The sequence below is a fragment of the Blastopirellula marina genome, from assembly GCF_002967765.1.
Classification (GTDB): domain Bacteria; phylum Planctomycetota; class Planctomycetia; order Pirellulales; family Pirellulaceae; genus Bremerella; species Bremerella marina_A.
Map to the genome: position 1 here is coordinate 1 of NZ_PUHY01000001.1, position 57,671 is coordinate 57,671.

40 protein-coding genes and 1 pseudogene (1 of these 41 running past the window's edge) are annotated in these 57,671 nt (G+C 53.5%); 15 read left to right on the forward strand and 26 right to left on the reverse strand.

The genetic code is table 11. The features are described from left to right. The 4 genes and pseudogenes from C5Y83_RS00005 to C5Y83_RS00020 form a co-directional block, all read left to right on the forward strand. Positions 1-132, forward strand: a 132-nt coding sequence (locus tag C5Y83_RS00005) for an integrase core domain-containing protein (RefSeq protein ID WP_146117581.1), incomplete at its 5' end; no start/stop codon positions are given. An 80-nt stretch (positions 133-212) separates the two neighbouring features. After that, positions 213-1,370, forward strand: a pseudogene (locus C5Y83_RS00010) (IS3 family transposase). Between the two features lie 293 nt (positions 1,371-1,663). Continuing rightward, on the forward strand, positions 1,664-7,489 hold the full coding sequence (locus C5Y83_RS00015; protein WP_233207024.1) for a DUF4011 domain-containing protein: 5,826 nt from the start codon (positions 1,664-1,666) through the stop codon (positions 7,487-7,489). A gap of 54 nt (positions 7,490-7,543) precedes the next feature. After that, a complete protein-coding gene (locus C5Y83_RS00020) occupies positions 7,544-8,353 on the forward strand; it encodes a hypothetical protein (RefSeq protein WP_105327598.1) in 810 nt (269 codons plus the stop codon). Positions 8,354-9,185: 832 nt separating this feature from the next. Here C5Y83_RS00020 and C5Y83_RS00025 read toward each other — a convergent pair. The 10 genes from C5Y83_RS00025 to C5Y83_RS00070 all read right to left on the reverse strand — a co-directional run bounded on the left by C5Y83_RS00025 (position 9,186) and on the right by C5Y83_RS00070 (position 17,156). Next, positions 9,186-10,310, reverse strand: coding sequence for a hypothetical protein (locus C5Y83_RS00025; RefSeq protein WP_146117582.1), 1,125 nt, complete (start codon positions 10,308-10,310; stop codon positions 9,186-9,188). A 77-nt stretch (positions 10,311-10,387) separates the two neighbouring features. Next, positions 10,388-10,579, reverse strand: coding sequence for a hypothetical protein (locus tag C5Y83_RS00030; protein WP_105327600.1), 192 nt, complete (start codon positions 10,577-10,579; stop codon positions 10,388-10,390). A gap of 96 nt (positions 10,580-10,675) precedes the next feature. Then, on the reverse strand, positions 10,676-10,921 hold the full coding sequence (locus C5Y83_RS00035) for a hypothetical protein (protein ID WP_105327601.1): 246 nt from the start codon (positions 10,919-10,921) through the stop codon (positions 10,676-10,678). Between the two features lie 10 nt (positions 10,922-10,931). Further along, positions 10,932-11,882, reverse strand: a complete 951-nt coding sequence (locus C5Y83_RS00040; RefSeq protein WP_105327602.1) for a hypothetical protein — start codon at positions 11,880-11,882, stop codon at positions 10,932-10,934. Positions 11,883-11,989: 107 nt separating this feature from the next. After that, on the reverse strand, positions 11,990-13,474 hold the full coding sequence (locus tag C5Y83_RS00045) for an AAA family ATPase (RefSeq protein WP_105327603.1): 1,485 nt from the start codon (positions 13,472-13,474) through the stop codon (positions 11,990-11,992). A gap of 46 nt (positions 13,475-13,520) precedes the next feature. Then, the gene (locus tag C5Y83_RS00050; RefSeq protein WP_105327604.1) at positions 13,521-13,715 is read right to left on the reverse strand and encodes a DUF2997 domain-containing protein; all 195 of its coding nucleotides are present in this window, start codon (positions 13,713-13,715) and stop codon (positions 13,521-13,523) included. Then, positions 13,712-14,080 (reverse strand): DUF1257 domain-containing protein, encoded by a 369-nt coding sequence (locus C5Y83_RS00055; RefSeq protein ID WP_105327605.1) that lies wholly within the window; start codon positions 14,078-14,080, stop codon positions 13,712-13,714. The genes C5Y83_RS00050 and C5Y83_RS00055 overlap by 4 nt, the downstream gene beginning before the upstream one ends. Next, complete coding sequence (locus C5Y83_RS00060; RefSeq protein WP_105327606.1) at positions 14,081-14,623, reverse strand: hypothetical protein; 543 nt, start codon at positions 14,621-14,623, stop codon at positions 14,081-14,083. Positions 14,624-15,702: 1,079 nt separating this feature from the next. After that, positions 15,703-16,542 carry a hypothetical protein gene (locus C5Y83_RS00065; protein WP_105327607.1) on the reverse strand — a complete coding sequence of 280 codons (840 nt, stop codon included), beginning with the start codon at positions 16,540-16,542 and terminating at the stop codon, positions 15,703-15,705. A 68-nt stretch (positions 16,543-16,610) separates the two neighbouring features. Continuing rightward, positions 16,611-17,156, reverse strand: coding sequence for a hypothetical protein (locus C5Y83_RS00070; protein ID WP_158262162.1), 546 nt, complete (start codon positions 17,154-17,156; stop codon positions 16,611-16,613). Positions 17,157-17,177: 21 nt separating this feature from the next. Here C5Y83_RS00070 and C5Y83_RS29255 point away from each other — a divergent pair, with 21 nt between their 5' ends. The 6 genes from C5Y83_RS29255 to C5Y83_RS00100 all read left to right on the forward strand — a co-directional run bounded on the left by C5Y83_RS29255 (position 17,178) and on the right by C5Y83_RS00100 (position 25,222). Beyond that, positions 17,178-17,531, forward strand: coding sequence for a hypothetical protein (locus tag C5Y83_RS29255; RefSeq protein WP_158262163.1), 354 nt, complete (start codon positions 17,178-17,180; stop codon positions 17,529-17,531). Between the two features lie 1,878 nt (positions 17,532-19,409). Next, positions 19,410-19,610, forward strand: a complete 201-nt coding sequence (locus C5Y83_RS00080; RefSeq protein WP_105327610.1) for a helix-turn-helix domain-containing protein — start codon at positions 19,410-19,412, stop codon at positions 19,608-19,610. Then, on the forward strand, positions 19,610-19,912 hold the full coding sequence (locus tag C5Y83_RS00085) for a helix-turn-helix domain-containing protein (RefSeq protein WP_105327611.1): 303 nt from the start codon (positions 19,610-19,612) through the stop codon (positions 19,910-19,912). The genes C5Y83_RS00080 and C5Y83_RS00085 overlap by 1 nt, the downstream gene beginning before the upstream one ends. Before the next feature lie 191 nt (positions 19,913-20,103). Then, on the forward strand, positions 20,104-22,371 hold the full coding sequence (locus C5Y83_RS00090) for a DUF927 domain-containing protein (RefSeq protein ID WP_158262164.1): 2,268 nt from the start codon (positions 20,104-20,106) through the stop codon (positions 22,369-22,371). Between the two features lie 273 nt (positions 22,372-22,644). Next, positions 22,645-23,790: a bifunctional DNA primase/polymerase gene (locus C5Y83_RS00095; RefSeq protein ID WP_105327613.1), complete on the forward strand. Its 1,146-nt coding sequence runs from the start codon at positions 22,645-22,647 to the stop codon at positions 23,788-23,790. A gap of 262 nt (positions 23,791-24,052) precedes the next feature. Beyond that, positions 24,053-25,222: a tyrosine-type recombinase/integrase gene (locus C5Y83_RS00100; RefSeq protein WP_158262166.1), complete on the forward strand. Its 1,170-nt coding sequence runs from the start codon at positions 24,053-24,055 to the stop codon at positions 25,220-25,222. A gap of 85 nt (positions 25,223-25,307) precedes the next feature. Here C5Y83_RS00100 and C5Y83_RS29260 read toward each other — a convergent pair whose 3' ends face one another. The 10 genes from C5Y83_RS29260 to C5Y83_RS00145 all read right to left on the reverse strand — a co-directional run bounded on the left by C5Y83_RS29260 (position 25,308) and on the right by C5Y83_RS00145 (position 35,377). Next, positions 25,308-25,565, reverse strand: coding sequence for a hypothetical protein (locus C5Y83_RS29260; protein ID WP_158262167.1), 258 nt, complete (start codon positions 25,563-25,565; stop codon positions 25,308-25,310). A 287-nt stretch (positions 25,566-25,852) separates the two neighbouring features. Continuing rightward, entirely contained in the window at positions 25,853-26,047 is a 195-nt protein-coding gene (locus tag C5Y83_RS00110; RefSeq protein ID WP_105327616.1) for a hypothetical protein, read from the reverse strand. 173 nt (positions 26,048-26,220) lie between these two features. Beyond that, on the reverse strand, positions 26,221-27,291 hold the full coding sequence (locus C5Y83_RS00115) for a bile acid:sodium symporter family protein (protein ID WP_105327617.1): 1,071 nt from the start codon (positions 27,289-27,291) through the stop codon (positions 26,221-26,223). A 45-nt stretch (positions 27,292-27,336) separates the two neighbouring features. Then, positions 27,337-28,740, reverse strand: a complete 1,404-nt coding sequence (locus C5Y83_RS00120) for an ATP-binding protein (RefSeq protein ID WP_105327618.1) — start codon at positions 28,738-28,740, stop codon at positions 27,337-27,339. Next, complete coding sequence (locus C5Y83_RS00125) at positions 28,737-29,414, reverse strand: response regulator transcription factor (RefSeq protein WP_105327619.1); 678 nt, start codon at positions 29,412-29,414, stop codon at positions 28,737-28,739. Before C5Y83_RS00125 ends, C5Y83_RS00120 begins: the two co-directional genes overlap by 4 nt. A 66-nt stretch (positions 29,415-29,480) precedes the next feature. Continuing rightward, entirely contained in the window at positions 29,481-29,993 is a 513-nt protein-coding gene (locus tag C5Y83_RS00130) for a PepSY-like domain-containing protein (RefSeq protein WP_105327620.1), read from the reverse strand. 212 nt (positions 29,994-30,205) lie between these two features. Then, positions 30,206-33,313, reverse strand: a complete 3,108-nt coding sequence (locus C5Y83_RS00135; RefSeq protein ID WP_199194942.1) for an efflux RND transporter permease subunit — start codon at positions 33,311-33,313, stop codon at positions 30,206-30,208. Next, positions 33,294-34,496, reverse strand: coding sequence for an efflux RND transporter periplasmic adaptor subunit (locus C5Y83_RS00140; RefSeq protein ID WP_105327622.1), 1,203 nt, complete (start codon positions 34,494-34,496; stop codon positions 33,294-33,296). The genes C5Y83_RS00135 and C5Y83_RS00140 overlap by 20 nt, the downstream gene beginning before the upstream one ends. 493 nt (positions 34,497-34,989) lie before the next feature. Next, on the reverse strand, positions 34,990-35,175 hold the full coding sequence (locus C5Y83_RS29045) for a hypothetical protein (protein WP_146117584.1): 186 nt from the start codon (positions 35,173-35,175) through the stop codon (positions 34,990-34,992). Beyond that, positions 35,150-35,377 carry a metallophosphoesterase gene (locus C5Y83_RS00145; protein ID WP_105327623.1) on the reverse strand — a complete coding sequence of 76 codons (228 nt, stop codon included), beginning with the start codon at positions 35,375-35,377 and terminating at the stop codon, positions 35,150-35,152. The genes C5Y83_RS29045 and C5Y83_RS00145 overlap by 26 nt, the downstream gene beginning before the upstream one ends. Positions 35,378-35,584: 207 nt before the next feature. On the opposite strand from C5Y83_RS00145, the gene C5Y83_RS00150 reads away from it, so the two are divergent. The 3 genes from C5Y83_RS00150 (at position 35,585) to C5Y83_RS00160 (ending at position 44,531) form a co-directional block, all read left to right on the forward strand. After that, positions 35,585-36,985 (forward strand): 3' terminal RNA ribose 2'-O-methyltransferase Hen1, encoded by a 1,401-nt coding sequence (locus tag C5Y83_RS00150; RefSeq protein ID WP_105327624.1) that lies wholly within the window; start codon positions 35,585-35,587, stop codon positions 36,983-36,985. A 60-nt stretch (positions 36,986-37,045) separates the two neighbouring features. Then, positions 37,046-39,649, forward strand: a complete 2,604-nt coding sequence (locus tag C5Y83_RS00155) for a polynucleotide kinase-phosphatase (RefSeq protein ID WP_105327625.1) — start codon at positions 37,046-37,048, stop codon at positions 39,647-39,649. Positions 39,650-39,839: 190 nt separating this feature from the next. After that, positions 39,840-44,531, forward strand: coding sequence for a PVC-type heme-binding CxxCH protein (locus C5Y83_RS00160; RefSeq protein WP_158262168.1), 4,692 nt, complete (start codon positions 39,840-39,842; stop codon positions 44,529-44,531). A gap of 4 nt (positions 44,532-44,535) precedes the next feature. On the opposite strand, the gene C5Y83_RS00165 is transcribed toward C5Y83_RS00160, so the two are convergent. Together C5Y83_RS00165 and C5Y83_RS00170 are read right to left on the reverse strand one after the other, a co-directional pair. Beyond that, the gene (locus C5Y83_RS00165) at positions 44,536-45,969 is read right to left on the reverse strand and encodes a DUF1501 domain-containing protein (protein WP_105327627.1); all 1,434 of its coding nucleotides are present in this window, start codon (positions 45,967-45,969) and stop codon (positions 44,536-44,538) included. Next, positions 45,959-50,047: a DUF1553 domain-containing protein gene (locus C5Y83_RS00170; RefSeq protein WP_105327628.1), complete on the reverse strand. Its 4,089-nt coding sequence runs from the start codon at positions 50,045-50,047 to the stop codon at positions 45,959-45,961. Before C5Y83_RS00170 ends, C5Y83_RS00165 begins: the two co-directional genes overlap by 11 nt. A gap of 305 nt (positions 50,048-50,352) precedes the next feature. Here C5Y83_RS00170 and C5Y83_RS00175 point away from each other — a divergent pair, with 305 nt between their 5' ends. Then, positions 50,353-54,213: a DUF6797 domain-containing protein gene (locus C5Y83_RS00175; protein WP_105327629.1), complete on the forward strand. Its 3,861-nt coding sequence runs from the start codon at positions 50,353-50,355 to the stop codon at positions 54,211-54,213. 95 nt (positions 54,214-54,308) lie between these two features. Here C5Y83_RS00175 and C5Y83_RS00180 read toward each other — a convergent pair whose 3' ends face one another. Then, positions 54,309-55,298 (reverse strand): DUF1559 domain-containing protein, encoded by a 990-nt coding sequence (locus C5Y83_RS00180; RefSeq protein WP_105327630.1) that lies wholly within the window; start codon positions 55,296-55,298, stop codon positions 54,309-54,311. 400 nt (positions 55,299-55,698) lie between these two features. Further along, on the reverse strand, positions 55,699-55,938 hold the full coding sequence (locus tag C5Y83_RS30085; protein ID WP_409994573.1) for a hypothetical protein: 240 nt from the start codon (positions 55,936-55,938) through the stop codon (positions 55,699-55,701). Between C5Y83_RS30085 and C5Y83_RS30090 the strand changes: the two genes are divergently transcribed. Continuing rightward, a complete protein-coding gene (locus C5Y83_RS30090; protein WP_409994574.1) occupies positions 55,921-56,106 on the forward strand; it encodes a hypothetical protein in 186 nt (61 codons plus the stop codon). The two genes, C5Y83_RS30085 and C5Y83_RS30090, sit on opposite strands and share 18 nt — an antisense overlap. Before the next feature lie 184 nt (positions 56,107-56,290). Here the strand turns inward: C5Y83_RS30090 and C5Y83_RS00190 are convergent, their stop codons facing one another. Further along, entirely contained in the window at positions 56,291-57,271 is a 981-nt protein-coding gene (locus tag C5Y83_RS00190) for a DUF1559 domain-containing protein (protein WP_105327632.1), read from the reverse strand. Positions 57,272-57,551: 280 nt separating this feature from the next. Then, positions 57,552-57,671, reverse strand: the 3' portion of a protein-coding gene (locus C5Y83_RS00195; RefSeq protein WP_105327633.1) for a xylose operon transcription regulator XylR. It continues 1,077 nt past the right edge of the window; only the last 120 of its 1,197 coding nucleotides appear in the window; its start codon lies off the right edge, out of view; it ends in the stop codon at positions 57,552-57,554.

Below are 57,671 nucleotides of genomic sequence, written 5' to 3' on the forward strand. Positions count from 1 at the left end.
CGGTGGCGAGTCGAGTACAACACGGTACGCCCGCACAGTTCGCTGGGGTACCGCCCACCGGCACCGGAGGCCATTCTTCCAGGGGAAGCTGCTTCCGCTACGCTCCAGCACCTTCCCCTGGAAGAATTCTGACCTGCAACCCAAAATCTGAGCCATTCAAAATGAGAAAATCGAGGTAAAATCGGGCCATCCTTTTCGAGGAGAAGATGACCATGAAGAAGTCTCGATTCACGCATGAGCAGATTGCGTTTGCCCTCAAGCAGGCCGAGTCGGGTGTGCCGGTGGAGGAAGTTTGCCGGAAGCTGGGGATCAGTCAGCAGACGTTCTATCGCTGGAAGAAGAAGTTCGACGGTTTGGGTGTGGCGGAGGTTCGTCGGCTGAAACAGTTGGAAGAAGAGAATCGAAAGCTCAAGCAGTTGGTGGCGGACTTGAGTTTGGATAAACAGATTCTTCAGGATGTGCTGTCAAAAAAGCTTTGAAGCCTGATCGCCTGCGGGCAACGGCCGATCGTGTCCAGGCTGCGTATCGCATCAGCGAACGACGCACGTGTCGCTTGTTGAGCCTGGCTCGGTCGACATGCCGCTATCTGTCCGTGAGAGACGATCAGGCACCGCTAAGGATGCGACTGAAGGAGTTAGCCGCCACGCGGGTGCGTTACGGCTATCGACGATTGCACATCCTGCTTCGCCGCGAAGGCTGGGCGATCAACGCGAAGCGGGTCTATCGCTTGTATCGCGAGGAACAGCTCGGTCTTCGGACGAAGACGCCTCGTCGTCGAGTCAGTTGTCGGACACGGGCGTTGCGTCCTTCGGCGACTTGCATTAACGACTGTTGGGCGATGGATTTTATGACCGACGAGCTGTTCGACGGGCGTCGAATTCGGCTGTTAACGATAGTCGATCACTTTACTCGTGAGAGTCTGGCGATCGAGGTCGAGCCACGGTTCCGCGGCCAAGACGTCGTGCTGGCCTTGGAGCGAATCGCGGAGCATCGGAAGCTGCCCAAGACGATCCAGGTCGACAACGGCCCGGAGTTTACGTCCAAGGCACTAGATCAGTGGGCCTACGCCAATCAGGTCGTCCTCGACTTCAGTCGGCCAGGAAAGCCTACGGATAACGCCTTCATCGAGTCGTTCAACGGCAGCGTGCGAGCAGAGTGCCTGAACGAAAATTGGTTCTTGTCACTGGAGGACGCCAAGGAGAAGATAGAATCCTGGCGACGCGACTACAACGAACATCGACCACACAGCGCCCTGGGCAACCTGGCCCCCAGGGAATTCGCTTCATCTGGCCAGGCTAGCCTGGCCAGATGAAGATCCTGGATTTTCTCACTTGAGCTGGTACAGAAAAAGGGAGCACGTCAATCCTTGAAGACTATAACTTAAAGACTGGTTTCATTCGCGGGGGCAGGTCAAGGAATCTTTCAGGGGGAGATGCTGGAGCGTAGCGGAAGCGGCTTCTCCTGAATGAATCGTCTCCGGTAGAGTCTCAAATATGGCAACATTTTAGACTCTGATGTGATGGTGAAAGCTCCCCTAATCCCGTGCGGACCGCTTTAAAAGTCGATTGGAAGGACTATGCTAGGAGCACCCTTGCTGCGCGATTGGATCCGCTGCGAGAAAGTCGACCCGCCTCGAAAGAAATGGTCTTAAGCGATGACCTCAATGAACTTGGCCGATGAAATCGAAAGATTTCGTGAACGCCTACTGGACCTCAGTCTTCGAAACCCTCTCCTCAGTTATCGTAAGTCGAAACGTCGAACCCTTCAGGTGGTCAACGAGCTGCCCGACGTGATGTATCAGCGCTTGGTCGATGATGGGAAGCCATTTACGCTTGATTTTGTTCCGGATCCTCCGAAGGCGAAACCAGGAAATGGTCAACAAGATCTGCTCTCCCAAATGGAACAATTGGAAGAACGGTTGACGGGGGATAAGAACTCCGTGAAGGGGGCGCAGAAATACCCTTTGGAGCTCCCAGACGACCCGGGACAGCATCTTAATTCCAATAAGCACTTGTTTGACGATAAGTTGCAGACGAACCTGACCCAGTCGAGTCTCAACGCGACCATTCGAACCATGCGTCGCGAAGCGGATACAGCGATGCAAGAGACGGGGATCAATTACCTGTTCTTGGCAATCGGTTTTCTGGCCTGGCGGGAAGCAGAGAGCTCAGACAAAGACCGGATGGCTCCCCTGATTCTCGTTCCGGTTAAGATCGAGAAGGTTTCTCGCGGAAATGGAGAACCCCGTTTTACCATTCAGTGGGACGAAGACGAGGTCCAGTTCAATCTTTCGCTGCAAAAGAAGCTTGCACGTGACTTCGATCTCAAATTACCGGAATTCTCAGAGGAGTCCTGCCCGGAAACGTATTTTAAAGAAATCCGCTCGGCCATTCGCACGAAACAGGACTGGTCGATCAAACGCGAAGCCGTGTTAGGCTTCTTTTCTTTTCATAAGTTGTCGATGTACGCCGATATCGATCCTGAGAATTGGGGTATGACTGACGGGACTTTCTCAGGGGGATTGCTCGAAGACCTGGTCAGCGGTCGGGAGGCAAACGAAGACGAAGATCTGTCCTCTTCCTCGCTTTATGCACCGGACTATGATATCGACCGGAACGAAACCGTTGAAAAGCTGTGGCTTGCCCTCGATGCGGATAGCTCCCAGCAATCGGCATTGGTCGATATCCGTAGTGGCAAGAACTTGGTGATTGAAGGTCCACCAGGTACGGGGAAGTCACAAACGATTACCAACGCGATTGCCGATGCCCTTGGCGCAGGAAAGACGATCCTATTCGTCGCCGAAAAGTTAGCTGCTCTTCAGGTTGTCCATGATCGAATGGCCGCGTTGGGACTGAGTGACTTTTGCCTAGAACTTCACAGCGACGGGACCTCGCCTCCGAAAGTGTTTCAGTCGCTAGGTGATCGATTGATGGGGGACTACCCACGCCCAGATAACCTTTCTCTCAGTCAGCAAACGCTTACTGAACGTCGAAAGCAGCTCAATGCCTATGTTGCGGAGATGGCGACGAAAGCTGGCCCCGAGAATGAACCACTCTACGATCTTTTATGGCGAATCATCGGGTTGCGTGATGCAGGGGCACAGTATGTGCCGCAAGCTCTGGGGAAACTTCCGCAGGATCGAGGTCAATTTCAGCACGCGCATTCCACGGTAACTACGTTTGCCAAAGTGTATCTGGAGACACCCACGCCCTTGAAATCTCCTTGGTGGGGATTCTTCCCAGAAGGGTTCGCTTTTCGGCAGGAGGAATCCATTCGCGCGCATCTGACACGAACTCGTGAATTTGCCCAGCAGATTCGTGATTCTATCTTGTCCATTGTGGAAACGTGGTCAATTCCAACAGAGCAGGCGTATCGGTGGACGTCAAATCTTGCCACTGAACAGCTTCGCGAGTCTTTGGCGAATCAACCGTCGGAATCGTTGTCGGTTACACGGCATCTGTCAGGTCCGGAGCAAATTACGCAGTGCCACGAGCTGCTAGGTCTGATCGAGAACCAGGAAGCGCACAGAAGACAGCTATTGGAAGAATACGGTTCCAGTCCCGAGGCGTTGTCGGGGCACGTTTCGGCACTCGAAGGACTTGTTCAATCCCTGAACTGGGATCCAGATTCCAATCGAACCGTCATGCGGCAGGTGCTAACTTGGTTCCAAGATGTTCGTGGTCAGTTCGTTACCCTATCCGATGCCATTGAGCTCCTGAAGCGAAGTGGGATCGCTCTTTCCGACTGGGGGCCTGATTTTCAAAGGGGGATCAAGCTCGTTCAACTGATTCGACATTCTGTCACTGAGGATCCGGCAGCGATCACAGGATCCATGTTTGATGGCTCCGCCGTGCCAGTATTTCGACAGGCCAAACAAATCCATGATGACTTAGTCAAACGGCGAAACCAGATCCAGCAGCGAATGCAATCGATCGCCGAAGGCGAAATGGGCGAACTGCAACCACCAAGACATGATCGGGATCTAGCCCAAAAGGTTGCCGAGGAACTCAAGCAACTGAATCTCCAGAAAGCAACCCTCGCACAAGTTAAAGAAATTCTCGAGTGGGCAACGCCGGCGGAAAACTCGCTCACTCAAGTGGAAGAAATGGGGCAGGACTTTAGCGGTGAATTTGTAAAGCCGGCCAAAAGCTTCGAAGTCTTTCAAGCCAATTCGATCATTGTCCAGTTAGCACGGCACTCGGCGGTCGCACAGGATGACTGCGTATCTGAGCAAATGTTTTCGAATGAGGCCTGGAATACTTGCCAGCAGGCATTGAAGACGGCGGAGGGACTGAAGGAGCGGAAACAAAAATTAGAAAGCTCCTTTCACCTGCCGTCCGTGCCGGGACCAGAAGAAATCAAGAGCATTTCCAAAGCGCTACGCCGAGGCCGCAAGTCCTGGTTCAAGTTTCTCGATCGGGACTTCCGGGAAGCGCAGGAAAAACTCGACGAATTCATTGCCGTAGGTAAGCGTCTCAAACTGGACGATTGCATTCGTGCGTTGGAGGACCTGGACGTCCTGACAAAAGATGAAACATCCTTTGGTGACGATCCGCGCCTTCGCGAGCATCTGGGGGCAGAGTTCCTCGGGGTGGAGACCGACTGGGAGTCCCTCAAGACTCGTTTCGCCTGGATGCGTAAAGTTAGACAGCATGGTTTTGACTGTGAGCGGGCCACCGCCCTTCTCCGGGAAAAGTCGAAGCTTCTCACCAATGTGTCGAATCAAGATCTCAGGCGCGCGGAAACAGCATTCGCGGACCAATGGCTGGGGCGCGATTCCTTTGCCAAGGCGTTCTACCCCAACGACATCAAGGGGATGCCGTTTGACTTGCTCGGGAGACGACTACGATGTTTCATCGAAAATGCGACGCAGTTGCTGCGAATCACAGAAACTGTGGAGCTACCGAAGAATTGGACCGTTGAGCAGATTCTGGAACTGGCGGGTGCGTGGCAAGAACTCGATCAATACGAAGCGGAACTGAGACAATTCAAGCAGGATGGTTCGTATAAACAGGCTCTTGGCTCACACTTTTGTGGCCCGGAAACCGATTGGGCGAAGTTGGAAATGGCCTTCAACTGGGCGCGGAAGGCTAAAGAGTTTCAAGCAGATTTCGGACTATGCTCCCAGCTCTTCGAGCATCGCAATGGAGTACTCTCGGACTTTGATACCAAGAAATCAAGCGAGTGCGCTGAAAAACTGGATGGACTCCTGGAAGTTACTCCGCAATCGGTCGATATGTTGAACGGATTGTCTGGGAAGCTACCCGACGAGATCGTGCCCATGCTTGATTCGCAGTTAGAGGCGATCGAGAACGGAATTCAGGCGACCTTGGATCTTGGCCTCAATGATCAGGTGACCACCGCCGACATTGCACAACAGTTGGAGTTGACCCGCACCATTGATCAGACGCAGGCTTCTATGGATGATCCTGAGAAGTGGCACGTGTTACGTGATTGCGGAGTCTTCCAAGAAATACTTGCGTCCCCAGAACGTGTGAAAGCCATACTAGCATGGGTGGAAGAAGTGCGACGCTTAATGGGCGATCTCCCAACTCCACTGATCGATTCCCTATTGGAAACGGCTGAAGCGACCGAGGTGTTGTTCCTTTGCGACAAGATCGACGGTATTCGAGAAGCAGAACGCTTCCTGCGAGAAGAGCGATCTAAGCTCGAGTCATTTGGCCGTGTGGAAACCGATTGGCTAGGTATTGGTCCGAAGTACGTACTGGATGGCTCCACCGAAGCGGCGTGCGAAGAACTGGTTGATCAACTCGATCAGCTTCCGGAATGGTCTAAGTTTTGTCGAGCCTTGCAGGAGTGTGAAAGATTGGGGCTCGAAAAGTTTTGTGACCTGGTGATTCACGGCGAATTGGAGCCCGCGTCTTTGGGGAGCAGCTATCAGCTGACGGTCTTAGAAAGCGAAGTCGAGGGGATTTTTGGTGGCTCGGAGATCCTCCGGACGCATTCTGGACAACTGCTTCAGGGAATTCGCGAAGAGTTTCAGAGCTTTGATAAGCAGATGCGTGAACTCGGGAAGCAGGAGATCGCCGCGCGTGCGGCGGATCGCCCTGTGCCGGAAGGAAATTCACGAGGTCGTGTTAGTGAGCTCACAGAACTCTCTTTGATTCGACATGAGGCGATGAAACAACGTCGACACTGTCGCATACGCGATTTGATGGGACGTGCTGGTAAGGCAGTTCAGTCGTTAAAGCCATGCTTCATGATGAGTCCGCTATCGGTATCCCGTTTCATCCCCCAAGGGACTGTGGAATTCGATCTGGTCATCATGGACGAAGCGTCGCAGATCAAGCCAGAGGATGCGATTGGTACGATTCTGCGATCGAAGCAACTGGTCGTTGTCGGTGACCCGAAGCAGTTGCCTCCCACATCTTTCTTCGATCGCTTGGGGGAAGAGGTTGCTGATGAAGAGTCGACCCAGTTCGATAACACCGAGTCGGTGCTAGAAGCCTCGATGAAAGTGTTTCAGCCGTTTCGGCGTCTCCGATGGCACTATCGCAGCAAACACGAAAGTCTGATTCGATTCTCCAATACGCAGTTTTACGATAATGATCTCGTCGTGTTTCCTTCACCGAGTGGGGACACAGAGCAATATGGTATCCGTCACGTCTTTGTCGAAGGAGCCACCTGCACCTCCGGCGAGAATGTCAGGGAGGCGGAGGCCGTCGTCGAAGAGATCGTCCGTCATGCCCTTACGCGGCCCAACGAGTCGCTCGGTGTGGGAACCTTTAACAAGAAGCAGTGCGATCTGATTCAAGAGCTTCTCGATAAACGTTGCGAAGCGGATTCCATGGCGGCGCTCGCGGTCGATCAGCTGCGAGAACTCGATGAAACGCTCTTCATCAAGAACCTGGAGAACCTTCAGGGGGATGAGCGAGACGTTATCTTCGTCTGTTACACGTACGGAAAAGATCCCGCCAGCGGTAGATTGTTGCAGCGTTTTGGTCCGATCAACTCCCAAACTGGTTGGCGTCGACTGAATGTTTTAATCACGCGATCCCGACATCGCATGGTTGTCTTCTCGTCCTTCATGCCGAGCGATGTCCAAGGCGGACCTGACAAGAGTCGTGGCGTGAATGCGTACAGGGAGTTTCTCCAATACGCGGTGACGGGAAGTGTGTCGGAACCTGGGGTAGCAACGGGGAGATCGCCCGATTCCGATTTCGAGGTTGCCGTCTGCCGTCATATCGAACAGATGGGACTGGAGGCGGTCCCTCAAGTTGGCGTTGCCGGCTTCTTCGTGGATATCGGTGTGCGGCGGAGAGGAGGCGATCGCTCTTTCTTACTAGGCATTGAATGCGATGGGGCTACCTACCATTCGGCCAAGTGTGCCCGTGATCGTGATCGCTTACGAGAGGAGATCATCCGGTCCCGCGGATGGGAAATCCACCGCATTTGGTCCACGGATTGGTTTATGAATCAGAAGGCGGAAATTGCGAAATTAGAGAAGGTTGTGAAGGCTTGTCTTTAATGCCATGCCGGGCAGGATACGAGTCCGAAGCAGTCGTGTTGTAGAAATATGAGCATGATGAAAATCCGTTTTGGTTCGTGGAATGTCAATCATCGAAAACTTCGGCAGGCACATCTTGACATCTTACTCGATGCCCAAGTGCATTTACTCGCTTGCCAAGAGGTGTCCGCCTCGTTCCACGCCGCTCTGGATGCATCTGGTCTGTTTGACTGGAGTGTGAGCTCACTTGATTTGCGACCACCGGAACCTGACGAAGGACGGGCCCGCCGGCTGGGATGTTCGCTATTTGGTCGGGGAGATCTTTCGCTGATCGATGCCTCTTTGCTTCCGGATCTTGTTTTTCCAGAGCGTGCGTTGGTTGCAAAGGTCCGAGCTGGCGACTCGCCATTCACTGCTTGCTGTTTCCATGCGCCGCCTGGAGCAAATTGGGGCGTCGTTAAGCCACAGACGCTGGTCAAGATTGCGGAGTGGCTTTCTGAACGAGAGGGCTCAAGCATAGTGGGGATCGACGCAAACTGCCCCAAATTTGAGCATCTAGATATCACACAAAACGAATGGTGGTGGGCGGATGAGCCGAAGCTATTAGGTCCGAGCCCCATCCACGCAATGAAGGACGCATTCAGAATTCATCTTTCACAGCAGCCACAGGAGCTAGAGGGTATTATCAAGCAAAGGCCGAACGGACCACTCGCCGTTTCCCACGTACGAGGGAACTCCCGTAAGAGGACTGAATGTCGTTATGACTTCGTGTACATCTCCGATGATATCGGTGTGAAGCAGGTTCGCTATGATTTTGGGAATCAAGTTCGCGCCTCCAGTGACCATGCGCTCGTGCTGGCGGACTTGGTTGTTCCTGTGTCATGAAAATGGATAAAGCACTGACCTGCCCATTTCCCAACGGAAGCAACTTCCCCTGGAAGAATCGATACTCCATTAATCTGAGTGGGAAGGTTTCGTTCGAACGGACAGATGGAGCCCTCTTGGAGCATCGGCACCGGAAGGCTAAGAGTTTGCTCTACCAGGTTGTGCTCTGCTGTAGACGCAACGCCACGTTCGATTTCTGCCTTGGTGTGGTCCGGTGAAGCGGAGCTCGGCTTTGCTGGTCGCAACCGAACGAGGAAGAGTCAGGGCCAAGGTGCGCCGGCCCACACCTTGGCCCCTGGCAGTCGGCTATGGGGACGTATGTGTTTCGTTGCTTCAGACGGTGGAGCCATGCCAACGACAATCCCAGGGGCTAAGGGCTGAGTCCCCGACTTCGGCCGAATGAGCGGCTGATACTTAAAAAAATGGTTAGGGTTGCCGCCTTTTAGGGCGGCTCATTTTGCGCGTTCGTTTTCGTGAGCACACCATAGCTGCGACCAAGATCTCTTCGACATACAGGTCATCAAGTCTCGATTCTGGCACGCTCTGCAGAGCACGCCCGGCAAGAATTACATGATTTGGATGCTTGGTAAGCGTCTATGCACGTACATATCAGGCAAAAAAGTGGCCGGGAAACAGTTTCCCGGCCATCATGCAACAAGCACAGTATCGCCTTAAGTGCGAACCGGCCCAAGTCTCGAAGATGTTAGGCAGGTAGGCTTAGAAGCAAAGCAGCGTTTCCACCGGTGATTCTCAAACTCCTGCCCGTTTTCGAATTCCCTGCAGGAAGCCCTCCGTTTGGATCGTTGTATGTGACCGAATCTATCCTTTACGTTCACGTTGGTGCATGGCAAGGTGATTCGACTCGTATGGCACTTTGCCTGGGAGCAATAACACTGTCTTGGCAGAGATTGGCCCACACCATTGAGCGCTTGCCCGCTTGAGCCACCACGCGCGATTCCCCACGACTGATGCTAAATTCACGAAATCCTAGTTGAACCGCGCGAGTGAGATACTGTCGATTTGCCGCGAAACGTAGATTAGCTCCCTCCTTCGATGACCGTGTAAGGACAACTTCTGTCGGATTCACCTTACCTGGAGCCTTGGCTCTGAGAACCACGGCGCCATTTAGATCGACCGTGATGGGTGCGTATAACACGTCCTCACTGGGGAGATGCTTGATCGATCGTAACAGGTATCCAGCATCAGACTCATCTAACCTTAAAGTGCTAATGGCCGATTGGGACTTCTCGAGGAGCGAATCGATTTCCGGATATCGTCCCGTTTTGTTGATCTTGAACCAGATGGTCCATCGCCCGGTCCGGAAAGCGATCCAATCGATCGCCTTGCCAACGAAAGTGCGATCCTTCGACCGCATTTCGGAAAGACGAAATAGGGGACTCGCCTGGATCAAGTGCGACTGCTGCCAGGGGAACTTGAACCCATCTTCCGAAAACAGCTGTCGACCATCGGTTCCGACGATCTGGCCATCCCTTCCTCGCAGGCGGATGTGACTCAGCGTGAATGTTGACGGTTCACGCTCGGCCGAATCACTGGCATTTCGTAGCGCATCCATGAGTTCCGGCGGATTCTCTTCCCAACTCGCCGGCAATTCCGGGAATGGTTGGAAGGTCTCCGGCTTAGCTTCGACCTGCTGCGGGATACCCATTTCATACCAACAGGCTCGAATACGGTCCGCATCGGCCTGAAACGAAATCTTCGATTGACGGCTTGCCTGACAGTTCCGCAACATGTCAAAGGGTAATACGCAGTGAAATGGTGAAAAAGTGCCCGGCTGCCTAAATTCCATCGCGAGATCTGGCGTACTTGCCCGTAAGCAAATCACAGCGGAATTAGCCGTGATCTGGACGTTGGGGCCACGATGACGACGTGTGACCTTAAGCCCCTTTTTGACAACAGAGCGGAACGCATGAATTACCGATCCTAAAACAGTACACATGTTTTTCTCTTACCTAACAGTGGATGAATGAGAACGATGCCCGGAACGAACAAAGAGGCCCTCTATTGAGTTATTGCTTACCGTTGAGCAGCCTGGTTGCGGCTTTGTTCGACCGCGTCCCAGTCGACCGTTTGAGGAGGCCAATCGAGCTCATCGGACTCCCATTCGTCATCAATTGGAATGGCGAGATGGAATCCCAGCCGTCGGATATCGCGAACATCGTCCCCGGTCGCCGAGGCGATCAGTTCATTAAGTTGTGCTTGTGTCATTTGCGTTGACTCCTGGAAAGAGAAAACGCCGCCCCGAATTGGGGCGGCGTCAAGAACAACCGCCCCAAATGGGGCACTAGTTATGGGAAAGACAAACTAAGAAGCGACGGGAAGCCAACGGGTTTCTAGCCAACGCTCCTCTGATTGCAGTGCATTACGGCGTGTCGCGAAGGGCCCCTGCAACGGTCCACCGACAGGCGACAGGTCTACGGTCCACTGACCATCTGGCGTTGCTTCGACATGCGACCCGCGTGTGATTGCCAGCTTGCCCAGGCAACGTAGGTCGATTTGCTCGCCATACAGACAGCGCGCGTTACCGTCAGGTTTGACAATGATCTGCATTCTCAGCTCCTTAGCGAGGTCGCCGGAGGATGTTGCGACGCGGGCGATCGACTAGTAGGCCGTCCAGAGATGATTGGACGGTTGCCAGTTGAGTCACCACTTGCTGGCGTAGCCGGTCACTGTCCCGAAGCTCTTGCGGCTGGATGCCACCGATGACTCGTTGTGCCCGGTCGACTAGTTCTTCGAGTTCTTCACTCGAACCGATGTTAAGATCCCGGAACCGTCCAAAGAATGTGGTCAGGTTTTCCACCGCAGAATCGCGAAAGATTTTGGGCTTGCCGTCATCGGAACCGGAAAGTCGCTCCGAAAGATGCGAGACCAACTTTTCTAGTTCCTCAAGAAATGCCTGTTCGGCCATTCGGACGGCATCATCGAAACGAGAGCGAACTCTCCGGCATTCCTCCTGGTATAGCTCCGGCGACAACTGCTGAAGGTAGCGCGGTGCCTCGACATTGGGCCAATCCCAACTTAGATCGAATAAACCCTGCAGGCTGATCGGATAGTCCGCTTCGTTGTAGAGCCGACCCAGACGACGTTGGGCAGCCTCTTTTAAATGGGCGAATTCCCTATCCAGTTCCGAGACGGCTTCCTGCAGATCCTGCTTGAGCGTCGTCATCCAAACCTGGATCGTGCTCAAATCATCCCGCTTGATCAGGCGAATGCCCGCCTCGGGAAACGGCAGGCTGACCGATTTCCAGAGTCCCACGGCACGACTGCGGACATTCGTGACCGCCTTGTATTTGGGATGCTTCGTGTCGATCAGGCGTTTACCGGCGGAAAGGACTTCGCCGTCGGCCCCGAACGCCTCAGCCGCTTCTAAGCGTTGTTCCGTTGTCAGCGATTTGCGTATTCCGAACCAGCTGAAGCTTAGACGCATCGGGATCATTGTCGAGCGCAATCGTTCAGCAGGTAAAGTATCACCCACTGGGGCGCTGGTCATCGAATCGACCATAGTGCTCATTCGTTAGGTTTCCTTATTACAGGGGAGGAAAGATAGGCGCAGCAAAAGAGCCATGTCCTTAGGGAGACATGGCTATGGGCTTCAAACTGCTGATAGCTAAAGCTGGCTTAATTGGCCGAAGGATCCCGACTGACCCTTCGTCGAGAGTTGCTTTGCTTTTGGGATCTCTGATAGATGCCAGGGCGACTTGCCGACAGGCAGCGGCCACTCGCCCAAGTTCGTAATGTGTCAATTGACTCGGCTGCCGTCACGGCAATCGGTACCACATTTTCCGCAGCCTGGACTAGCGGAACGTCTAGGAGTGTCGAAAGCCGACAGCAGCTTTTGATTTCCGCGCCAGACCAATTGGCATCATCAGGGAGGCTTTGGTCTCGGTCTATCTCGAAGTAATCCAGATAGATGTTCCAGATGGCGTCTTTTTCCTCCCGGTCAGGCAGATCCAGGAAGAAAACACCATCAAAGCGTTCGGACCTTCCAAACTCCGGTGGTAGTCGAGTAATATCGTTCGCCGTACAGACAACAAACACATCCGATTCATGATCATTCAGCCAACTGAGGAAAGTGCCGAACATCCGCGACGCCACTCCGGAATCTCCGTTCCCATTTACGCCGGCGAATGTCTTCTCAACCTCATCAATCATGGCAACGCAAGGTGCCATTGCATCCATAATCTTTAACGCTTGACGAGTTCGCTCCTCCGACTGCCCTACCAAGGATCCCATGAGGCCTCCGACATCAAGAACCAGGACCGGACGTCCCACTTCCTTTCCCAGGGCTCGGCAAAACGCCGATTTTCCGCAGCCCGGTGGCGAGAGCAGAAGGACGCCACGTGGACGAAAATGGGGATTGGGTCGGCCATGGGGACGAAGGGCACGTCGCGTAAAGGCCTTGAGGGAAGCCACTCCCCCAATGCTGTCAAAGTCTTGCGTTCCCCGGTGAAGTGACAATAGGCCACTTTTCTTTAGCGTTTGGATCTTCAGTTCCCAAACGGCTTTCGAGGTGACTCGCTGCTCGCGAATTAGCGACAAGGCGAAAGCACCTTCTGCTCCCATCCGAGTAAGCCCCGCCGAGGCATCGAGCACGCGGCCAAATTCATGATCATCCGGAAGTTCGCCAGGTTCCGTTGCGATCCCGCGAGCAATCTCCTCCAGTTGCTCTCGATTGGGCAACGCATGTTCCACAACGACGAACAGCTTTTCTAGTTCTAGCGGAATTTGGACGATCGGCGCCAGAATGACGATGATCGTTCTCGTCTGTTTTCCGGCCACGATTTGTCGGCACATCGCTTGTACGATTTCTGCTGAGGCCAGAAAGCGATGGAAATTCTGGAGCACCAGAATGGTAGGCGTGTCTGCGTTTCCCAGTGCACTGGAGGCGCGAATCGCCGTCAGGGGATCTGCCACGCTACTTTCCGAGTTGGATGAACCGCCGACCTGCAATCCTACTTCAATGTCCCAGGATGCAAATTGCCACTGTTGTTCACGGCAGAGTTGTGAGATTTCCGATAGAGCGTCCTGGTGCTCATGCGATTCGATCCATATCGCCGTGAAGCAGGCACGAATGTACTCCGCCAATTCATTTTTCAGGCTCATGGTTATTAACCTTAATTTAGGTGAAACGGTTTGCTTTCTGAACGAATCAAGAATCAACTTGACTACGTTCCTGCTGTTGAAGGTCTTGATAGAAGTCGGCGGTTAGTCGCTCGCCGGACCGCTGGCCAAGAGCACTCTCCAGAAACCTGCTGGCTTCCTGGCATCCTGCGCCAGAGAAGCCGAATGTGGTGATCCTGGTCTCGCCCTGGGGAGAAACGAGGATTTCGATGGTCTTACTCAACTGGCACCTCCGACCTGGATGGTCAGTTTGACCATTCCATCTTCGAGCGGTTGCTCCAGTACCGTATGCCCCATACGGCGTGCCTCAAGTGAAGCCTTCTCGATGGCGTAACTCTGAACGAGTCGATCGAGTTCCACTTGATCACCCCAGCGGCCTTCGTAGTTGTCGAAGGCAAGGCTGCCGGCATCGATATCGGCGACGACTGGATATCTCCATTTGGGAAGTTGCACTTGCCAGCCGGTTGCTTCGCTGCTGAACAACTTGGCGGTACCATATACCGGTTCTGCCAGTTTCAGGCGTTTGGTGGCGAGCCGTAAGGCCGCCACATCTTTGATTTGCGTTTGGATCGTGACGATGTGACTCACTTATTCCTCCTGAATACTAGGTTCAATTTGATGGGTTAGTTTTGGGGGATTCGTTTCTGGGCGATTGAGAAGCACCGGTTGGGCTGCAATAACATCGCTCAAGAGCAGTTCCGCCACTTCAGAATCATTCGATTCACCAAGTGGACTACGTAGCAAATACCAGCAGATCGCCAGCGGTGCCAAGCAGCCTGCCAAGGTGCCTAGTGATAGGATTGCGGAGGCTGTTAGGGAATCGCGTTTTCGTTCCGCCGCAATCTCTTTGCGATCCAATTCCAGAGCATCCCGCTGCTTTCCAAATTCAGCCCGCTCCGCCTGCACTTCTCGGTGCAGTGTCACCAACTCTTTTCGGGCCACGGCATCCGATGCCACCATTTCACTGGATCCTTCGGCGACCTTGCCGTGCAGTTCCGCCATGAGGCGGCTGCGTTCTGCTTCACTCAGATTATGCCGTTTGGCGAGTTCTAATAATTCGTCCTCGTCGCAACCGATGGCGAGCGTCACGAGGATAAGGGCAATACAGCTAAGTGTGTTTGTTCGATTCATGAGAGCTAAGTTTCTCCACAAGACGACGAAGGATTTGTTGTAGGGCCTGGCGAAGCCTCCTTTCTCGAATCAATGCCAGAATAGCCACGAAGAGAGAAATCGACACCAATGCAACAATCAGGTACGACACGAAGTCACCTCCTTTCAGAAAAGGTTTCTAATCCAGAATGACTCGAGCTAAGTCGTTCTCACTTCTTATGCCACACAATGGGGAAGTTTTTAGTTTCCTAACGTGGCGGACAGAAAGAATTCGCCCCACGGACGCTCAATGGACAGGAGACTCAGAAATTGGACTGAATCCAATCATCGAGTTCACGGAGAGAATGTAGGCCAGGGGATTCTTGTAAAATTGGATCGGCGAAGGGACCGCTATTACGGTTCTGGAAAGAAAACACGATACCAATTCAGGAGTCGATACCGCCGTGGAGATTCTAGTAGAGTGGCGGCCGAGATGCTAAGGGCCACGCCTTCGGACCGTGGTGGTGTGACGAGAAGTGCCGCATAAAATTCGACTTGAACAATTCAGCCTGATTTGGTGTTAGGCCAGGCAACACCGCCTCACCTAGTCCGATAAACATGCTCGGCTAGAACGGCAATAAGTCCTTAGAAACACACGAGGAATCCGTTCACAATCTAATTATGATAATTAAAGTCTACTGTAAGTTCCTGGTAGGAAACGTGTTGCAATTACTCAGAAGTTGATCTTCCTTGGATCGCACTAAACTGAACGAGCCGGAGCGCAGACACTATTGCTGCGAATATCGGTTCCCGTGGAGAAGGATCTGCGGCGAAGACCTCTTGCCCATGGCGTCTCTCAACAGCTAGAAAGTGCTGACATTTCCCTGGCACAGAAGGTTTATCGGAGACCAATCTATCTATTTCACGTAAGTCTGAGAACATCAACACTTCAGAGGCATAACGTTGGTTCTCGTCGCCTGCGGTGAACGAATCGGTAGAAGAAATGGCCGGTACTGTCGTACGAAGACGTTCTTTTCGGAAGCATCTCTGAATTAGGTCGCGTTGACGTCAGCTGTGATTGCTTGGCGAGGTGCCAAATCAGTTCTCCACCATGCTTCTCCTCAGTTTCCGTCTACGACTTCTCGAAGATGGGACACGCCATCACTGTCACCGTATATCTCACGAATGTCGACCAGTTCACGAATAGCTGCTAGATAGCGAGAATGAGCACGCGCATACTGGGCGTCCCAAAACCGCGAATCACGCTCGCCGTTTTGCGACTGAAGCGTTGCCATATGCGTATATCGTAATTCCAGCCATGAAATCATGATCTGATCCACCAGTAGGGCATCAACAGGATTGTCTGCTTTACCACGAATCGAATCCTTCAGGTCGTCAACCTTCGACCGAAGAGACTCTTTCAGTACCACCTCTCCTCCGGAGATCATCTCAATCAAGGTCGCTTCCACATGCCTGTTCAGATCAGCATAGGGATCCCAAATATCCTTGTGATGCCGCACGATGCGTTGTAGCTCCTCGGCAGCGTCATCGTCTCCTTTCCGGGACAGACGAACAAGCCGATGGAATTCTTCCAGGGTCGGCAACTCGGGATTATTGGCCGATATATCCTCGAGCGTTAGCCGGTGGTTCTGTGACATGAGTGCCCGGAGACCCTTTTTAAGCTCGAGCCCTTCAGCCCACATGCAAAGCTGGAGCACGAAACGTACGTGGCTGCTTAGCGCATTGAGGGCGGTCAGGTATCGTTTAAAGTCACTTCGCTCATTCTGAAGCTCAAGTGTCAGCGCGGCTTCTTCCGCGCAGTCCAGCCTTAGCTTTTTGTCTACTAATCTGGTGACCGGATCGTGCTCTGGACCGATGTATCGCTTAGTAACCTTCCCGTTTATTCTTATGGAGCGATACAGGTACTTGGATTTTGAATCACGTCGCTTTTCCCAGCCCATCTTTCTTGTGCTACACCTACGTGGAGTGGTTTCGGTGTTTTGATGACGGCCAGTCTGTGCAGCCCTCCTCACTTAACAGATTTTACCTTTTCACGGGACAGACATGTGTTTTCGTGCGTCGTGAAGTAGGAGAGCGGATGCAATTTGGTCGCCGGAAGCGGTAAATTGGCCTCGATTTGAGAGCACAAATGTGAGAATGCGGTCGCGGCCGTTACCGTCCGAGGGGAGCCCGAATCCAAAAGGACTGAAGTGTTTCTGGCAAGCGTCCGGTAATGCACAGGAATTTCGGATAACTGCTGCGACTCCACGATGATAGCGATTGTCGCCCTCAGGCGGTCCCGTTCTGTACTGAGATCTTCGCCGTTCCAACCCTCTTTGATGAAGGCCATCCAAGGTTCAATCACGTCCGGTCCCTGGAAGTACGCGCTTAACTGCATGAGCATTCTGGCATTCGTCCCTCTGCTTGGGTGAAACTCATTGATCAGATGCACGATGTAGCTCTTCTGATCGATTCGATCCTGGATGTCGAAAAAAAGATCCCGATAGGCCTGCACTGTTTCGGGGGGCAAATTCAACTGATAGCCGATAGCCGTGTCGGACTGTCGAGCCAGCATCCGTGTCTCTATTTCAAGTCGATGCCCATTAGTTGCCTCGAACTCGAGACGAGCGCGATCGACGTGGACGAAGGGGGAGCGAATCCGCCGTTTATGACCTTTCACGGAGCGTCTCGCTACCTCTCGCATGTACTTGACGGCTATTCCCGTAGCAGTGTCGTCGCGTTTGCTGGAATAGTACCTCCCATGATCTACCAAATACTGGGCCCGTTCCCACCGCCAATTTGGGCGGCGATAGGGATCAAGACACTGCTGTTGCACGAAGGGAATATCTGTCATGGCACCAAGTTGATTTCAGAGACGCCGTCTGCTCCGTGGAGGACGCGTTTCCCAGTTCGGATGGATCGGCTAATGAGAGCGTTCACCTACTTGTGAGTGGCTTCTTCTAGTTTAGTGGCCGAATGGCTTACCGGCTCAAAATGAAAAAGAATCGACCTGCGTTCGTCAAAGTTTGCAGATGCTTTTCTCCCCAGTAACCACTGGTGGTGATCATCAAAACGCTAATGAGGGGTTGCTCCTCAGATAAAAACACTCTTGTTCCCATTGTTCCCAGTAAATCTAGATAACTAACTATTTCTTGTGAGTTTCACACACTCCTACAACAGCGAGAACAATGTGTTAGACGGTTGCAGTTTACAAAGCGCCATGTCCGTTCGTGACTACTGGGAACTGATCTCGCAATTCATTGAAAACCCGTGAAATCTAAAGGGTTAACATCGTTCCCAGTAACTGGGATCACGGTTGCCAAAGAGATTAGCCAGTGCTAGGCGATTGCTGTGATGTATCGGCTTCTGACAACTGCTACGGCAATCGGTTCTTCTGGTCGCTCACGTAGGAATGCGTAATGGATCACCGTACAAGTTGATCGAAGTTGCACGGCTGAATGTATTCCAGTGGCTCGCGATGTTCTACAATCCAACGCGACTGCGACAGTCGCTGGGCTACAGGTCGCCTGATCAATACGAAGCCACACACGCTCTGGCTTGAGTTGCGCAAAACATCCAGCCGGCAACTGTCCGAAAGTCGAGGTCTCTCGCAAACTAGGGTTTCGCGAGGGTTGACGCTTTATGTTGGTCGTGAGTACGTGTTCCTAAAAAAAGAGGACGCCCCTGATGGAATCGAATTGGAAAGAGTTTGATGCGGCTTTTGCATGGGGATTTTGTTCACAGTATCCCAACGAAGCCATCATGCTGGACCTCTTATCGTGTGAGCACCCACCAGTCAAAATTCCGCAGTCTGCCTTGGAGATGATTAGGCTTCTGACCGTTCAGTGCGGTACTTATGTTGACATGTGCTCAGTGATATCCCAGAAGTTGAACGAGTTAGCCTTGCTTAACCGGCACCTCTATCAGCAAGAAGGTCAATCAGAACCTCCCCAATTCTTCCCAGTGTCTGACCCGTCGTCATATGATGAGTTGCCATTCGATGCGCACGGCGAGGCTCCGCCCCACAGTGGTCCTGTCGGACGCCTTTCCCGAGCGATCGAAATGGGGTTCGAGAGTTCCTCGCTGAATTATCTCCGACCTCTCTTTCGATTGGGGCGGCTTCTTGGAGCATTTCTCGCACTTCACTGGGTCGATAGGGAAACGGGAATGTGTGAGCATGCCGATGAGGTCTGGTGCAATGCAATTGAGAACCAAGTTTCACATTTGCCAGACGACTTGCAACCCGCTGTTGAAGTGCTTGTCGACGTTTCCAAGGCTTGTAGAAGCACAGAAGTTCCTCATGCTCTCCGTGAATGCTTGGAGGATGAGTGTGACGCCGATGAAGCAATAACGCCGTACGCTTTGTTAAAGTTCCTATGCGATGAACTTCGCGAGGTGGAGTTGAGCAATGATGATCGATCGAAAGTGACACCTCTCGCGCGTAGCGAGCGAGTTGAGTTATTCAATTATTCGGATAAGACACAGTGTTTAATTGATGGAAACCCCATTGAGAAACGGTTGTCACCCGTACCGTACACTGTCGTTGAATTTCTTGTGCGAAACTATCCGCGGGCTTTCACTTTGCAGGAATTGTGCCGCGAGTTAGGCCGAGATGTTCGTTCAGCAATTACTCGACTACGACAGATTAATGAATGGGAGGAAGTTTTGAAGACGCCAAGTATGAGCAAGAATAGCACGTACAGCATCGACTGATTGAGCGCGCAAAAATGCTCGCACTTGCTCGGAGAACTGCGCGCATCTAAGCCTTGGCGCCACCCCCCTACGCACCTTTACAATCTCCTCTACCAACGTTCACGAGGAGATATCGATGCCCCAATTTCTGACTGCGAAGCAACTTGCCCAACGCCTGGGAGTCAAGGAAGCCACCGTTCGCGTGTGGCAACGCAAAGGCTTGATTCCAAGTCTGCGTGCGTCTCGACGGCCATTGCTGTTTGACCTCAATGATGTCATTGATGCCATGAAGGTCCACAGTGCCATGACTAATTCCCCGTCGGAGAATAAGTCGTAATGACTGGCAAGCCGGTTACGTCCGAAGCGAGCGAGGTCCATCAGATTCTGGTGGACATGCAAGCAACGCTCCGACAACTGATGTCCCGTGAGAGCGTACCCCAACGTTTTCTCACGATCAGCAGTGCCGCGCGATTCACGGACTTATCCGAAGAGTCAATTCGACGTTTGATCGCCTCTCGGAAACTGACCGCCCATCGACCAGTGCGAGGACGCGTGCTGATCGACCGCCTGGAACTCGAATCGTTGATTCGTGGGAGCGTTAAAACGCCACGACGTGGACGTGGCCGAAAGTCCGACTGAACGCATTCGCTGGTCAGTTTTCTGAACAGGGAACGTTCGACAAAAAAACGGTGAGGCTGTCGAAGACGGACAACGACAACCACACCGCTACATTCATTTGTTGCCCATGGTCGCCAGCAAGCAATACCTGAGCAACTGAACCAATTGAAAAACAAGATGCACTCATGTCAAGTGTAACAGAACATTCTCGAATGGACACACCCAATGCAGTTGCCCTTGAACTAATTGTGAACGGAAAACGTCGTTCGCATCAACTCTCGGACCTCGCTGACACCGCAACTCGTGAAGAGTTAAACCAGCAGGTGCGCCGGAGTACTAGTATCGTAAAAGTCAATTTGCGGAACTTGCCGTCGTGGCCCGATGAATACCGTCCAAGTGTACTTACTTTTCTGGCTGAGAACGAAAATCACATCCAATTCTGTTTTGGACGACGAGAGCTGGCCAGTTCCGTCTTGCTTGGTGCGATACTCGAGATCCCTGCCAATGAGCGACAATTGAAGTTGCTTAACGCGATTCAGGCGGCGGCAATTGAGGTCGCGGCAATTCAGTATCCCAATTCATCTGAGGTTGCCGCAAATCATATTGCACAGTACTTGAAGAACCTGGGAATCAAGGGAGTCCGTGTAAGCCAACTAAATGCATCGATCAACAAATCTCGGAAGCATGTTAGCTCCTCAATTCGCAAATCCACTACCGGTGATCATCTTCCTATTGCGGATATCTTCTCCGATGTACCAGTAGAAGAAGACCTCCGAATTCCACCAGGATGGGTCGTTACCGCCGATGGGATTTCACAGATTGATGAGCCAATCGAAATTGACTCTCCTGTATTCATTAAGGAGCGTCACGTCGACAAAGTCAGTGAGAAAGAATCGGTAACGTTGGCGTTCTTGCGAGATGACGCCTGGAAGTTCGTGACGGTCTCTCGGGAAATCATCTCTTCAAACCGACTCATCGTCGACACGCTTGCGTCGATCGGCTTTCCGGTGAATTCGAACAACGCGCCGCTAGTCGTTCAATATCTGGCAGACTTTGAGAAGACTAACCTTCGTGCGATCAGAAGAAGCCGAATCACGCTTCAACTTGGCTGGCAGGGGGATCATGGGCACGACGGCTTCATGCTGGGAACAAAACACCTAGTCTCGAAGGCATCTCAGGGCTCCATCACCAATATTCAATTCCAGGGTGCAGATCAAGGCAATCAGCAGATTGCTAGTGCCTTCTATTCAACTGGGAGTTTCGAGACTTGGCGAAATGTACTCGAGTCAGTACGTGAAAAGCCCCAAGTAATGCTCGCGGTTTATTCGAGTCTCTCTGCTCCGATGCTGAGTATTCTAGGTGCCCCAAATTTTCTGATGAGCATCGCGGCACCTACGTCCAGCGGCAAGACGGTTGCGCTCCGCGTAGCCGCGAGTGTCTGGGGGAACCCCAACGAGCAGCAGCACATGTCCGTCCTCAAAACTTGGAGCAGCACGGCAACTTGGCGAGAACGAGTTCCAGCAGTCCTTCATAACCTCCCGTTCATGATGGACGATACGAAACTCGCTTTAAAGGCTTCTGATGTAGGGACCACTATTTATCAAGTCGCACAAGGCATCGGAAAGGGGCGTGGGTCCGTACTGGGTATCGCCCATCAAGATGTGTGGAACACGGTTGCAATCACCAGCGGTGAACAACCCTTGACCAACTTCACTCAAGACGGCGGCACAAGAGCGAGAACTCTGTCCTGTTGGGGCTCACCATTCAGCAACCAGACACCGGAAACAGGACGGTTTGTCCGTCAGGTCGACAGTGGCGTTCGAGAGAATTTCGGACATGCGGGGCAGCGATTCATACAGTACCTCCTTGACCACCAACAAGATATTAAAGAATGGCAAGTACGCTTTAGTAACGAGTTGGGTAAGTTCGAGGCGATGGCGACGCCGAGTCGCAACATCTTCGCAGGCCGTATGGCCACTCACTTCGCCACTATCTCGACCACGGCCTGGCTGGCCCATAAGGCATTGCAACTTCCGTGGGAGTACCGAGATCCGATCGAACCGCTCTGGGATATGCTGGTTGAGGAGGCTGGAGAAGCGAATCGCGCGGCGGAAGCCCTTCGTTATGTGATGGATTGGGCGTGGTCTAATCAGGCCAGTTTCTTTGGCCGTACTGGAATGACAAACGGGCAGCCTACTTTAGGCTGGGCTGGGCGATGGGACGTGAACTCAGACATACCCGACCTGTCCGAGAATGAGTCTTCCTGGGAATGCATCGTCTTTATCCGAGCCAGGCTTCGAGCGTTACTCAGCGACGGCGGATTTGAGGCAGAAGCCATCATAAGGACCTGGAGAGATTCCGGATGGCTATTGACCGATGATCCAAAGCGAATGACGCGGAAGGTACGGATTGGGGCTGAGTCAAACCAATTCAACGCCATCGCCATCCGTCGGACTGCGATCGAAGAAGTGACCAACTAGATGCAATTCACCGTGATCGGTCGCCGGCTACGAAGGCGACTGATCGTAGTTGAGTCGGACATCATTTGTCCAAAGGACTGGGGCCTGTTCCCATTAATCATGCCCAGCCCATGTTTACCACCGATTGCTTGTCCGTTTATTCATCAACAGCAAGTGTATGTCGTGAGACGTAGACAGTGGCAACCTGAACACCAATTCGGCATTCAAGTCCTTTGACTAAAAAGAGATTCTCCGTTGACAGATAAAGGGAATACTGACCACGAAAGCCAACACATGACTGGTTCTCGAATACAACGCCTGCGCACAATACCCGCGTCCTGTCAGCATCCAACGCCGATCGAGATATATCGTGCCGCTGAATCCTATCGACGCGCAGGACTCTCGGTAATGCCCATCAGTCAGGACGGTAGCAAGGCTCCGGCCGTCGATAAGCTTCCACGGGTGTGGTGCGGCAAACGGAAGAAGCACGTTTCTTCCTGGACTCCGTACATGGAACGACTACCGACTTTAGGCGAGATCAAGGGCTGGTTTAGCGGGGGGGGGCAAGGAACTCTTTCCCCTGGGATCGCGGTCATTGGCGGCCATGTCAGTGGCGGATTGGAAATCCTGGACCTGGACAACTACGACCTGTCCATTTCATTTAAGATCGAAGTTGAGAAGCGCTGCCCAGGGCTCCTCGATAAGTTGGTCGCGGTCACTACCCCTCGACCCGGGCTCCACCTTTGGTACCGCTGTAAACGCGTTGAGGGCAGTCAGAAACTGGCAAGCATCCGCGATCCCAAAAGCCCCCGTGGATGGAAGACCGCGATTGAGACCAAAGGCGCGGGTGGCTACTGCTTAGCGCCGCCCTCGCCAGGTGATTGCCACCCACTGGGAAAGTGTTACGCTTTTGAGACCGACATGGATCTGACTGACATCCAAACGATATCCATCAGTGAACGTCAGACCCTATTCGATGTGGCAGAATCATTCGATCAGTCCGAAACTTCTCGATCACATAAGGATCGGGGCCTCCCGCCGAAACGATCCACGCTCAATTCCAATCGGCCAGGAGATGACTACAATCGGCGAGTCAAATGGGAAGATCTCCTATTGAGACATGGTTGGAAATTGGCTGGAACTGGTAGAGGTGGCGAAGAACGCTGGACTCGCCCGGGAAAGGACAGAGGATGGAGCGCAACGGTTGACTATGCGAATCGCGACCTCTTCCATGTGTTTTCGGTAAACGCATTTCCCTTCGAAGCCGACCGGTCGTACACGAAATTCCATGCATATGCGTTACTTGAGCATGGCGGCAATTTCTCGGCGGCGGCTAGTAAACTAGCGCGACAAGGATACGGTCGAACTGTCCGGAAGAAGAAGCTTACGCGGAACCGGAGTGGTAGCGCTTATATACGTACTCTTCGAAAACTCCGGTAGATATGGCCCATTCTGCGTGGGAGGATTGGGACGCTTTGGCACTGTTGGTCGATCGCCTAAAACCAATCGGCAATGATCGTGGCCGGAATCATGGCGACGCCAAACAGGCAGAGACGTGTTTTTTAATTGCCGTCTAAAAATGACGGCTTACCCAACGCTGATGAAGTTGCTACCTTGAACTTAAATGTTTCCTTCTCCGGTTCGGATATCGGGAGTTCATCGGCCATGGTGGGCCTCTGGGGATCAGAAAGGAGTATCTCCAATGGGACGACCACGTAAGTTACCTCCTGGAATGCGAAAACGAGGCGAGGTTTACTACGCCAAGTTTCGCAAGGATGGCCGACTGATTCAGAAACGGCTCTCAACAAACTATCAAGCTGCAAGTGAGATGCTGACCGACCTAAGGGCTCGTACCGACAAGGCCGGGGCCGGCATACTGGATAACGATTTTCCGTGGAAGGAAGCAAAGGATGAGTACCTTCGCTGGGCACGGCAGCAAACTCGAATTGCGAAAGAATACGAATTTGCCCTGGGCAAGTTCGAGGAATACTTGAAGCCGAATAGCCTTCGGCAGATTACGCATGAATATGTCGTGGGCTTTCGGCAATGGCGACTTGAACAGAATGTGACGCCGCGGACCGTCAATAAGCAGGTTTTGGTTCTCAATGCCCTGATGAATAGGATGGTGCAGTGGGGCAAAATAGGCGTGAATCCTTTACATGGCATGGCTCACCTGAAGCACGACCAGAAAAAGAAACAACGCCGCAGTCTTTCGGCCGACGAGATCAATGCAATACTGGAGCACTCCGCGCCCTACCTGCGTCGCGTCTGGCTCATGTTCATGACGACCGGGATGCGAAAACAGGAACTGATCGAACTTAAGTTCTCGGACATCGACTTTGACCGGCACGTGGCAGTTATTCGCCCAGAGGTTGCCAAGAACCACCACGCACGCGAAGTCCCCATCTGTGACGAGATGATGGAAGTCATTCGACAACTTCAGAAGGAGTCTCCCATCCGGCATCCGATCGAAGGTCGCACGCCGGCCGTAACGGCCAAGCAGGCGGCGAACCTGTCCCGAGAACATGTCTTTGTCACGAACGCCAACACACCACTGCGAAATAACCTCCTGGTGCGTTTCTACGCGATTTGCAAACGTGCGGGCATCGATGATGCCAAACGAGGCGGAATGGTCGATATCCACGCTCTACGCGTCTCCTTCGTGACCCTGGCGATCGAGGGCGGCGCGGATCCCAAGAGCATTCAGGAGATCATCGGCCACAGTACGTTGGCTCTAACGATGAACGTCTACACCAAGGCCAGAGCCCAGGCGAAGCGATCGGCAATCAACGCCCTGCCCTTTGCCGTAGCCAGCGAGCCCAAAGTGCGGCAGATCATCCCGATCCAGGAAGCTAGAGAACGATTAGCCTAGGGCAAGAATCGTGAGACTGTCGCGAAGTCGCGCTTGAACCTCACCACTCCAGGAAATCAGATTTACAGCCCCTCTAGATAAAATCTCAAAAACCGTTGTGCCAGTCGGTTGCAAGAGTGACTGCAACCTTTTCTCCAGTCCAATCAGGAAACTGATCCGCGGTAATGTCGACGGTATAGCCAGCGACATCTAGCCAGGCGTGAGTCGTCCAATTCCCGTCAAGTTTTGGCCCACGTTCTGCGTTGACATATTCAACCTCTTGAAATCCGAGGCTAAGAAGATGCCGTCCAAGCATTTCCGATACGATGCCACAAGCACCAACGGGAAAGTCGTGCAGGCCCACGCAGAAGAATTGTCCTTTGCATTTCTCGAGAGCTGACCTGTACCGCTGAGACTCTTCAGCGAGGCGCGCTAGCGATTTGTTTTCCATCATTTTGTGTCCGTATAGTGTCCAAGTATTTTGGCTCTATTGTAAGTGCTTTATCAGAAACACGTTACTAGAACAACTGACGGTCTACGAAACCGAAGGTTGCAGGTTCGATCCCTGCCGCCCACACTCAATAAAAAAAGCCGTGAACGATTTGGTTCACGGCTTTTTTTGTTTCTTGAAATAATCTGGCGTCGTTCGCGTTACATCAACGAGCAAGGCCCTCCGCCTCGTTGTTGCAGTGCGATTTCGAACTCTAACTCGTCGAGTCGTTGGGAGAGACTGGCTTCCTGGTCGGCGGAATCGTCATCCTGGGCTTCCAGCGCTTGGAGCGTCTCGAGTTGCTCTTTGACTTGCAGCCACTCGGCCTGGAGTTGTTTGAGATTGTCTTGCTTCATGAATCGCGTTCGGTGACAAACCAATAGATCGCGCTTACCCAACGAGAACAACGCCGGGAACGCAGCTTCTTGGACCGTTGTTGCTACGTGCGCAACAGCTGCGCCCCGGCACAGGAATCATACCTGACTGCGTGAGACGAAGCGAGCAGTTTCCGCAAGGTGAAGGCTTTCTCCTAATGAGCCTTGGAAGCCTCGCACGAGGAATGTTGCGGGCAGGCGATTACTTCTTCCTCGCGGGGACGCGTGAACATTACGTGGTCGACCGTACCGGCAATCAGGTGTTGCACAAGGTTGTAGAAGATAATCGGGAGCAAGACTTGAGGGTGATCGGCTAGGGCCATCGAGGCCAGGACAAGGCCGGTACCGTTGTTGTTCATACCCAGCCCGAACATGAGGGCGACCTGGTCTGACTTACTACCGCGGTTAATGCGCCAGATTGTCCAGCCCGCGAGGAAAGCAACCATGCATAAAGTCGCCACAATCATAAGCGTGACGCCTAGGAAGTCGTAGTCTGGGTTAGCGATCGCTTGTGGAAGCGAAACCGAAGCATTCGAATAATTCAACAGCAACAAGATCGCGGCGTTGACTAATTTCAGATTAGCTTTGCTGGCGGCAACCTTTTCTTTGCCGACCACAAGGTGACACGCGATGCCGAGGACCGAAGGAATGATCACGGCGACAAGCAGGAACCAACCTGTTTGTGCCCCAGCCAATTCGTGCAGATCGGCTGAATAGTCGCCAGTGGTCATAAAGCCCACCGCATGCAGGGCGAGTGGCGTTGCAATTGGGCTGATGAGCGTTGAACCGAGCACTAAGCCCAAACTCAGTGCCAAATTTCCATTCGCATTCTGTGACCAAGCGGTCGACGAACCTGCGATAGGCATCGAGGCGACGAGAGCGAGTCCAACCAGGATGTTTTGCACTTCGTCTGGATTATGCCACATCTGCATTGTCAACATCACGGTGCCAATGTAGGTCAAAGGAATGAGTACATTGGCACCCAGTCCCATCAGAAGAGGCAGTGGCGTTGTGCGCAGTTGTCTAAGTGCCTTGATGTCGACGCCCAGTCCAGCATTGAAGAGCAGAAAGGCTAACATTAGCATCGGTAAGCTGATCGACCCCCACGCGATCTCGCGAATCTTTAATCCCAATGCTGGAAACAAGGCCGCAATGATATAGGAGCTAATCACGAACCAAATGAAATTACGATGAACGTGATGCGATAATCGGCTGAGGAAGTTCATGTGGTTACTTTCCTTAGGTAACACTTTGAATGGATATACGCTTCGTTAGTCGTCCATGAGATCATCAGAGACTTTCGGTAGCTGAAGCGTGAAACAACTCCCCCGAGTTCGTTCACTGGTGACGGTAAGGTCACCACCGAATGTTTTTGCCAAGCGATTGGCAATCGAAAGACCGAGTCCTACTCCTTCGACGCCACTTTGACGAGCCTGTTCACTTCGCACAAACGGCGTGAACAGGTTGCCAATATCACCCTTGTCGATACCACATCCCTGATCGGCGACGGACACGAGAATGTGGTCCTCGTCGTTGTTCAACGAAACGACGATCGGGCTCCCTGTTTCGCTGAATTTACAGGCGTTCTCCAACAGAATATTTAGGATTTCGGCTAACAGCTCTGACTGAGCGACACAGCGACTGCAACCTGATTGGTCGCAATCGAGCTGGATATCGTTGTGGCGAGGGTGGTCGTCCCATTGTGTGAGATACGTCGGTAGCCAGCTTGCTAGATCGACGATGACCAGTCTTGGCAAATTGGCCTCGCGATCGCTACGTGCCAGAAACAGAAGTGACTCGACGACCCGCGAAAGGTGGGTTCCTTTGCGTTTGATTGTTTCCAGTATGGCTTGGTAGTCGGTGTCGGTCCGATCGTGACGGAGAGCAACGTCGACATGTCCCAATATTGCCGTTAAAGGTGTCCGAAGCTGATGCGACGCATCGCTGGTGAAACGACGCTGGCGTTCGAACGACTCCTGCAAGCGATCGAGCATCGCATTAAACGCCTGAGTGAGTTGTCCGACTTCGTCATGCGTGTGCACTCTAGGAAGACGCTGGGAAGGATCAACAAAGTCGATATGTTCGGCAGCGATTGCCATTGAGCGTACCGGAGATAACGCCCAGCGGCAGACGTAGCGAGCTGAGGCGAATGCTGCTAGCCACACGACCGAAGAGAGCCCGACTAGCCAGGCGATGAGTTGCCACTGTGCGGCTTGCACGGGCTTTCGCGAGATGGCGGCACTAGCGATCAGGGCAGCATGCTTGGTGCTGGCTTCGCCGATCATAGGTTGGGAATCATCACTGGAGGAGGTGGTCGCCTCAATCGTGCGTTGGGCAAACTGCCAATTTCGGTTATCAAATGCCGTTATGTCGGTATGCTCGGCATCGTGCGAACGTGCGATCAGGTTGTTTTTGTCATCCTTGATCCACCAGGCCAACTGATCTTCGTAGGTTGGGAATTCCAGCACGCGACGTCGCTCGCCCGGTTCCCATTCGACGCCTGCTGCGTCGGTTTCGATCATCCCGCATATCGAATTGAGTGCTGCCGTCAGCCGCTCGTCAACTTGTTGGTTGAGATAGTAGTCGGCTACACCATACATCGAGACCGAGAAGCCTACGAGAACCAACAATAGCATGGCCAGGAAGAAGCAGGTTAGGCGGGTGGTAATGGTCACGATGCCTCCTCACCTAGGTAATAGCCGCGATTCCGGATCGTATGAATTAAGCGGGGCCCATGCGCTTCGAGCTTTCGTCGTAACTCCATCACGTGAACTTCGAGCGTGTTGGAAAGTCCGTCGTACTGTTCTTCCCAAACCTGTTCGTAGATTCGCGTCTTGCTGAGAATCTGACCAGGGTGTCGGAGAAAGAAGATGAGTAGAGAATGTTCTTTCGCCGTCAGGTCGAGTCGATTGCCCGCCCGTTCCGATCGCTGACTGACAAGATCAATCTGGATATCTTGGTGCGCGAGTATTGAGTTGGATTGACCTTGGCTTCGAACGAGGACGCGAATTCTGGCTAGTAGTTCCTCGAACGCGAACGGCTTGCAAAGATAATCGTTCGCCCCATGATCGAGCCCTTCCACGCGGTCGGAAACGGCGTCCTTGGCGGTCAGGAATAGCACAGGCGTGGATTGATCCCTTTGTCGAAACCGTTTAAGAAGCTGCATACCGTCGGTGATTGGTAGCCACCAATCGAGCAGCACGACATCCCAGCCGCCGTTTTGGAGTGCGAACCAGCCATCTTGTCCGTCGGCAGCGTGTTCGACGACGAAACCTTCTTCACGTAGTCCGCGAATCACGAATTCTGCGATTTCGTTGTCGTCTTCAATGAGTAAGATGCGAATGCCCATGGGAGCCTACTTTCGATCTCTCGTCGTTTGTTTCCGATGGGCATTGCCGATCATTACGAGCACGCGTTAGTCTTCGTCGTCTTCGTGCTCGTTATCATTTTGGACGACTTTGCCGCTCGGTTTGAGTTTCACTTCTTTGTTTTTACCATCCGTCGACTTGAGTTGGACTTCATAGTATTCCAACTCTTGCTCACCATCTTCGACTTCGTAAACGGCTTCCGCAGATGCGGCTTTCCAATCCGCGAAACGCTTCTTCAGCGTCTTCTTGACCTTCTTCGGTAGGTCCGCGAGCGGCAGCTCTGTCTCGGCAGATTCGACCTCACCATCTTCCTCGACGCAGACGTCGATCTTTTTGCCATCGAGTGAAAGGGTGACTTCGAACTCTAGCTCTTCGTCGCCCTCTTCCTCCTCGGAAGTGGCTTTTATGACCTTGGCGGTTGGATACATCTTCTTTACCGCATCGGATACGGCTTGGGGAAGCTTGTCGAGTGGAACCGACTTCTCTGCAGCCATCCCCTGACTGGCCAAAATCGTCAAGCCTGTAATCGCAATCGCGCAGTTGGACAAAACAAATCGCATGATGATACTCCTCGAAAAGTTCAAGTAAACATTCCTTGTACGATGGTTGAGCCAAAGAAGTCTTGCCTCACCAACCGTCTCTCGAATTGTATCTCTGCTCAATAAATCGTCCGTGAATCGAAAATAAGAAATAGTTTATTTACGAGGTGTTGATTGTGCACTCTTCGACAAGCCACGCATCGGGCGTTCAATTCGCCCGTGGCGATTACAGATCAGGAAGAGACGTATTTCTGATTTTGACCGAATGATGCGTATAAGATAGGAAGCAGCACCAGCGTGAGAAAGGTTGAGGAAACCAGCCCCCCAACGATCACAATCGCCATGGGATATTCGATCTCATGCCCAGGCAGATTACCGAGCACAATCAGCGGCAGCAGCGCTAACGCTGTGCTTGACGCGGTCATCAGGATGGGAGCCAACCGTTCGCTAGCTCCTCGCAAGATCAGCTCTACCCCAGGCCGCATCCCTTCCTGCTGCAGATGTTGATAGTGGCTGATGAGCAAGATTCCGTTCCGAATGGCGACACCAAATACCGTGACGAAACCAACCAGCGATCCAAGGGAGATATCTCCTCCGGTTGCTAAGATGCTAGCCACACCCCCGACACACGCGAGTGGCACGCTGACCATAACCAGTAATGCCAGTCGCGTCGAACGAAGGTCGACATATAGTAAGGCAAAGATCCCTAACAGCGCAACGCCGCTCAAAAGCAGAAGTCGGGTTTGTGCCTGGCTGCGAGCTTCGTATTCTCCACCGAATTCTAGATGGTACCCTGGTGGCAAGTTCGCTTCTACGGTGGACAATTGCTGCTGGATGTCCTCGGTGGCCGTCGCGACATCACGTCCTTCAAGGTTACAAGTGACCAGCAATCGACGGCTGGCTTGTTCGCGATTGATCGTGTTGATTCCATTCACCAAATTGATCGAGGCCACGGCATGCAGTGGTATCGATTCTCCCGTGAGAGAATCGACCTGTAATTGTCCGAGAAGTTCGGGACTTTCGCGTGTCTCAGGAGCGGCCCGTACGATCACATCGAAGACGCGATCTTGCTCGTACACCTGTCCCACGACCGTCCCACGTAGCAACGTTTGGATGTCTTGATTTAGCTGCCCAACTGAGAAGCCGTAACGAGCGGCCTCTTGCGGGCGGACCATGACTTGGATTTGTGGAACTTCGACTTGTTGTTCGATCTGTAAGTCGGCGACGCCTTTGATTCGTTGCATGACTTTCGTGACCGACTGGGCATGGTCGCGCAGCACGTTTAAGTCGGAACCAACGATACGAACGACTAGATCGGCCGTCGAGCCTGTGATTACTTCGTCGATTCGCTCGCGTAAGAATTGTTTCACTTGAAAACGATGGCCTGGGACGTCGTCGACACTTTCGCGAACTTCTTTGAGTACCGAGTCGTAGTCCGCAGTTTCGTCGATCACGACCCAGATTTCACTGATATTCGGTCCCCAGGTATCTTCCGACAAGTCCGCACGACCAACTTGTTGAGCGACGCTCAATACTCCTGGGATTGCCTGCAAGCGATTGGCAACGCGACTCCCGACACGAACCGCCTCGGGCAACGATTCGTCAGGACTTCCGACCATGAAGACGACAAAATTTGATTCGCGAAAGTCAGGCAAGAACTCGCCACCGAGAAAAGGTATGACTGCCGCGGCGGCCGTGATCATGAAGACTGAAGTCGCGACGGTCGTTTTTCGAAACCGCAGAAACAACGGTAACATCTGACGATAGATTCGAGTTAGCCCACGCACCAAAAATGGATCGCGTTCTTCCCTTCCGTTCGTTCCTCTCAGCATCAGCAGGCACATCGCTGGGGTCACTATCAATGCGACCAATAATGAAACCAGGATAGCCGAGATGTAAGCCATCCCGAGCGGCCAGAAAAAGGTACCGGCCAGTCCGCCCATGAAGAACACCGGAACGAAAATAAGAACGACAATAAAGCTGGCATAAACGACGGCGCTGCGGACTTCCAGCGAAGCATCCAGTACGACTTGAAGTGCGGACCGAGGCGAGTCCATGCGGGCGTTCTCTCGCAATCGACGGAGGACGTTTTCGACATCGACAATCGCGTCGTCGACGACTTCGCCTAAAGCGATTGCCAACCCGCCTAATGTCATGGCGTTAAGCGAAAATCCCAGCCCGCGGAGGACAAGGATCGCGCCGAGCAACGACAGGGGTATCGCCGTGAGACTGATGACTACGGTCCGCCATTGAAAGAGGAACGCGATCAAGATCAATATGACCAGCACGCAGCCAATTAGAATCGCAGAGCTCAGGTTGCCGATTGCCCGTTCGATAAACGTCGCTTGGCGAAATAGCACCGGATGCAGTTCGACACCAGCAGGCAATGTTTGCCCAAGTTCGCTAATCGCTTGTTGCACATTATCTGAGACGGTCAATGTGTTGAATGAAGGTTGTTTGTGAACCAGCATCAACACGCCTGGTTGGCCATTGATCGTGGCATCGCCCGGTTTATCGGCGGCTCCGACTGCCACGTCAGCAACCTGGCCCAAGGTTATTGGCACACCTTCTTCCATGAAAACGGGTACGGCGGCCAAGTCTTCCGGCGACATAATTTTGGTGCGCTGTTGGATTGTCAAGCGCTGATTGGGAGTCTCTAAATAACCTGCTCCACCAAACCCGGTCGCATTCTGTGCTGCCAAAGTGACCTCGTCCAGTGTCAATTGATACTGTCGAAGCTTAAGGGGATCGACGAGCACCTGATACTGCTTAACTTCTCCGCCAAACACTTCCACATGCGCGACACCTCGCACTGCTTGGAGTCGACGACGAAACGTCCAATCAGCGATCGTCCGTAACTCCATTGCGGAGATGGAATCGGATGTCATTCCAAGCATTAATAGGCGACTAGTGGAGGCGGCGAGTGGTGTCATTCGCGGAGCCCCTGCTAGTTTTGGCAACTGCGTGGAAGCTTCATTTAGTCGTTCACTCACCAATTGCCGTGCATCCAAAATATCGGTGCCATCGTCAAAGATCGCCGTTACCACGGAGAGTCCAGCAACCGAAGAGGATCGCAGCGTTTTGATGTGACTAACGCCGTTCACTGCCGATTCAACTGGGATGGTGATCAGTTGCTCGACTTCCTCGGTCGAAAGTCCTGGAGCTTCCGTTTGGATCACAATTTGAGGCGGAGCGAACTCAGGAAAGACATCCCATGGCGACTCTTGAACTGTGTACGCACCGATGGCGATTAAGCTGACTGCCAACAGCAGCACAATCACGCGAAATTCAAGTGAAAAATGGATCAGGCGAGCAAGCATACTAATCGTCGTCCTCGACATCGAGTTGCTCTTCGTGCTGTTCGCCGTAGATTGCTTGAGCACCACGAACGACAATCTCTTCACCTTCGTCGAGGCCTTGCTTGATGGCGACGACTGCTTTGCTTCCAGATCCAAGCTGCACTTGTCTGGGCTCGAAAGAGTCTTTGGCTGTCCGCACGTAGACGATTGGATCGCCGTTGCCTCCCCACACCACAGCGGAACGAGGAACGACCCGTTGCTCCTGTAGGTCTCCCAGAGGCAATTCTATTGAAATCGATTGTCCGGGGCGTAGTTTACCGTCGCTATTCGCCAGCTCGTAATAAATGTCTACCGTGCGACGTCCAGGAGCCGCTGCAACAATTGCATCGACGGGCGCGGCGCTGAACGGTTCTAACTTGCCAGGTAACGAAACAATCGCGGGTGAGTCGTCCGAAATAGTTGACACATCGTCCACGAAAACGGGAACCTTGATCCAAAGCTGGCTCCAGTTCGAGACCGTCCAAAGAGGATCGCCGACAATGACCAACTGGTTCCCGGCCACGTTGACCGCGCTCACGTGGCCAGTCAGAGGTGCGGTAATGGGCACCGGCCGTAGGATGATTTCATCCGCATAGGGCTCGGTCGGCAAGTACGAAAGCTTGTCGCGGGCTTCACGATAGGCAATGTCGTTTCGCTCGATCGTCTCTTGAAGTTCCAAGAGACGCGTGCCTGCGATTGCTTGATTCGCGTCGTTTTGTTGAATGCCACGCAGCTGATTCTGGGCCAGTTTCTTTGAAACCAACGCTTGATTCATCAGGACATCGGCTTCCTCCTTCGCGATCACTAGTTGCGTTTCCTCTTGCGGGGACAGAGCAGTTCGCAATGTTCCCAGCCTTTCGCCACGGGTTACTTGGGTGCCAATCTGAAGGCGTGGGTCGCTGGGGTTGGGATCATAGAAGCCAGTCACGCGGGCGCGGATGATTGACTCATTACCTGGGATTGTCATCAACCAACCGGTTGTCCGCAATGTATTTGGTAGCACTTGCGAACTGACCTTCGCGGTCTTGATACCGATCGATTCCTGAACGCTCGGAGTAATCCGAATGATCTCGCTGGTGGATGGGATGTCGTCGTCATCCGACAGTTGACCGGTGTCGATACTGCGGAATTGGCAGCCGACAAAACAACTAAGAAGGAGTAGGCCTATCGTTCGGCGCTTATCCATTTCAGATTCTTAAACCCTGTTACAACGAGTTTTCGTATTCGATCGCCCTTCTCTATCCTACATCAAACCAAGAAAACGTGTCACGATCGCGGATTAGGTGTCGTGTTCCTGAAGCTATGCGTGGTCAAATTCGCTAAATAACAGGCAGTTCAATAGCGTTCTTAGACAAAACATGAACAATAATTAACGTTCGAGCGCGGAACGTCTTCAAGGCAAAACGACCTCACCCGTCTCTGTCACCTGCCAGAGACGCCCTGTGGTAACCTCCATGGCCGTGAGGAGTCCACCAATGCTGCATCCGGTATCGAGGCAGCGACAAAAAACCCATATCAAGTAGTTTGCCCGGGGAATGACCAACGATCGCGATCTTATCGTTAAGATGTGGCCGCGGAGGTTCGACTTCGATCGGCGTCAAACGAAGAAGCCGCGAAGGCTGCTCATCCAGCGGTGAATGCCAGCAATAGTTGGCGTGCGTGAAGAAGAACTGCTCGGTTTAGTAGATTGGTTGACAGGCTTCCAAGAACTGCCAATGTTGATCCGGTACGTCGGCAAGGTCTGCCGTGGACCCATATGATTTAAGCGTGAGATCGCCTCCTTTGTATAGCCAGCGATCGACCGCCTGTGCATTGCAGCGAGCGTCGATCATCATCTCGTCATGGTTTTCCCAAGATAGCGACATGCTGACACGTTTCTCGAAGAGCAGAAAGGATCTCCAAGGTCTGACATGTCTCTGGTCCGCGATTCACGTAATCACCAAGGGTTACGATGGTGTCGTCTGCCGCAGGACGGATCAGGTCTAACATCGTTTGCAAAGTGACGGCATGTCCGTGGATATCCCCGATCGCGATCAGTCGTCCGGTGGCATTTGGTCGGTTCGGCATCAAAGTTCAGATCCAACAAATGTTTCGTAACGGCACGCTATCTTGACAGCAAAATGAGAATCGTACCGAGCGAACTTTTTCGCTGCACGCTTGTCCTTCGATGAACATCGAAATTCAATAAAATGTCGCACGCCGATGTGGGGCGTGCCAGGTTGCCGTATGATGACGACAACCGTACCTAGGCGATTTCGGAAAGCGTCCTCGAATATGCTCCTCACGATCACAACCGATCATCAGCCTGCGACCGATCTCGGTTATTTGCTGCATAAGCACCCGGAACGGTTGCAATCGTTTGATTTGGCTTTTGGTAAGGCACATGTCTTCTATCCGGAAGCAGACGTCCAACGCTGCTCTGCTTGTTTGTTGCTGGATGTTGATCCGGTCGGCATGGTTCGGGGGAAGAACCGTAACCAGGGCGATTTGCTGGGGCATTACGTCAATGACCGATCCTATGTGGCCTCTTCACTGCTGAGCGTGGCGATCGCGCAGGTTCTTGGTACGGCCATGGCGGGCCGCTGCAATCAAAGGCCTGAGCTGGCGAGCACTCCCCTTCCCTTCGAGGCCCGGCTTGATGTGCTGCCAGTTCGCGGCGGCGAGCGTTTCCTGCATGAGATATTCGAACCACTGGGATACGAGGTAGAAGCTGAACGTTATCTGCTCGATCCGGAATTTCCTCAGTGGGGCGAGAGCGTTTACTACTCGGTCACGATTCGCGCGACCGTAACGTTATCCGACTTGCTGACGCACCTTTACGTGCTGATCCCGGTGTTCGACAACGAGAAACACTATTTTGTCGGGGAGGATGAATTGGAAAAGCTGCTGGCGAAGGGAGGAGCATGGCTCGCTGCGCATCCGCAGAAAGAACAGATCAGCCGCCGCTACCTGAGGAACCGCCACAGCCTATATCGCCAGGCGTTGTCGCGATTGTTAGAGATGGAATCGCCGGAGAGCGACGAGGAGTCACCAAGACCCGCAGCGCAAGAAGAAACGCTGGAACGAACGTTGAGCCTAAACGATCAGCGTCACGGGGCTGTCTTGGCTGCATTGAAGGCGAGCGGTGCGCGAAGTGTGCTCGATTTAGGATGTGGAGAAGGAAAGCTCCTGCGTGATCTACTTAACGAAAAGCAATTCGAGCAGATCGTCGGCATGGATGTTTCGTTCCGTAGTTTGGAATTCGCCCAGAAACGACTCAAACTCGATCGATTGCCGGAACGTCAAGCTCAACGACTGAAGCTGTTGCACGGTTCGTTGATCTATCGCGATCGGAGGTTAGAAGGTTTTGATGCGGCGGCACTAGTGGAAGTAATCGAGCACCTTGATTCGCCTCGCCTGGCAGCGTTGGAACGGGTCGTATTCGAGTTTGCCCAGCCAAAGACCGTCGTCGTGACCACCCCCAACCAGGAATACAACGTGATGTGGGAAACCTTGCCGGCTGGCCAATTCCGTCACAATGACCACCGTTTTGAATGGACGCAGGCCGAATTCCAAGCTTGGGCCCAGCAGGTTGCTGGGCAACATGGCTACGCCGTTCGCTTTCTGCCAGTCGGTCCAGAAGATGAAACAGTTGGATCACCAACGCAAATGGGAATGTTTACGCGAAGATTGTGATCGCCGATCCATCGAATCGCAGTACGATGATCCCTCTCGACTATTCTTAGTAACTCCCTCATGAACATCTCGATCCCAAGACTCTCTCTCGTAATTCTCATCGGTCCCAGCGGTTCTGGCAAAAGCACCTTTGCGCGAAAGCATTTCTTGCCGACGGAAGTTCTTTCGTCGGACTATTGCCGTGGACTCGTGAGTGACGACGAGAACAATCAAGAGGCGACCAGTGACGCGTTTGACCTGTTGCACTATGTAGCAGCCAAGCGGCTGGCCCGGGGGCTGGTGACAGTCGTCGATGCAACGAATGTACAGCCCGAAGCGCGGCGGCCTCTGGTTCGGCTCGCGAAGGATTACCACGTGCTGCCGGTAGCGATCGTGCTGAACGTGCCAGAAGATGTTTGCCACGAGCGCAATCGTGATCGGCCTGATCGCACGTTTGGTCCCCATGTTGTGCGGCAACAACGTTCGCAATTGCGACGGGGATTGAAGGGACTAAAGCGGGAAGGATTTCGACACGTGTTTGTGCTCGATTCTCCCGAGAAGATCGAAGCGGCTTCGATCGAACGTGTTCCGCTGTGGAATGACCGAACGGACGAGCATGGCCCATTCGATATCATTGGCGACCTGCACGGATGTGGTGACGAGCTGGAATCGCTGCTGGCATCGCTAGGCTACCAAAACCAGACGTCGGCGAAGACCGACCCGGTATGGGGAGACTCTTTTTACGCACATCCCGAGGGCCGTAAGGCGGTATTCGTCGGTGACTTGGTTGACCGGGGGCCACGTGTGCTGGACTGTGTGCGGATCGCGCGGAATATGGTGCAGCACGGAAGCGGTTTGTGTGTTCCAGGTAACCACGATATGAAGCTGCTGCGCAAATTACGTGGTAAGAACGTCAAGCTGACGCATGGTCTGGCTGAGACGATGCAGGAGATCGATGCGTTGTCGGACGATGTTCGCCAGCCACTTTGCAAGCAGCTAAGTGAGTTTCTCGACGGGCTGGTCAGTCACTACGTATTAGACGACGGTAAACTGGTCGTCGCGCATGCCGGGATGAAGGAAGCGTATCAAGGACGCGGCTCCGGCAAGGTACGCGAGTTCGCATTGTTTGGCGAAACAACCGGGGAGACTGACGATTTCGGTTTGCCGGTGCGCTACAACTGGGCTGCCGAGTATCGCGGTTCGGCGATGGTCGTTTATGGTCATACGCCCGTCCCAGAACCAGAGTGGCTCAATCATACGGTTAATGTCGACACGGGCTGTGTATTTGGTGGCAAGCTGACGGCCCTGCGTTATCCGGAACGGGAGTTCGTTTCGGTCCCAGCGGCGAAGACCTACTGCGAACCAAGCCGTCCCTTTTTGCCGCAGCATGACTCAGCCGAAACGCTCTCTGCACAACAGCTTCATGATGACATCCTGGAAGCCGAGGACGTCTTGGGGAAGCGGATCGTATCGACGCGCCTTCATCACAACGTCACGATTCGGGAAGAGAACTCGACCGCCGCGCTGGAAGTGATGAGTCGTTTCGCGGCCAACCCGAAGTGGTTAATTTACCTACCACCGACGATGTCTCCATGTGAGACGTCGCAGGAACCAGGCTTGCTTGAGCATCCGGCCGAAGCGTTTTCATACTTCCGTAGCCACGGTGTCCCGCAGGTTGTTTGCCAAGAGAAGCACATGGGCTCGCGCGCCGTCGTAGTGGTATGCCAAGATGAAGAGGCCGCTCGACAACGCTTTGGCGTTTCCGAAGGGGAAATGGGAATCGTCTATACGCGTACTGGTCGTCGCTTCTTCACGGATGTAGAGGTAGAGAAGCAGTTGCTCGATCGGCTGCGGGCTGCGCTGACTGCGACAAATTTCTGGAAAGAGTTCAACACCTCTTGGGCTTGCTTTGACTGCGAGCTGATGCCCTGGTCGGCTAAGGCTCAGGAGCTTCTGCGTAGTCAATATGCTGCGGTCGGAGCAGCTGGTAATGCGGCTTTGCCACATGCCATCTCGGCGCTGACACGCACGTTTCAGCGGATGGGTGACGACAACTGGCGTGATGCCTATCCCGGTTTGGCAAATTTCGAGAGCCGATTCAACAATGCGCAGGCATTCGTTAAAGCGTACCGACAATATTGTTGGCCGGTCGCATCGATCGATGATTTGAGGCTGGCTCCGTTCCATCTACTGGCGACGGAAGGACGCACCTATCTCGATCAGAACCACATCTGGCACATGCAAACTTTGGGAAAGATCTGCCAGACCGATCCGACGATCCTGCTGGCGACCGACTTTCAGACGGTGGACGTCACCAATCAAGCCTCCATCGACGAGGGCACTCAATGGTGGCTCACGCGCACTAGCCAGGGTGGCGAAGGGATGGTCGTCAAACCGTTGGATTGGGTGGTACGTGGCAAGAAGGGGCTGGTTCAGCCAGCCGTGAAATGCCGTGGTAAAGAATACCTACGAATCATTTACAGCCCCGATTACGACTCGGATGTGAATCTTACCCGTCTGCGTCATCGTGGCTTGGCCCGCAAACGGTCGTTGGCGTTGCGTGAATTTGCTTTGGGAATCGAAGCTCTGGAGCGATTTGTACGACGCGAACCACTTCGCCGAGTCCACGAGTGCGTGTTCGGAGTGTTAGCCCTCGAGAGCGAACCGGTCGATCCGCGGTTGTAGGCGTAATCGATGCGAATCGCCAGAAATGGTTGAACTCTACGCAGGAAAAGGGCAAGATAGCGGCAACGAAATAACCACGTCGTTGCCCGCCCCAAGCAGCTCTTTCCTTCCATTCGGTTCGTCCTGCGTGTCCCCACGTACGCGGTCGGCGGCCGAACGAATCTCGCCTACCGTTTCGGGAATCTTATCGATGTTTCGTTGCCTAGCGTTGGCCTGGTTAGCTCTCCTGCTTTTCGACCATTCAGCCTCTGCCCAAGATGGGAACCGCCTAACTTATTTGGATGAGTTCTGCGATCCGTACTATGTCGATCAGGAATTTCCCAAGTTGATCACGCCGCAGTGGGTGGGTGAAGAAGGAGTCGAAGCGGTCGTCATTCTTTCGATCGACGATATGCGTGATCCCGCGAAGTATGAAGCCTTTCTTCGGCCGATTTTTGAACGCGTGAAGGAAATACATGGTTCGGCTGGTGTCAGCATCATGACGAACTGGGTCGATCCCGAAGACCCGTTGCTTGAGCAGTGGTTGACCGAAGGAGTCGCGATCGATGCGCATACGGCTGACCATCCTTGCCCATGTTTACAAGGAGGCATCTTCGCAAACGGTAAGGGAACCTACGACCGCTGTGTCGACCGATTATTCGAGATACCTCACAATCGACCGGTCGCGTTTCGCTTTCCCTGTATGGATTCAAAGAATACGCCGAGCCCCCGGATGTTCGCGGAAGCGCTTTGCAAGACTACCGAAAAGGGCAACTTCCTGCAGATCGATTCATCGGTCGACAACGTCTTCACGGCCGACGATCCCGAACTACCACGCGACCTGGTAACCGACGCGGACGGCCAGGGACGATTTACTAAATACATTCCGTTTCCGTCTTTTGTGAACAAGATCGAGAATTACCCCTATCCGTACATTATCAGCCGCACGATGTGGGAATTTCCTTGCACGATTCCAGACGACTGGCAAGGATTCAACTTGCAGCAGCCCGCCAATCCGAAGACAGTGGAAGATTGGAAGGCCTCGCTCGATGCCACGGTCATTAAACAAGGTACGGCCGCGTTCATCTTTCATCCCCATGGTTGGATTCGTAACCAGCAGTTGGTCGACATTGTCGATCATGCCGTCGAGAAGCATGGTCGGAAGGTTGCGTTTCTCCAGTTTCGCGACTGCTTAGACCGCATCAACGACAATCTGCTGAAAGGACAACCGCTGAGAACGGCCACTGGCGAAGACAACGGCGTTCGTCTGCTGGATGTCAACGCTGATGGCTTTATGGATGTGATCATTGGCAACGACGAGCTGCAGCTTACACGGGTCTGGGATCCGAAGAAAAGCACCTGGAAGGAGACGCCGTTTCCAGTCAAGTTGGTCACGATCAGCCATAAGGAAGAACGCCTGGCCCAGCGAGTTCGGTTTGGCATTCTGGGGGGAGATGTTGTCGCGTTGGCCAGCGATGAATCGATGCGTGGAGCTTGGCGATTCGACGGCACAGCTTGGAAGGAAGAGCCACACTTGCTCAGTGGCTTGACGCTCGGCGGCAAAGAGGTCGCGTTCGCCAAAGCGGGCATCGACCAGGGAATACGGCTGCGTGATCTCGATGGCGATGGCAACTGCGAGCTGATTGTGGGATCGGTCGACTTGCGTGGTATCTTCTCTTGGGATGCTGCTGCGCAATCGTGGAAGCTGCTGCCGTTTGTTCTGCCTGAAAATACCGAGATTGTCTTTGGCGACGGGCTTGATGCTGGTTTGCGGTTTGTTGATATCGACGAAGACGGGCATGAAGATGTTGTCTTTTCCGATGAACGCCGCTTTTCGCTCGACTTGTTTACCTCGCTCGAAGAAGGATGGTCGCGGCACGTTTCGTCGGGGGCACGGAACGATGTAGGCGCAATTCCAATGATATCGCGCAGTGGCACCAACAACGGAGCATGGTTCGCGAACAACTATCTCTGGATTCAGAACGAAGATACAGCCCGGCTGCCCGATGGGATCGAGCGTATGTCGTTCGTCGACATGCTACGTCCCGTCGATACCGAGCCGAAGACCGCAGCGGCTGCCAAAGAGGCCATTCGAGTTCACCCTGGATTTCGCGTCGATCAAGTCGCGGCGGAACCGCTCGTGATGGACCCGGTTTCTTACGATTGGGGAGCCGACGGCAAGCTATGGGTGGTCGAGATGGCAGACTACCCGCTAGGTGTTAATGGTCAGCCCGGGGGACGTGTCCGTTACCTGGAAGATACGGACAACGATGGAAATTACGATGCCTCGACATTGTTTCTCACGGGGCTTAATTTCCCGACCGGCGTGATGGCATGGGGCGACGGTGTGATCGTCTCGGCCGCGCCAGATATCTTCTACGCGGAAGACACCAACGGGGACGGCAAGGCAGACCAGCGTGAGACGCTTTATACCGGATTTGGAGAAGGCAATCAGCAGCACCGCGTGAATGGATTTTGGCGTGGGCTTGACAACTGGATCTATGTGGCAAACGGCGACAGTGGCGGCTCGATCAAGTCCTTCAAAACGGGGAAGACCATCGACATTCGTGGCCGTGATCTGAGGATACGTCCAGACACGGGCGAGTTGGAAGCGGTGACTGGGCAAACCCAATTTGGGCGGGCGATGGATGATTGGGGAAATTGGTTTGGCTGCAACAATTCGCGTCCGCTATTTCACTTCATGATCGATGATCACTACTATTCGCGTGCCGCACAAGTCGCAGCTCCGACGCCACTCGATCATATTTCAACGGTGACCAATACACCGATCTATCCGCGAAGCCGCGTGCTCAGTCACTGGTCGGGCTACGTTCCACCCGCGGAAGGCGAGCCAAGTCGGTTTACCTCGGCTAGTAGTATCACGATTTATCGCGATACGCTGTTTGGGCCTTCCTTTCGTAACATGGCGCTGATCTGCGAGCCAGTCCATAACTTGATCCATCGCCATGCTCTCACACCCCATGGGCTTTCGTTTCAAGGGGAGCGGGCTGCTGGAGAAGAATTTAACGAGTTCGTCGCGTCATCCGACTCGTGGTTCCGTCCTGCTTCGCTTCGAACTGGACCGGACGGAGGCATTTGGTTCACCGATATGGTACGAGAAGTTCTGGAACATCCCGAGTGGATCGATGACGAAGAAGAGAAGCGAATCGATCTGCGAGCTGGCCACGACAAAGGACGTATCTATCGAATTCTTCCCGTAACCGTACCGGGTACGGCGATCCCCCAATTCGATCAGCTGTCGAACATGGAGTTGGTTGAACAGCTTAGCAGTACCAACGGTTGGCGGCGCGACATGGCACAGCACCTTTTGATCAAACGAGACGCAAAAGATTGCGCGGCACAGCTGAAGGAAGTTGCCTTAAAGTCTGATCAGGCACTTGGTCGACTGCATGCCCTGTGCACGCTGGATGGTTTGGGTCTGCTTGATCCGGAAGTACTCGCTGCAGCCTGCGAAGATGAGCACTCTGGCATTCGGCGTCACGCGGTTCGTCTTGCGGAAACAATGCTCGACACGTCGCCCGAACTTCAAGCGGCGATTACCAAACTGGTGGAGGACTCGGCGGCAAAGGTAACGCTTCAGGTAGCCTATTCCCTCGGCGAATGGCATGCGCCAGCTTCTGGCGAACTTCTCGCTCGATTGCTACTTGCTCATTCCAAGAACCCTTACATCACGTCAGCAGCGTTCACTTCGCTGACCCCTACTAACGTGCTGACCACGTACGATATCCTGCTTTCGGCCACGAAAGACCACCCAGAGTCAAATTCGCTTCTCCAGGAGGTGATCCGGATTGCTGTAGGCTTCCACGAGAAGAACGCTATCGAGTGGATGGCGATCAGCCTATTGCCTGCTGCGGGCGAGCCGATGAGCAGCTGGCAGACCGCAGCTCTCGCAGAATTACTGACGGCGATGAAGAGCGAAAATCTCGAAACGGATGAGATTCTCAGTAGCAAAACGCAGGCAAAATTAGCTGCGACATGCTCTCGTGCTCGCGAGGCGTTGGCGAATCCGAACGAAGATTCTGCCGAAACAAGACGAAGCCTAGCTCTGGTGGCCTGCTCAGCAGATTCCGACGAAGATGACTTGGAATTGATGATTGATCTATTACAGCCCACTAACTTGCCTGAGATTCAAACGGCCGCTATCAATCAATTGTCACAGCTGAGCTCTTCCCAAGTGGCCAAAAAGATGATTCACGATTGGTCTAACTATACGCCATCGGTTCGCACGCAACTGTTAGAAGCGATCTTGTCGCGTCCGTCTTGGTGCTCGGTCTTAATGAACGCGATTGATGACAAATCCATTCCAGCGACCGAAATTGGATCGACATCGCGTCGGCGTTTAATCGAGCATCCCAACAAAGAGATCGCTAGAAGAGCCGACACATTGTTCTCCGAAAACTCGACTACGACACGCAGTGAAGTGATCGTCCAGTACGCGGATGCCTGGACGCTGTCCGGTCGCATGTTGCCAGGAAGACTCTTGTTCATGAAGCATTGCGCCAGCTGCCATCGTCTGGAAGGTCAAGGGCACGACGTTGGGCCTGACTTAACCGCGCTGACCAATAAGTCGCCAGAAACGCTCGGCACGGCCATTCTTGATCCTAACCGAGCGGTAGAAGATAAGTTCCTGGAGTATGCAGCATTGACGCTCGATGGTCGCGCGTTTACCGGGGTTCTGACTGCCGAAAGCAGTGGAAGCGTCACCCTCCTGGGGCAAGACAATAAAAAGCAAACGATTCTCCGCAAGGACCTCGACCAACTCCGCAGCACTGGGCGATCGCTTATGCCAGAAGGTTTTGAGAAGGTGCTTGATCAACAAGCGATGGCCGATTTGGTTTTCTATTTGGCGAACGTTAAGACGCTTCCGGTCGCTAGGGAATAATCTTCTAAGCCAGAATCGGGTGCAGGATGTTTCCATGCACATCGGTCAGGCGGAAGTCGCGGCCGCCGTAGCGGTAGGTGAGACGTTCGTGGTCAACGCCGAGCAGATGCAGCACTGTCGCCCAGAGATCGTAGATATTGCAGACATCTTCGATCGCATAATAGCCGAGTTCATCTGTAGCACCATAAATAGTGCCTCCCTTGATTCCTCCACCTGCCATCCAGACGCTAAAGCCAAACGGATTGTGATCGCGGCCATTAGAACCTTGCGAGAATGGTGTGCGACCGAATTCGCCTGCCCAGACAACCAACGTTTCGTCCAGTAAGCCGCGTCGCTTCAAGTCGGTAATCAGACCAGCAATGGGTTGATCGACCTGAGCGGACATGTTGCGGTGCCCCGCTTCTAAGCCGCCATGCTGATCCCACGGATTCGCAGCTTGACCACCTCCGGGCGTTTGTGGCAAGCATGACAGTTCTACAAAGCGAACACCACGTTCAATCAGACGGCGCGCTAGCAGGCATTGCCGGCCGTAAGCTGCCGTTTGAGGCTGATCGGAATCAAGTCCGTATAACGCCTGCGTCTCGGCCGTTTCGCCACCGATGTCACACAATTCCGGAACCGCGGTTTGCATTCGAAAAGCGGTTTCGTAATTCTTGATCGCGGCTTCGACTTGCACGTCCTGCGAGGTTGTATCAAGAAACTCTTGGTCGAACGACTGGGCGAATGCCATTCGCTGTTTTTGAATGTCTGGCAAAGTCGTTGGCGTGATATTGCGTATCGCTGGGGATTGATCGGCCTGCAGGATCGAACCTTGATGTTGGGCGGGAAGAAAGCCGTTACTGAACAGGCTAACGCCACCATGTGGAGCGGTGGCTCCACCACTTTGCAGGACAACATAACCAGGCAGGTCGGCCGTTTCATTCCCTAAGCCGTAGGCACACCACGCTCCGGCACTGGGATAACCCATAAACGGAAAACCGGTGTGCAAAGCGAAGTTGCCTTGGGCGTGCTCGTTCACCTTCGTGGTCATCGAGCGGATCACGGCCAACTCGTCGACCACTTGTCCAATTTTCGGAAACATATTGCTCACGGGGATGCCGCTCTCGCCGTAGTTGCGAAAAGCGAACGGACTTCCCATAACGTTGCCGTCGTTATTGAACTGCGTACGCTGAACCTGAACTGGCATCGGCTTACCGTCCAGTTCACGAAGCTTTGGCTTGGGGTCGAAAGAATCAACGTGCGACACGCCGCCTGACATGAAGCAGAAAATAACCCGCTTCGCTTTAGCGGGGTGGTGCGTAGCGGAAAGCGCCGCGCCAGCGGGAAGACCTAACGATTCCGCGGTAGCCGACTCGTGTATAAGACCGGCTAGGGCGGTCGCGCCAAAGCCTGCAGAAACTTTACGGAGCAGCGTTCGCCGTGAGAAGTTACCGTACATAGATGAACTCCTTGAAAGTGACCAACGCGCGGGCAAGTTCTTTCCAAGGTAGGAGGTCATCGGCGGTATCAATGACATCAACCTTCTCGAACTGCCAGTTAAGGGTAGCGATCTTCTCTTCCAATTGCTCTGCTTTTTGACGCGTCTCAATGTCCATTGCTTCCAAGACTTTTCGCTCGGTAACTCCGGTCGGTCCAAGGCGGGCAGTTTGAGCGATCTGTTCGTCGGTTAGCGCACGATCATAAAGCTGAGCTTGGAAGACCTTACCCGAAAGAAAGCGATTGCCAGTACCTGGCAAATGACGAAGCCCGAGCGTGACGACCGTATTGCCCGAGGTGAAAGGAAAGGGACCGCTACTTTGATATGCTTTGCCGTAGGCAACGCCGTCGCGATAGCCGATGATTCGTCCATCCGCGCGATAAACGATCGCCACATGGACAGGCCGCTCCGTTGCTTCGGCTTCCGTTAACCCCGAGAACGTTTGCGTTCGGACGAAACTGTTACTTCCTGCCAGCCAATGACCTGCTTGCTGTTCTCCGAAAACGATTGCGTCGAACACATTACCGTTAGGAAGTTGCACGCTCATCACGCCGCCGCCGCGCTGCGTTAAGTTATCGAGCTGAACCCACGCTTCCAAGGTTTTGGCTGTGAGGTTTTGCTGGAGGGGAGCGGTCACCAGATAACCTTGATTGCTGAGCACCAGTGCGTCCCCATCTACCGTGGCACCGCCGACCAAAGTTCCATCAGCGGAACCGATTTGATCTTTCGTCGACTTTGCGAAATCCCACTTGGCGATCGGTTTTACCGCATCGGCAGGCAAAGTGGTCCGTTCGATCTGCCGTGCGTCTTCCAGTTTCGCTCGAATTGGTTGCTTAAGCTGCGAAAGTTGGCGAGTCAGAGAGTAAACTTCCTCACGCAAGGCCAATTGTTGCTGCCGAGCGGAGGCAGAACGCTTGCGAATCAGAGACAAGTAGGCTTCGCTGCGGGCAATCTCCTCGGAAGTCGCTGCGCGTCCGAAGGCCGTCGCGAACATGCGTTGAATACGGGCCTCGTCCGTGGGGAGTTCACGATCCGTGGCGATTTGGTTCGCCCAGTTGTCGGCATATGCTTCGACTAGAGGATCGTTCAAAAGAGTTAGCGACTGCGCGGGTACGTTGGTGACATCACGCCGCCCGACCGTGCTGAAGGGCTCGGGAAAATCGAAAACGCGAAGCAGTGGATTCAAGTCGTTGCGAATCACACGCACGTAAATACTTCTCCGTGGCATTTGGTCGCTAACCGGTGGTCCGAAGGAAGTGTGATCGAGTTGACCAGAAACCGACAATAGCCAATCGCGGATGGCCTCGGCCTCCATGCGACGAACGTTGGCTCGGGCCAGATAGCGGTTCTCGGGATCTTTTTGTAACTGCTCTGGTGTCGCGCTCGATGCCAATTGCCAGGTTCGCGACAGAACGATCTCCCGAACTTGCTGTTTGAGTGACCAACCTTGGTTCGCGAAGTGTGTGGCCAACCAGTCGAGCAGTTCCGGATCGCTGGGTTTGTCTCCCATCTTTCCGAGATTATCTGGCGTGCGGACAATTCCTTGACCCATCAGATGATGCCAAATCCGATTCACCATCACCCGCCGCGTCAACGGATTGTCATCGCGAAGGACATCAGCCGCGAGTTGCAAGCGACCACTTTGCTCGGTCGCATACGGCGTGGTATCGATGGCGTCGAGGAAGTGCCGGGGAATGATATCGCCTGGCTTCTTATGGTCGCCGCGAATGTACAAAGCATGGTCTGCACCGTGGGATTCATCGAGTGTAGGAATGCGAGTGGCCACAGGAATCTCCGCTTCCAACTGGCGATAACGCTCTATCAACGATTGTGTTTTCGTCAGTTCAGCGAGTTGATTCGCCAAGAATCCATCACTCAGGCAGGCCTCAAGCAGCACGGCCTGTGCATCACTCAAGCGATCTTCTTGCCAGTCTTGTACGGCTTTTTGGATGGCTTGTTCGTAACAGGCGATCAGGTCATCAAGTGATTGCGGCATCTGCTGCTGCGTTGCGGACAGGAGTGCGGGAATCCACTCAGGACAGTCCGGTGGCGCGGGTTGATCGGGATAACGGATCATCGCACGGCGAATGCCAAACCAGGATCGTTCCGGGTCTTGAACCAATAACGGCGCATCACGTGCCGCGGCGACTTCCAGGTGGATTGTGTCTCCCGACCAGTAATCGACATCGAAGCGAATCCACTGCCAGTTTGGGGCAAGTCGACGGACCGGTTGAATTGTGCCACTCCGAGGATAATCTTGCACAACGTAGCGGAATTGCGATGCGCCGTCGCCGATCGCTTGTACCCAGACTTCCCCATGGGGCTTCAGAGGGAAGTCGCGCGACATCAATCGTGCGGGAAGTTTGTCAGAGATGCCATGCGAGTAGACGCCAGAAGGATAGATTCCCTTCAGAGCTCGGTTTCCGTTTGGCTCGATGGCGAAGAATCCTGCGCGGTTCGGTTCGTCTGGAAGCCCAGCACCGCGTGTGTACCAAGTGGCATACGCTTCAGAATGGGCGAGATTCCATTTGGTCTCAAGTTCGGCGGCGTCGAACTGCTTCAGTTCGTCTCGTTTCCGCTGCCAATCGGCCTCCACCCTCTTCCAGCTATCCGCGAAGGTGTGACCATCGGCGAGTTCGGTTTGGATCGTTTGGAGGGCAAGCCAAGGTGATTGAGGCTTTGTCTTATCGGGCGGATCTGCCGCGAGTTTGCGAAGTTGAGGGGAGACCTTTTCAAGCGACATCTGCCAGTCTGTTGCCAGCGATTTGCGGATATCTTTCTTGAGCTGCGTTAGATCTGGTTTGCGTGCGTTAAGTCGTTCGGGCAACTCGATGGCTTCACGACCAGGACGGCAAGTGGCAAGAATTCCAAAGAGAGAATAATAGTCCGCCTGACTGATCGCATCGAACTTGTGATCGTGACAACGTGCACACGAGACGGTCAACCCGAGGAATGCCTTGGAGAAACAGTTGATTTGATCGTCCGTAAAACGAACCCGCTCGTCCAGGACGTCGGTCGGTGAGAATCCATGAAACACCATTCGCCAATGCGCGGTACCGATCAGCGATTCGTTGATCCCCAGTGCATTGTTAATACGTGGCTCTGGCAAAAGGTCCCCAGCAATGTGCTCGCGGATCAGTTGATCAACCTTTACATCTTCGTTCAAAGCTCGAATCAAGTAATCGCGGTAGAGCCAGGCATTCTCGATCTCGGGATCCCCTTCACTGCCGTGTGATTCGGCGTAGCGTGTCCAGTCCATCCAATGCCGTGCCCAACGCTCGCCGAAGTGAGGACTTTCCAACAGCGAATCGACCAGTTGTTGGTAGGCGGCATCTCGCTCCTCGCCTGACGCGGCTTCCAATCGGCTCGTCCACTGTTGGACTTCCTCAGCGGAGGGAGGCAGTCCGGTTAAGTTAAAGTACAGCCTCCGGACCAATACCTCGGCCGAGGCCAATTCGGCAGGCTCAAGATTGTGTGTTTTGTGCTGGCGATGCACAAAACGGTCGATCGGATTACCATTCCACTGAGGATCGTCCGACGCAGGAACTGTCGGTGAATTGACAGGTTGAAAACTCCACCACGCCTTTCTGCGCTTCAGCACCTCTGGCCATGAGGTAGCAGCCGACGCCTCTTCGGCAGAGGGGGGCTCGTCGCGGGGATCGATCGCGCCACCAGCGATCCAGGTCTGAAAGTCTTTCAGCACAGCATCATCGAGCTTTGGTCCGCCCTGCGGCATTTCCATCCCGGGGACTTCGTGCTTTAGGATCGCCAGGAGTCTGCTTTGTTCAGGCTTGCCAGGAACCAGAACCGTGCCGTTTTCGCCGCCATTGAGAAGCGCCTGTCGATAATCAACGGCGAAATCACCTTCGGCCGTGTTGTGCGAGTTGTGGCACTCGTAGCAGCTTTCGATTAAGACCGGGCGGATCTTCGCCTCGAAAAACTCGATCTGCTTCTCCCTAGCCGTATCAACCGCATACAGCGGATTGACGCCGAGCGAAAGGAAGCATGCAGTCAAGAACGATCGCACAAACAAAGACACACGTCGTCTCCGTCGGTTGTGTCAGCGGTGGACTGGTACTCCACGCGACTAACGGAAGAAGAATGGAGGGGAGGAATAACTCGAAAGGAAGGCGGGGAAAGGAGTTAACTCAAGAGTATGATGAATGGGACCCGTGTGTCAATTGAATTCGGCGGAAGCACCGCTTTCCCGAGTAAAAGGTTGCATTTTCCCTGCGGAAAAGAGTACAACAACACGAACCTGCCGATGTGCGCCATATTGCACTTTGCTTCTCTTCCTCCTGCGATGTTCGCCCACTTCGCGCCTCCACTCGGTGTGCCTAATCCATGAATGATTCTCTCCGTCGTCTGCTGCCTATGTGCGGTTTGCTCCTGTTTGCCTCCGTTGCGATGTCGCAAGACCTAGAAACGCAATTGAGAGAAGTCGATAGTACCACATTGGCTGCTCGTGCTCGCCTGCGTGGTAACCCCAAAAGTGGTGCGCTCGTCTTTTTCAAATCGGCCGCTGCTTGTGCGAAGTGCCATGAACCAGGGGACCAGTCCCTATCGCTGGGGCCTAAGCTAACGGAACTTGGCAAGGATGCGACCGACGCGTACATCGTGGATGCGATTCTGCATCCTTCCAAGACGATTCGTAAGGGATACGAGACGTTTTCGATCTTAACCGACGACGGTCGGCTCCATGTAGGGTTGGTTCAATCGAAAACCGACAAGCAAATCGTGCTCCGAGATGCTAATGACATCAGCAAGGAAACTAAGATCGATCAGGCCGCGATCGAAGAAATGGCTCAGACTGACAAGTCGCTGATGCCGGATGGTTTGGTCGCTTCGCTGCGAAACGAAAAGGAGTTTTATGATTTGGTTCGCTACGTAAGCGAAGTCGCCCACGGCGGGGCAAAGCGTGCCCAGCAACTTCGTCCGAGCGCTGAGGAACTGCTCGTGAAAGACGACTCGATTGGCCTCGATCACGCTGGAATTCTAAGCTCGCTAGGAGAAAGCGATCTTCGTGCTGGTCGCAATATCTATATGGGGTACTGCATTAACTGCCATGGCGAAGACGGCAATACTCCCAAGTTGCCTACCGCGCGCGCTTTCGGCAAGGATAAGTTAAAATTCGGAGCCGATCCCTATTCGATGTTCCTCACGCTAACACGCGGTGCCGGTTTGATGGCACCGATGCAGCATCTTTCGCCCCGCGAACGCTACCAGGTTGTAGGATTCATCCGCGAAGAAATGATGAAGGAACGTAATCCTGAATATCAAGAGGCAACGGCCGAATACTTGGCCGGATTGCCGAAAGGGACGGATTCGGGCGATTGGAGTGAATCGGGTGATCGCGATTTTGGGCCCGTGTTGGGATCGCAGATAGGTAGTAGCGTCAATAACGCGTTAACGTTTCGCTTGAACGACGAGATCACCGTTGGCTACGACCTGCACCGCATGCGCTTGGCCGGGGCGTGGAAAGGTGGCTTTCTCGATCTTTCTCAGACGCAGCATTACCGCCAGCGTGGCGAGCAGATGCCGAAGATCGACGGCGATATTCTATATGGATTGACCGACTGGCAATGGGTATTGGGGGATTCGTTCGAGATCACTGCAGAGGCCAAACCGCCTCGCGGCCCGGTGAATGCTGACCTGGCAACGTACCAAGGTCACTATCTTTACAACGGTCGCGCCATTCTCAGCTATAAGATTGGAAACCGGCAGATCCTGGAGTCGATCGCCGGAGAGGAAGCGGGTACCTTAGCGACGATTTCTCATACGCTGCGAATCGAGCCTGGCGATGAACCACTGAAGCTGAGCGTAGGGCGATTGGACACGTTGCCAACACCACCCGTTTCTATTCCTCATCTGCTTACCGACACGCGGCAAGTCGATACCGAGCCTCACGGAATGAGTGTGATTTACGGCAAGCCGGATGTCCAGCGACGTCCTCCTTCTATGAAGAACGAGCCGTTACTTGTCGTCAAAGGATCATCCGCTCGTAATTTTGACTTGGGAACGCCAGGACGCACTATTTTGGTCCGCTTCAAGACCGATCAGGAGGGCACACTGATCGCCTCGGCCCCACCGGAAGGGAAATGGACGCCCGAAGGGAAGACCTTGTTTATCCGCGGCAAGCGTTTGGTTTACGACATCGGTTGGGTGGGTGCGATCGTAGGAAAAACTCTGGTGACCGACAATCGATGGCACGTTGCGGCCCTTGTAGTCGAAAGGGAACAAACGCGGTTGTACTTGGACGGAAAGCTGGAGGCATCGCGGAATAGATTCCGAAGACCACCTGTGAAGGACCACGTGCTCAAGATCGGGGCGACTGCAACCAATTTTGGTGGAGACTATGTCGGTGAACTCGGTACATTGCAGATCCTCGACAAGGCCCTCTCTGGGGAACAAATCGCCGCGATTAAGCCAGACACGGCTCCCATCGAAGAAGATAGCCTGTTCACATGGCAGCCACCTCCGACGCAAATTGCCGTATCAAACCGAGGAAAGAAGAATGATGGCTTACTAGCGTTCGACGGCGTTTTTGTGGCCGCTTCCATCACAGGAGACACGAAGGATCTGACGTGGGAGTCGACCAGCGATGGGCGAGCCGTACTAAGAATACCTGCCGGAGATCGTCCACGACTCGTACGAATCACCCGTGCGGCGTGCGATTCCCTCGGCGACTTGGAACACTTCGAGGCATACACCAAGGCAACCGCGGCCGAGCAGCCGGTCGCGGACTTGAAACAGTGGACCGAAGGTGGGCCCACACGCTGGCCCCAAGTTTTAGAGGTAACCGGCCAACTGGGTGAACCGATCAACGGTTACGCCCTTGATACCATTCCGATCCCATTCGATAACCCCTGGAACGCTTGGATCCGGACCAGCGCACTCGACTTCTATGACGATGGTCGCGCGGTGGTGACAACTCATGGCGGCGATATCTACATCGTGAGCGGGATCGACCAAACGCTCGAAAAAGTGACTTGGAAACGCTTTGCTTCCGGTCTTTTCGAACCGTTCGGAGTACGGGTCATTGATGGAACGATTTACGTCACCTGTCGTGATGGCCTCAAACGGATGCATGACTTCGATGGCAATGGAGAAGCAGACTTCGTCGAGGCGTTTTGGAACGACGACGACGTTTCATCCATGTTTCATGCCTACAATTTCGATTTGCAGACCGACTCGGAAGGAAACTTCTACTTCGCGAAAGCAGGTCAATACACGCAGCACCATCGACCAGGAACCATCATGAAGATTCCGCCGGAAGGTGGCCATGCCGAGGTCTTTGCTTGGGGGCTGCGTACGCCGAACGGAATGGGCAAACTGAAAGACGATCGATTTACGGTCTCAGACAACCAAGGTCCTTGGATGCCCGCTGGCAAGATCTCGTTGATTCGAAAAGACAGTTTTATGGGCAACATGCCCATCAACGACGAACAACGAAAGTGGTTGACGGCGAAACATGGAGGAAAACTGCCGGACACGTTCGACGAACCGATCATTTGGACGCCGCAAGAACTCGATAGCTCGTGCGGAGGTCAGGTCTGGGTCGATGATCCACGGTTCGGTCCTCTTGCGGGTAGATTGATCCACTCCTCCTTCGGAAAAGGGTGGCTCTATTACATGTCACTACAAGAGATTGATGATACGATGCAAGCCTCGATTGTGGCCCTTCCGCACCAGTGGGATGCCGGTGTGATGCGACTCCGAGTGAATCCGCACGACGGGCAGCTTTATGGCACAGGTCTATCAGGCTGGCAAGGACCCAACGGCGGAAAAGATGGCTGCCTGCAGCGGCTTCGATATACGGGTGAACCATGCTCGATCGTCGATAACTTCAAGGTCACGCCGGACGGCGTGGAATTGACCTTCAGCTTTGAGTTCGAGCCAGCTTCGGCTGCTAATCCCGAAAGTTGGTCAGCCGAGATGTGGAACTACCTCTGGTCGGCTCGTTACGGATCGGATCAGTTTTCGGTCCGTCGTCCTCAACAGCGTGGGCACGATCCACTGACAATCGAGTCGGTCGAGATCGTGGACGCGAAGACCGTGCGTCTGCACATTCCTGGACTGGATGTGTGCGATCAATTACGGCTTGAGATGCAATTGAAGGACGCCGAGGGGAAGCTCTTCACGGAAGAATTATTCGCCACGGTTCATAAGATCCCGGCAAAGAATCAAGCGGACAAACCGCGGTAAGCGGTTTTAACGCCTGCCGACCGCTGGAATCAAGAGGGCAGTCTTGATCCCGAGCGGCCGAGCGAGACGGTAAGGAGATATCATCTACGGGACGATTACAAATCACCCGAAATGACCTGGCCATCCCCTTTGTCTGCGATGCGATTAATCGAAACGCTGTCCATGGTGTCGCTGAAGTAGCGTACACTACCATCGCTGAGCACGAACTGGGCACCGCCCGGGTGATGCGAACCAAAGCTGTACGAGTTGGTTCCGTTGATCGTGTAGACGCCGCTCTGGCTTCCACTTGCCGTCACGCCGCGCAGAGTCTGATGGGTGGCCACGTTACTGCTGGCTCCGCCCAGGGTCACGCCAACCCAAACGGCACCGCGATAATGAATCAGGTCACCGGAGGAATTGCGAGTTCCGTTTTGGCCGAATGGAACTTCGCCAATCATGACCGTGTTGGTCGTTCCGTCGGTCACATCGCGAAACTTAGTCGAGCTGTTTGCCGAGAACATACCATTTCCGCCGTTTACGCAGCTTCCAGCATAGTAAGCACAATCGTCGTCGGAGTAATTGTACTGCGTGTTCTTGTCGCCAAAGACACCTTTATACGTCGATAATCCGTGCGATGGTTCCGAAGAGGCATTCTTGAACTCAGGATTCAAGTTGTCGCCAGGAGCACTCGGGCAGCGATATGTTTCGATTAACGGCTGCGAGTACTGCAAGATATCGGCGTCATCCGAACAGAAACGTGTGTTGACTTGCAAAGCTTCGTACCGATTGTTCTGTTCGATCTGCGGCAAGATCATCGCCCCCCAGCCCCAGCCAGGTCCCGAGAGCGTCGAGTAAGTGCCGTAAGGAGTGCGGCGATAGAATCCAGCAGGGAAGCTACCGTGAACGTCGTGATAGTTGTGCATGGCCAATCCCTGTTGCTTGAGATTGTTGGCACATTGGTTCCGGCGAGCTGCCTCGCGAGCTTGTTGAACCGCAGGTAAAAGCAAAGCGATCAAAACGCCGATGATCGCAATCACGACCAAGAGTTCGACGAGGGTGAAGCCGTTTCGCTCGTTTCGCGGCCGGGTGACGGGTCGTGTACTCATTTGAGTCCTCTCGGGGTATACGCCGTTACGGTAGGAAAGATGAAGTCGGATGCCCGGGTGCCTCGTACGACTCTTGGGCATGTTCTCTACCGTAGTGATTGAGTTCCTTAATCAAAAGGGAAGTTTGCGCAAAGGAATTACCCCAATTTGCGGAATTGTCCTGACAGCTCGAACTGCTTCGTTTTGGGATGATAATTGACAACGCACTTCCCCACAGAAACAGCCGCTACGGGGGATCGTAGCGGCTGCTCTGCCAGGCTTGGTTGATTAAACAACTCGTCGACGGAAGGTCGAAGAGTACGTGTTGGCTGGTCGTAGACCAGAAGCGTTTAATGAACGAAGCCCTACCTCACTGAATCGTCGGATTTAGTCTGCGCTGGCGAGTTCTTGCCACTTGCGATTACGGTTCCGCGAGCGGGTTATTTGAGAGATAGTCGCCTGATTTCGGTCTGCTTTTCAGATTGAAGGCAAACGAGTTCTCACCCCCTTGAGCGATCTTGACGACTTCAACACCATTCTCGGAATAGACAATCGGGATGGAGATCGCTTTCCCAGAGCTGTCTTTCGTTTCGGCGTTCGAGCTGATCTGAACTAGGAAATCACCGATGGCTATTCCTTCGCCATGAGTTCCCGTTGCCAATTGGAATTGACCACTGGAATCGGTTATTGCCGAGGCAATCGGAGCCGATTCGGAATGAAACACCACAACAGCATTTGCGACAGGTTTGCCATCCATACTGACGGTACCGGAAGCAGGCGAAAGCGAATAGCTCGGACCACCATACGAACATCCGACGGCGATCAATAAGGCAATCAATAAAAGAGAACGAATCCACGTCTTAAAGCTAGTCATAAAAGCGACGACTCTGGCTTGGTGGAAATTGGCAGGCATAGAAGATCTCTCAAGTCTGTGTCGTTTGAGCTTCAAAAGGAGCCAGACTCGAATACTACAAACGCCCGAGTCTGGCTGAAGATAAACATCAGGAACCGGCTTACAAGGACTCCAGGACTTGCCCATCGTTGCGGGCGGAAATCCGGTTGATCATCACTTGATCGATGGTGGCCGAAAAGAAGCGAGCGCTTCCATCGCTTAAGACGAACTGAGCACCACCAGGATGATGTGAGCTGAATGATCGTGCGTTAGTACCGTTGATAATGTATTCGCGGCTGGTCGCACCACTGGCGATCACGCCACGCAATGTTTGGAATGTTGCGACGTTACTGGATGCCCCACTAGGTGTCACGCCAATCCAGACCGCCCCGAGGTAACTGATGGGATTGCCGGAGTTGTCTTTGGTACCATTTGGTCCGAAAGCAACCTCGCCGACCATCACCGTATTAGTTGTCCCATCAGTAACATCTCGCATCTTGACACTGCTATTGGGCGAGAACATTCCGTTTCCGCCATCGACACAGCTACCTTGTGCTCTTGTGCAACCGTCAGGATTACCGCTGTAGGTTGCTTGCGTATTCAGATCGCCGAATACCCCTTTATAGGTCGACAAGCCATGCGAATACGTAGCACTGCCGGACACCATCACATCATTTACGTCTTTGCCAGGAGCACTTGGGCAGCGATATCCAGAAATGAGCGGCTGCGAGTACTGCAAGACCGCGACATCATCCGAGGTGTAAGCACCGTTGGAAATGTTCAAGGCTTCGAAGCGGGCGTTCTGTTCGATCTGCGGAAGAATCGCGGCGCCCCAGCCCCAGCCGGGACCGGCGAAGGTTGAAATCGTGTACGGCGTTTGACGCCAGAAACCAGCAGGGAAAGCGTTATGCACGTCGTGATAAGTGTGAAGAGCGAGCCCAATCTGTTTCAAGTTGTTGGAACACTGCATACGGCGAGCAGCTTCGCGGGCTTGTTGAACGGCCGGAAGCAACAAAGCGATCAACACGCCAATGATGGCAATCACGACCAATAGTTCGACAAGGGTAAAACCTCGACGAGAAGACCCGATACTTGTTTCCATAAAGTCTCTTTAATTTTGGTGTTATGAAGGGTCAACAGATGATACCGCTTGGAAAGCAAGACATCCGATCTGCCTTCCTGAATGCAAGGATAGACCGTTTGCTATCATGCCCCTAGAGACGTTCGCGCAAAATCATTAACCGATTTTGCAGATTGAATTAAGCGATCATCTGGTGCCCGTCAGACACCGAATTTCTCACCCGATTGCGAGGTGTCCAATGATTAACGGCCGATTCAATTAACCCGTTCATAGAGAAGTTGAACAATCCGGAAAGCATGGTTCATTGACCATCGTGCAGAAGATCTTGAGGGTGATTTCTGCGGAATTCGCCCGGTGTTAAGCCCGTCATTCGTTTGAAGAAACGGAGCATGGCGTTCTCGCAGCTGAAGCCCGCCTGTTG

Coding starts and splice junctions, on each gene's coding strand:
- C5Y83_RS00015 (WP_233207024.1), top strand. CDS start 1,664: ATGAACTTGGCCGATGAAATCGAAAGATTTCGTGAACGCCTACTGGAC.
- C5Y83_RS00020 (WP_105327598.1), top strand. CDS start 7,544: ATGATGAAAATCCGTTTTGGTTCGTGGAATGTCAATCATCGAAAACTT.
- C5Y83_RS00025 (WP_146117582.1), bottom strand. CDS start 10,310: ATGTGTACTGTTTTAGGATCGGTAATTCATGCGTTCCGCTCTGTTGTC.
- C5Y83_RS00030 (WP_105327600.1), bottom strand. CDS start 10,579: ATGACACAAGCACAACTTAATGAACTGATCGCCTCGGCGACCGGGGAC.
- C5Y83_RS00035 (WP_105327601.1), bottom strand. CDS start 10,921: ATGCAGATCATTGTCAAACCTGACGGTAACGCGCGCTGTCTGTATGGC.
- C5Y83_RS00040 (WP_105327602.1), bottom strand. CDS start 11,882: ATGAGCACTATGGTCGATTCGATGACCAGCGCCCCAGTGGGTGATACT.
- C5Y83_RS00045 (WP_105327603.1), bottom strand. CDS start 13,474: ATGAGCCTGAAAAATGAATTGGCGGAGTACATTCGTGCCTGCTTCACG.
- C5Y83_RS00060 (WP_105327606.1), bottom strand. CDS start 14,623: ATGAATCGAACAAACACACTTAGCTGTATTGCCCTTATCCTCGTGACG.
- C5Y83_RS00065 (WP_105327607.1), bottom strand. CDS start 16,542: ATGGGCTGGGAAAAGCGACGTGATTCAAAATCCAAGTACCTGTATCGC.
- C5Y83_RS00070 (WP_158262162.1), bottom strand. CDS start 17,156: ATGCTGGCTCGACAGTCCGACACGGCTATCGGCTATCAGTTGAATTTG.
- C5Y83_RS29255 (WP_158262163.1), top strand. CDS start 17,178: ATGCCCATTAGTTGCCTCGAACTCGAGACGAGCGCGATCGACGTGGAC.
- C5Y83_RS00080 (WP_105327610.1), top strand. CDS start 19,410: ATGCCCCAATTTCTGACTGCGAAGCAACTTGCCCAACGCCTGGGAGTC.
- C5Y83_RS00085 (WP_105327611.1), top strand. CDS start 19,610: ATGACTGGCAAGCCGGTTACGTCCGAAGCGAGCGAGGTCCATCAGATT.
- C5Y83_RS00090 (WP_158262164.1), top strand. CDS start 20,104: ATGGACACACCCAATGCAGTTGCCCTTGAACTAATTGTGAACGGAAAA.
- C5Y83_RS00095 (WP_105327613.1), top strand. CDS start 22,645: ATGACTGGTTCTCGAATACAACGCCTGCGCACAATACCCGCGTCCTGT.
- C5Y83_RS00100 (WP_158262166.1), top strand. CDS start 24,053: ATGGGACGACCACGTAAGTTACCTCCTGGAATGCGAAAACGAGGCGAG.
- C5Y83_RS00110 (WP_105327616.1), bottom strand. CDS start 26,047: ATGAAGCAAGACAATCTCAAACAACTCCAGGCCGAGTGGCTGCAAGTC.
- C5Y83_RS00115 (WP_105327617.1), bottom strand. CDS start 27,291: ATGAACTTCCTCAGCCGATTATCGCATCACGTTCATCGTAATTTCATT.
- C5Y83_RS00125 (WP_105327619.1), bottom strand. CDS start 29,414: ATGGGCATTCGCATCTTACTCATTGAAGACGACAACGAAATCGCAGAA.
- C5Y83_RS00130 (WP_105327620.1), bottom strand. CDS start 29,993: ATGCGATTTGTTTTGTCCAACTGCGCGATTGCGATTACAGGCTTGACG.
- C5Y83_RS00135 (WP_199194942.1), bottom strand. CDS start 33,313: ATGTCGAGGACGACGATTAGTATGCTTGCTCGCCTGATCCATTTTTCA.
- C5Y83_RS00140 (WP_105327622.1), bottom strand. CDS start 34,496: ATGGATAAGCGCCGAACGATAGGCCTACTCCTTCTTAGTTGTTTTGTC.
- C5Y83_RS29045 (WP_146117584.1), bottom strand. CDS start 35,175: ATGTCGCTATCTTGGGAAAACCATGACGAGATGATGATCGACGCTCGC.
- C5Y83_RS00145 (WP_105327623.1), bottom strand. CDS start 35,377: ATGCCGAACCGACCAAATGCCACCGGACGACTGATCGCGATCGGGGAT.
- C5Y83_RS00150 (WP_105327624.1), top strand. CDS start 35,585: ATGCTCCTCACGATCACAACCGATCATCAGCCTGCGACCGATCTCGGT.
- C5Y83_RS00155 (WP_105327625.1), top strand. CDS start 37,046: ATGAACATCTCGATCCCAAGACTCTCTCTCGTAATTCTCATCGGTCCC.
- C5Y83_RS00160 (WP_158262168.1), top strand. CDS start 39,840: ATGTTTCGTTGCCTAGCGTTGGCCTGGTTAGCTCTCCTGCTTTTCGAC.
- C5Y83_RS00165 (WP_105327627.1), bottom strand. CDS start 45,969: ATGTACGGTAACTTCTCACGGCGAACGCTGCTCCGTAAAGTTTCTGCA.
- C5Y83_RS00175 (WP_105327629.1), top strand. CDS start 50,353: ATGAATGATTCTCTCCGTCGTCTGCTGCCTATGTGCGGTTTGCTCCTG.
- C5Y83_RS00180 (WP_105327630.1), bottom strand. CDS start 55,298: ATGAGTACACGACCCGTCACCCGGCCGCGAAACGAGCGAAACGGCTTC.
- C5Y83_RS30090 (WP_409994574.1), top strand. CDS start 55,921: ATGAGTTCCCGTTGCCAATTGGAATTGACCACTGGAATCGGTTATTGC.
- C5Y83_RS00190 (WP_105327632.1), bottom strand. CDS start 57,271: ATGGAAACAAGTATCGGGTCTTCTCGTCGAGGTTTTACCCTTGTCGAA.